At 72.2% G+C, this 55,705-nt stretch carries 54 protein-coding genes and 1 pseudogene (1 of these 55 cut by a window edge); 21 read left to right on the plus strand and 34 right to left on the minus strand.

Annotation, left to right across the window (positions count from 1 at the left end):
• Together ABT288_RS01265 and kbpA are read right to left on the minus strand one after the other, a co-directional pair.
• A partial coding sequence (locus ABT288_RS01265; RefSeq protein WP_351601230.1) for a serine/threonine-protein kinase occupies positions 1–1,016 on the minus strand: 1,016 nt, incomplete at its 3' end.
• Positions 1,017–1,205: 189 nt separating this feature from the next.
• Positions 1,206–1,880, minus strand: coding sequence for an AfsK-binding protein KbpA (gene kbpA, locus ABT288_RS01270; protein WP_351601232.1), 675 nt, complete (start codon positions 1,878–1,880; stop codon positions 1,206–1,208).
• 248 nt (positions 1,881–2,128) lie between these two features.
• Between kbpA and ABT288_RS01275 the strand changes: the two genes are divergently transcribed.
• Positions 2,129–2,764 (plus strand): TetR family transcriptional regulator, encoded by a 636-nt coding sequence (locus ABT288_RS01275; RefSeq protein WP_351601818.1) that lies wholly within the window; start codon positions 2,129–2,131, stop codon positions 2,762–2,764.
• Between the two features lie 108 nt (positions 2,765–2,872).
• On the opposite strand, the gene ABT288_RS01280 is transcribed toward ABT288_RS01275, so the two are convergent.
• A complete protein-coding gene (locus tag ABT288_RS01280; RefSeq protein ID WP_351601234.1) occupies positions 2,873–3,325 on the minus strand; it encodes an Lrp/AsnC family transcriptional regulator in 453 nt (150 codons plus the stop codon).
• An 82-nt stretch (positions 3,326–3,407) separates the two neighbouring features.
• Here ABT288_RS01280 and ABT288_RS01285 point away from each other — a divergent pair, with 82 nt between their 5' ends.
• Positions 3,408–4,025 (plus strand): LysE family translocator, encoded by a 618-nt coding sequence (locus ABT288_RS01285; protein WP_351601237.1) that lies wholly within the window; start codon positions 3,408–3,410, stop codon positions 4,023–4,025.
• Here the strand turns inward: ABT288_RS01285 and ABT288_RS01290 are convergent.
• Positions 4,022–4,495, minus strand: coding sequence for a nitroreductase family deazaflavin-dependent oxidoreductase (locus ABT288_RS01290; protein WP_351601240.1), 474 nt, complete (start codon positions 4,493–4,495; stop codon positions 4,022–4,024). The genes ABT288_RS01285 and ABT288_RS01290 overlap by 4 nt on opposite strands.
• Positions 4,492–5,700 (minus strand): acyl-CoA dehydrogenase family protein, encoded by a 1,209-nt coding sequence (locus ABT288_RS01295; protein WP_351601242.1) that lies wholly within the window; start codon positions 5,698–5,700, stop codon positions 4,492–4,494. The genes ABT288_RS01290 and ABT288_RS01295 overlap by 4 nt, the downstream gene beginning before the upstream one ends.
• 121 nt (positions 5,701–5,821) lie before the next feature.
• Between ABT288_RS01295 and ABT288_RS01300 the strand changes: the two genes are divergently transcribed.
• Entirely contained in the window at positions 5,822–6,991 is a 1,170-nt protein-coding gene (locus ABT288_RS01300) for a thiolase C-terminal domain-containing protein (protein WP_351601245.1), read from the plus strand.
• A 10-nt stretch (positions 6,992–7,001) separates the two neighbouring features.
• On the opposite strand, the gene ABT288_RS01305 is transcribed toward ABT288_RS01300, so the two are convergent.
• Complete coding sequence (locus ABT288_RS01305; RefSeq protein WP_351601248.1) at positions 7,002–7,994, minus strand: CorA family divalent cation transporter; 993 nt, start codon at positions 7,992–7,994, stop codon at positions 7,002–7,004.
• A gap of 135 nt (positions 7,995–8,129) precedes the next feature.
• Here ABT288_RS01305 and ABT288_RS01310 point away from each other — a divergent pair, with 135 nt between their 5' ends.
• Positions 8,130–8,795 (plus strand): pyridoxine/pyridoxamine 5'-phosphate oxidase, encoded by a 666-nt coding sequence (locus tag ABT288_RS01310; RefSeq protein ID WP_351601251.1) that lies wholly within the window; start codon positions 8,130–8,132, stop codon positions 8,793–8,795.
• A 228-nt stretch (positions 8,796–9,023) separates the two neighbouring features.
• Positions 9,024–9,598 (plus strand): annotated as a pseudogene (locus tag ABT288_RS01320) (EamA family transporter); the annotation flags it as partial.
• 30 nt (positions 9,599–9,628) lie between these two features.
• On the opposite strand, the gene ABT288_RS01325 reads toward ABT288_RS01320, so the two are convergent.
• From ABT288_RS01325 to ABT288_RS01335, 3 genes are all read right to left on the minus strand, one after another.
• On the minus strand, positions 9,629–10,489 hold the full coding sequence (locus ABT288_RS01325; protein WP_351601253.1) for a GNAT family N-acetyltransferase: 861 nt from the start codon (positions 10,487–10,489) through the stop codon (positions 9,629–9,631).
• A 345-nt stretch (positions 10,490–10,834) separates the two neighbouring features.
• A complete protein-coding gene (locus tag ABT288_RS01330) occupies positions 10,835–11,230 on the minus strand; it encodes a Zn-ribbon domain-containing OB-fold protein (RefSeq protein WP_351601256.1) in 396 nt (131 codons plus the stop codon).
• Positions 11,227–11,679: a DoxX family membrane protein gene (locus ABT288_RS01335; RefSeq protein WP_351601259.1), complete on the minus strand. Its 453-nt coding sequence runs from the start codon at positions 11,677–11,679 to the stop codon at positions 11,227–11,229. Before ABT288_RS01335 ends, ABT288_RS01330 begins: the two co-directional genes overlap by 4 nt.
• A gap of 204 nt (positions 11,680–11,883) precedes the next feature.
• Between ABT288_RS01335 and ABT288_RS01340 the strand changes: the two genes are divergently transcribed.
• From ABT288_RS01340 to ABT288_RS01350, 3 genes are all read left to right on the plus strand, one after another.
• Positions 11,884–13,080 carry a flavin-containing monooxygenase gene (locus ABT288_RS01340; protein ID WP_351601261.1) on the plus strand — a complete coding sequence of 399 codons (1,197 nt, stop codon included), beginning with the start codon at positions 11,884–11,886 and terminating at the stop codon, positions 13,078–13,080.
• Between the two features lie 158 nt (positions 13,081–13,238).
• Entirely contained in the window at positions 13,239–15,461 is a 2,223-nt protein-coding gene (locus ABT288_RS01345; protein WP_351601264.1) for an acetate--CoA ligase family protein, read from the plus strand.
• Complete coding sequence (locus ABT288_RS01350; protein WP_351601267.1) at positions 15,458–16,243, plus strand: enoyl-CoA hydratase/isomerase family protein; 786 nt, start codon at positions 15,458–15,460, stop codon at positions 16,241–16,243. Before ABT288_RS01345 ends, ABT288_RS01350 begins: the two co-directional genes overlap by 4 nt.
• Before the next feature lie 3 nt (positions 16,244–16,246).
• On the opposite strand, the gene ABT288_RS01355 is transcribed toward ABT288_RS01350, so the two are convergent.
• Positions 16,247–17,164 carry a hypothetical protein gene (locus ABT288_RS01355; protein WP_351601270.1) on the minus strand — a complete coding sequence of 306 codons (918 nt, stop codon included), beginning with the start codon at positions 17,162–17,164 and terminating at the stop codon, positions 16,247–16,249.
• Positions 17,165–17,247: 83 nt separating this feature from the next.
• On the opposite strand from ABT288_RS01355, the gene ABT288_RS01360 reads away from it, so the two are divergent.
• Positions 17,248–17,841, plus strand: coding sequence for a flavin reductase family protein (locus tag ABT288_RS01360; RefSeq protein WP_351601273.1), 594 nt, complete (start codon positions 17,248–17,250; stop codon positions 17,839–17,841).
• Between the two features lie 156 nt (positions 17,842–17,997).
• Here the strand turns inward: ABT288_RS01360 and ABT288_RS01365 are convergent, their stop codons facing one another.
• The 6 genes from ABT288_RS01365 to ABT288_RS01390 form a co-directional block, all read right to left on the minus strand.
• Positions 17,998–18,432 carry a hypothetical protein gene (locus tag ABT288_RS01365; protein ID WP_351601276.1) on the minus strand — a complete coding sequence of 145 codons (435 nt, stop codon included), beginning with the start codon at positions 18,430–18,432 and terminating at the stop codon, positions 17,998–18,000.
• Positions 18,433–18,466: 34 nt separating this feature from the next.
• Positions 18,467–19,606: a restriction endonuclease fold toxin-2 domain-containing protein gene (locus tag ABT288_RS01370; RefSeq protein WP_351601279.1), complete on the minus strand. Its 1,140-nt coding sequence runs from the start codon at positions 19,604–19,606 to the stop codon at positions 18,467–18,469.
• Positions 19,607–19,764: 158 nt separating this feature from the next.
• Positions 19,765–19,992, minus strand: a complete 228-nt coding sequence (locus ABT288_RS01375; RefSeq protein ID WP_351601282.1) for a hypothetical protein — start codon at positions 19,990–19,992, stop codon at positions 19,765–19,767.
• A gap of 662 nt (positions 19,993–20,654) precedes the next feature.
• On the minus strand, positions 20,655–21,035 hold the full coding sequence (locus ABT288_RS01380) for a DUF6415 family natural product biosynthesis protein (protein WP_351601285.1): 381 nt from the start codon (positions 21,033–21,035) through the stop codon (positions 20,655–20,657).
• Positions 21,032–21,235, minus strand: a complete 204-nt coding sequence (locus ABT288_RS01385) for a hypothetical protein (RefSeq protein ID WP_351601288.1) — start codon at positions 21,233–21,235, stop codon at positions 21,032–21,034. The genes ABT288_RS01380 and ABT288_RS01385 overlap by 4 nt, the downstream gene beginning before the upstream one ends.
• A 169-nt stretch (positions 21,236–21,404) precedes the next feature.
• Positions 21,405–22,124, minus strand: coding sequence for a GntR family transcriptional regulator (locus ABT288_RS01390; protein WP_351601291.1), 720 nt, complete (start codon positions 22,122–22,124; stop codon positions 21,405–21,407).
• A 55-nt stretch (positions 22,125–22,179) separates the two neighbouring features.
• On the opposite strand from ABT288_RS01390, the gene ABT288_RS01395 reads away from it, so the two are divergent.
• Positions 22,180–22,995 (plus strand): methyltransferase domain-containing protein, encoded by an 816-nt coding sequence (locus tag ABT288_RS01395; RefSeq protein ID WP_351601294.1) that lies wholly within the window; start codon positions 22,180–22,182, stop codon positions 22,993–22,995.
• A 404-nt stretch (positions 22,996–23,399) separates the two neighbouring features.
• Here ABT288_RS01395 and ABT288_RS01400 read toward each other — a convergent pair whose 3' ends face one another.
• Positions 23,400–24,704: an MFS transporter gene (locus ABT288_RS01400; protein ID WP_351601296.1), complete on the minus strand. Its 1,305-nt coding sequence runs from the start codon at positions 24,702–24,704 to the stop codon at positions 23,400–23,402.
• A gap of 107 nt (positions 24,705–24,811) precedes the next feature.
• Between ABT288_RS01400 and ABT288_RS01405 the strand changes: the two genes are divergently transcribed.
• Complete coding sequence (locus ABT288_RS01405) at positions 24,812–25,846, plus strand: GlxA family transcriptional regulator (protein ID WP_351601299.1); 1,035 nt, start codon at positions 24,812–24,814, stop codon at positions 25,844–25,846.
• Between the two features lie 73 nt (positions 25,847–25,919).
• Here the strand turns inward: ABT288_RS01405 and ABT288_RS01410 are convergent, their stop codons facing one another.
• From ABT288_RS01410 to ABT288_RS01420, 3 genes are all read right to left on the minus strand, one after another.
• Positions 25,920–26,972 carry a Zn-dependent alcohol dehydrogenase gene (locus ABT288_RS01410; protein WP_351601302.1) on the minus strand — a complete coding sequence of 351 codons (1,053 nt, stop codon included), beginning with the start codon at positions 26,970–26,972 and terminating at the stop codon, positions 25,920–25,922.
• Positions 26,972–28,120 (minus strand): acyl-CoA dehydrogenase family protein, encoded by a 1,149-nt coding sequence (locus tag ABT288_RS01415; RefSeq protein ID WP_351601305.1) that lies wholly within the window; start codon positions 28,118–28,120, stop codon positions 26,972–26,974. Before ABT288_RS01415 ends, ABT288_RS01410 begins: the two co-directional genes overlap by 1 nt.
• A 100-nt stretch (positions 28,121–28,220) precedes the next feature.
• Positions 28,221–29,132: an SDR family NAD(P)-dependent oxidoreductase gene (locus ABT288_RS01420; protein ID WP_351601308.1), complete on the minus strand. Its 912-nt coding sequence runs from the start codon at positions 29,130–29,132 to the stop codon at positions 28,221–28,223.
• An 86-nt stretch (positions 29,133–29,218) separates the two neighbouring features.
• On the opposite strand from ABT288_RS01420, the gene ABT288_RS01425 reads away from it, so the two are divergent.
• The gene (locus ABT288_RS01425; protein ID WP_351601310.1) at positions 29,219–30,145 is read left to right on the plus strand and encodes a cyclase family protein; all 927 of its coding nucleotides are present in this window, start codon (positions 29,219–29,221) and stop codon (positions 30,143–30,145) included.
• 259 nt (positions 30,146–30,404) lie between these two features.
• On the opposite strand, the gene ABT288_RS01430 is transcribed toward ABT288_RS01425, so the two are convergent.
• From ABT288_RS01430 to ABT288_RS01445, 4 genes are all read right to left on the minus strand, one after another.
• The gene (locus ABT288_RS01430) at positions 30,405–30,947 is read right to left on the minus strand and encodes an ATP-binding protein (protein WP_351601312.1); all 543 of its coding nucleotides are present in this window, start codon (positions 30,945–30,947) and stop codon (positions 30,405–30,407) included.
• 555 nt (positions 30,948–31,502) lie between these two features.
• Entirely contained in the window at positions 31,503–32,447 is a 945-nt protein-coding gene (locus ABT288_RS01435; RefSeq protein ID WP_351601315.1) for an acyl-CoA dehydrogenase family protein, read from the minus strand.
• 81 nt (positions 32,448–32,528) lie between these two features.
• On the minus strand, positions 32,529–33,662 hold the full coding sequence (locus ABT288_RS01440; protein ID WP_351601821.1) for an acyl-CoA dehydrogenase family protein: 1,134 nt from the start codon (positions 33,660–33,662) through the stop codon (positions 32,529–32,531).
• A complete protein-coding gene (locus ABT288_RS01445) occupies positions 33,662–34,855 on the minus strand; it encodes an amidohydrolase family protein (protein WP_351601318.1) in 1,194 nt (397 codons plus the stop codon). The genes ABT288_RS01440 and ABT288_RS01445 overlap by 1 nt, the downstream gene beginning before the upstream one ends.
• An 86-nt stretch (positions 34,856–34,941) precedes the next feature.
• On the opposite strand from ABT288_RS01445, the gene ABT288_RS01450 reads away from it, so the two are divergent.
• Positions 34,942–36,447, plus strand: a complete 1,506-nt coding sequence (locus ABT288_RS01450) for a class I adenylate-forming enzyme family protein (protein WP_351601321.1) — start codon at positions 34,942–34,944, stop codon at positions 36,445–36,447.
• Between the two features lie 128 nt (positions 36,448–36,575).
• Here the strand turns inward: ABT288_RS01450 and ABT288_RS01455 are convergent, their stop codons facing one another.
• On the minus strand, positions 36,576–37,088 hold the full coding sequence (locus ABT288_RS01455) for an EF-hand domain-containing protein (RefSeq protein WP_351601324.1): 513 nt from the start codon (positions 37,086–37,088) through the stop codon (positions 36,576–36,578).
• 186 nt (positions 37,089–37,274) lie between these two features.
• Positions 37,275–37,649 carry an STAS domain-containing protein gene (locus ABT288_RS01460; RefSeq protein WP_351601327.1) on the minus strand — a complete coding sequence of 125 codons (375 nt, stop codon included), beginning with the start codon at positions 37,647–37,649 and terminating at the stop codon, positions 37,275–37,277.
• A gap of 342 nt (positions 37,650–37,991) precedes the next feature.
• On the opposite strand from ABT288_RS01460, the gene ABT288_RS01465 reads away from it, so the two are divergent.
• The gene (locus tag ABT288_RS01465) at positions 37,992–38,564 is read left to right on the plus strand and encodes a sigma-70 family RNA polymerase sigma factor (RefSeq protein ID WP_351601330.1); all 573 of its coding nucleotides are present in this window, start codon (positions 37,992–37,994) and stop codon (positions 38,562–38,564) included.
• Positions 38,561–39,958 carry a zf-HC2 domain-containing protein gene (locus tag ABT288_RS01470; RefSeq protein ID WP_351601332.1) on the plus strand — a complete coding sequence of 466 codons (1,398 nt, stop codon included), beginning with the start codon at positions 38,561–38,563 and terminating at the stop codon, positions 39,956–39,958. The genes ABT288_RS01465 and ABT288_RS01470 overlap by 4 nt, the downstream gene beginning before the upstream one ends.
• A 34-nt stretch (positions 39,959–39,992) precedes the next feature.
• Here ABT288_RS01470 and purU read toward each other — a convergent pair whose 3' ends face one another.
• Entirely contained in the window at positions 39,993–40,874 is an 882-nt protein-coding gene (purU, locus tag ABT288_RS01475; protein ID WP_351601334.1) for a formyltetrahydrofolate deformylase, read from the minus strand.
• 60 nt (positions 40,875–40,934) lie between these two features.
• Complete coding sequence (locus ABT288_RS01480; protein WP_351601336.1) at positions 40,935–41,435, minus strand: SCO4402 family protein; 501 nt, start codon at positions 41,433–41,435, stop codon at positions 40,935–40,937.
• A 117-nt stretch (positions 41,436–41,552) separates the two neighbouring features.
• Between ABT288_RS01480 and ABT288_RS01485 the strand changes: the two genes are divergently transcribed.
• Positions 41,553–42,878 carry an ABC transporter substrate-binding protein gene (locus ABT288_RS01485; RefSeq protein WP_351601339.1) on the plus strand — a complete coding sequence of 442 codons (1,326 nt, stop codon included), beginning with the start codon at positions 41,553–41,555 and terminating at the stop codon, positions 42,876–42,878.
• 18 nt (positions 42,879–42,896) lie between these two features.
• On the opposite strand, the gene ABT288_RS01490 is transcribed toward ABT288_RS01485, so the two are convergent.
• Together ABT288_RS01490 and ABT288_RS01495 are read right to left on the minus strand one after the other, a co-directional pair.
• Complete coding sequence (locus ABT288_RS01490) at positions 42,897–44,513, minus strand: hypothetical protein (RefSeq protein ID WP_351601342.1); 1,617 nt, start codon at positions 44,511–44,513, stop codon at positions 42,897–42,899.
• A 198-nt stretch (positions 44,514–44,711) separates the two neighbouring features.
• Complete coding sequence (locus ABT288_RS01495; protein ID WP_351601345.1) at positions 44,712–46,097, minus strand: NsdA family TPR-like regulatory protein; 1,386 nt, start codon at positions 46,095–46,097, stop codon at positions 44,712–44,714.
• A gap of 264 nt (positions 46,098–46,361) precedes the next feature.
• On the opposite strand from ABT288_RS01495, the gene ABT288_RS01500 reads away from it, so the two are divergent.
• Genes ABT288_RS01500 through ABT288_RS01510 form a run of 3 tightly spaced genes read left to right on the plus strand, consistent with a single transcriptional unit; the run spans position 46,362 to position 49,440 of the window.
• A complete protein-coding gene (locus ABT288_RS01500; protein WP_351601348.1) occupies positions 46,362–47,027 on the plus strand; it encodes a bifunctional DNA primase/polymerase in 666 nt (221 codons plus the stop codon).
• A gap of 53 nt (positions 47,028–47,080) precedes the next feature.
• Entirely contained in the window at positions 47,081–47,857 is a 777-nt protein-coding gene (locus tag ABT288_RS01505; RefSeq protein WP_351601351.1) for an ABC transporter ATP-binding protein, read from the plus strand.
• Positions 47,854–49,440 (plus strand): transporter, encoded by a 1,587-nt coding sequence (locus tag ABT288_RS01510; RefSeq protein WP_351601354.1) that lies wholly within the window; start codon positions 47,854–47,856, stop codon positions 49,438–49,440. The genes ABT288_RS01505 and ABT288_RS01510 overlap by 4 nt, the downstream gene beginning before the upstream one ends.
• A gap of 152 nt (positions 49,441–49,592) precedes the next feature.
• Here ABT288_RS01510 and ABT288_RS01515 read toward each other — a convergent pair whose 3' ends face one another.
• Together ABT288_RS01515 and ABT288_RS01520 are read right to left on the minus strand one after the other, a co-directional pair.
• Positions 49,593–50,492 carry an alpha/beta fold hydrolase gene (locus ABT288_RS01515; protein WP_351601357.1) on the minus strand — a complete coding sequence of 300 codons (900 nt, stop codon included), beginning with the start codon at positions 50,490–50,492 and terminating at the stop codon, positions 49,593–49,595.
• A gap of 345 nt (positions 50,493–50,837) precedes the next feature.
• Positions 50,838–51,530: an iron-dependent transcriptional repressor DtxR gene (locus tag ABT288_RS01520; protein ID WP_351601360.1), complete on the minus strand. Its 693-nt coding sequence runs from the start codon at positions 51,528–51,530 to the stop codon at positions 50,838–50,840.
• 281 nt (positions 51,531–51,811) lie between these two features.
• Between ABT288_RS01520 and ABT288_RS01525 the strand changes: the two genes are divergently transcribed.
• On the plus strand, positions 51,812–53,218 hold the full coding sequence (locus tag ABT288_RS01525; protein ID WP_351601363.1) for a PAS domain-containing protein: 1,407 nt from the start codon (positions 51,812–51,814) through the stop codon (positions 53,216–53,218).
• A 49-nt stretch (positions 53,219–53,267) separates the two neighbouring features.
• On the opposite strand, the gene ABT288_RS01530 is transcribed toward ABT288_RS01525, so the two are convergent.
• Both ABT288_RS01530 and pdxH read right to left on the minus strand, forming a co-directional pair.
• Positions 53,268–54,023 (minus strand): SIS domain-containing protein, encoded by a 756-nt coding sequence (locus ABT288_RS01530; protein ID WP_351601366.1) that lies wholly within the window; start codon positions 54,021–54,023, stop codon positions 53,268–53,270.
• Positions 54,024–54,437: 414 nt separating this feature from the next.
• Complete coding sequence (gene pdxH / locus ABT288_RS01535) at positions 54,438–55,124, minus strand: pyridoxamine 5'-phosphate oxidase (RefSeq protein WP_351601369.1); 687 nt, start codon at positions 55,122–55,124, stop codon at positions 54,438–54,440.
• Between the two features lie 168 nt (positions 55,125–55,292).
• Between pdxH and ABT288_RS01540 the strand changes: the two genes are divergently transcribed.
• Positions 55,293–55,705: the beginning of a citrate synthase 2 gene (locus ABT288_RS01540; protein ID WP_351601370.1), read on the plus strand. Its footprint extends 688 nt past the window's final position; only the first 413 of its 1,101 coding nucleotides appear in the window; its start codon is at positions 55,293–55,295; its stop codon lies beyond the right edge, outside the window.

The raw sequence follows: 55,705 nt of genomic DNA on the forward strand, positions 1-55,705 counted from the left end.
GGGACGCCGACGGGGACCGGGGCCGGGGCCGGCGGGTCGAAGGCGGGCGGCGGGGGTACGGCCGCACGGCCGCCGCTCCTGGGGCCGCCGGCCGGGGCCGGGGAGGGCTTGGCGGCGGGGCGGCCGCCGCGTCGGGCCTCGATGAGGGCGACCGCCTTCTCGGGCAGCCAGGCCGACGCGGTGCCGCTGTCGTCGGAGCCCGAGCCGAAGAGGTGCGGGGCCAGCTGGGCCTGGAGGTCGGCCGGGCTGGGCCGGGCGGAGGCCTCCATCTGCATGCAGACCTCGATGAGCGGGCGCAGCTCGTCGGGCAGGCCGGTGAGGTCCGGGCCCTCGCGGAGCAGCATGAAGACGGTCTCGACGGGGTTGGCGCCGTGGAAGGGCGGGTGGCCGGTGGCCGCGAAGACCAGCATCGAGCCGAGGGAGAAGACATCGCTGGCGCCGGTGACGCTGCGGGAGTCCTTGGCCTGCTCGGGGGACATGTAGGCGGGGGTGCCCACGGCGACGTTCGTCATGGTCAGCCGGGTGTTGGAGACCCCGGAGGCGATGCCGAAGTCGATCACCCGGGGGCCGTCCTCGACCACGAGCACGTTGGACGGCTTCAGGTCGCGGTGGACCAGCCCCGCGCCGTGGATGGACTGGAGGGCTTCGGCGACGCCCGCCGCGAGCCAGCGCACGGCCTGGGCCGGGAGCGGCCCGCAGTCGTTCACTATCTCCTCGAGCGAGGGCGCCGGTACGTACGCGGTCGCCAGCCACGGCACGGCGGCGCGCGGGTCGGCGTCGACCACGGCCGCCGTGTAGAAGCCGGAGACCGCGCGGGCCGCCTCCACCTCACGGGTGAAGCGGACCCGGAAGAGCTGGTCCTCGGCCAGCTCGGTGCGCACCGTCTTGATCGCCACGCGCCGGCCGGACGCCGAGCGCGCGAGATAGACCAGCCCCATGCCGCCGGCGCCCAGCCGGCCCAGCACCTCGAACGGCCCGATCCGCCGCGGATCGTGCTGCGTCAGCTGATCCACCACTTGCCTGCCACCTCCCCGTACGAGCCGCGCCACTCTCCATATGTACGCGACCGAAGTGCAGCGTCTCACCACCGCACCGCCGTGGCGGCACGCACCCCGATTCTTCCTGGCCGGGCGGCTGGTTGCGAACCCGGTGATATTCGGGGTGTCTCTGTACCAACCGGTACCAATCACCCCAAAGCGGACGGGTCAGCGCTGCAGCAGTGCGAACGACGCCCCCTGATTGTCGGTGACGACGGCCACTCGTCCGTACGACGTCTCGAAGGGTGGCGCCTGCACCCGGCCGCCGAGCCGCTGTACGGCCCCGAGGGCGTCGTCCAGGTCCGCGACGCGGAAGTGGGTCAGGAAGTGCGGGGGCATCTCGGCCGGGAAGACCTCGGTGACCTCGGCACGGCCGAAGTCGGGCCGGGCCTCGGCGCCGAACAGGGCGTCGTGGAAGAGGCCGCCGTAGAAGGCGTTGGCGGCGGCCGTGTCCCGCGTGTACAGCTGGGCCCAGACGAAGGTGCCGGGCTCGTGCCGCCGCCCGAAGCCCCGGTGGCGGCCCGCCTGCCACAGGCCGAACACGGCGCCCGAGGGATCGGCGGCGAGGGCGGCCACCCCCAGGTCGCCCACCGGGAACGGGGCCATGACCACCTGCCCGCCGGCCGCGGTGATCCGCCGGCCGAGGGCCTCGGCGTCCGGGGTCGCGAAGGACACCGTCCAGACGGTGGGCATCCGGCCGTCGATCTTGGGGGCCAGCGAGGCGACGGGCTCCCCCGCCAGCCGGGCCCACACCGAGGAGCCGTACGCGTCCTCGAAGGTCCACCCGAAGAGCTCACCGTAGAACCGCTTGCCCGCCTCGACGTCGGCGAGCTGTGCATCCACCCAGCAGGGCACACCTTCCCCGTATGCCTCTTCCACGACTTCCGCCTCAAATACCTCTTCGGATTCCGAGGTCTCTTCCGCCTCTTCGTTCCCGGATGCCCTGTTTTCGGCCATGCCGTCAAAGTAACCGGGCCGCACGCACCGCGCAGACCAGGCACACCACCCTCAGAGCACCCATGCACCCCATTTGCAGTCGGCCGAATCGCGCTCCGATCACCCCTCGGTAAGCTGACGGCATGACAGGACAAGTGCGTACCGTCGACGGCCGCGTGGCCGGCCGGCGTGGGCAGGCGACCCGGCAGAAGCTGCTCGACTGCCTCAGCGAGATGCTCAGCTCCTCCCCCTACCGGGACGTCAAGGTCATCGATGTCGCCCGGAAGGCGGGTACTTCGCCCGCGACCTTCTACCAGTACTTCCCGGACGTCGAAGGCGCCGTCCTGGAGATCGCCGAACAAATGGCGACCGAGGGCGCCGGATTGACCCAACTGCTCCAAGGGCGGTCCTGGGCCGGCAAGTCGGGATGGCAGACCGCGCAGGAACTCGTGGACGGATTCCTGGAGTTCTGGCGCAGGAACGACGCGATCCTGCGGGTCGTCGACCTCGGCGCCGCCGAGGGGGACAAACGGTTCTACAAGATCCGCATGAAGATCCTCAACTCCGTGAACAACTCCCTCGCGGACTCGATCGCCGAGCTGCAGTCCAAGGGCAGGGTCGACAAGGACGTGAACCCGGCGGCGGTGGCCGGCTCGCTCGTCGCGATGCTCGCGGCGGTGGCGGCGCACCAGAAGGGTTTCCAGTCCTGGGGTGTGAAACAGGCCGAACTCAAGCCGAACCTGGCGTTGTTGGTACACCTGGGCGTGACCGGAAAGAAGCCGAGCAAGTAACAACGCCCGCTGCCACACCCCTTATTGCACCCTTTTTCATGCCCAAGTCCTGTCTGGCAGGCGGTGGTTCACTCGCGTCTCGCACGCGGTGAGCCACCGCCTGCACCGCTATGCGGGCAGCGGACGGTCCCGTACGACGTGCTTCATCACCAGCGTCGAGGTCAGCCGCTGCACCCCCGGCAGGGTCGCCAGCCGCTCGTCGTAGAGCCGCTGGAAGGCCGCGAGGTCGGCGGTCGCCACCCGGAGCAGATAGTCGGGCTCGCCGAAGAGCCGCTGGGCGTCGAGCACGTGCTCCAGCTCGCCGACCGCCCGCTCGAACTCGGCGACCGTGTCCCGGTCCTCCTGCCGCATCGACACGAAGACCAGCGCCTCGAAGTTCAGCCCGAGCGCCGCCGCGTCCACCACCGCCCGGTAGCCCTGGATGGCACCGGAGCGCTCCAGCTCACGCAGCCGGCGGTGGCAGGGCGAGACGCTGAGACGCACCCGGGCGGCCAGCTCGGTCACGGTCAGGCGCCCGTCCTGCTGCAGCTCGGCAAGGATTTTCCGGTCCATGTCGTCCATGAGCAATATCTTCCCCCAGAACCGCTGCTTGCGGGCAAACTTCGGGAACACTTTCGGCCCATCCACGCCTAATGTCGCCGACATGGACTCGGGACTGCTCTTCTCCTTCCTCGCCGTCGACGTGCTGCTGGTGTGCGTGCCGGGCGCCGACTGGGCGTACGTGATCGCGACCGCCGTGCGCCGCGGCTCGGTGCCGCGCGCGGTGGCCGGCCTGGTCTGCGGCTACGCCCTGCACACGGCCCTGGCGACGGCGGGCCTCGCGGTCCTGGTGGCGGGCTCGCCGAGACTGCTGACGGCCCTGACCGTGGCGGGCGCGGGGTATCTGCTGTGGCTCGGCTGGGGTGTGCTGCGCCGGCCGGCGGTACCGGGAGCCACGGAGGAGGCCTCCCCCGACGGGCGTCTCTTCCTGCGCGGCGCCACGATCAGCGGCCTCAACCCCAAGGGCCTGCTGCTCTACCTCTCCGTCCTCCCCCAGTTCCTCACCCTGCGCGGCACCCACCTGCCCGTCCCCGTCCAGACGGCGGCCCTCGGCCTGCTCCACATGGCCTGCTGCGCGGCCGTCTACCTCACCGTCGGCACGTTGTCGCGTGCGCTGCTCTCCGCGAGGCCGACGGCGGCCCGGGCGGTGACGCGGACGTCGGGGGCGGCGATGCTGGGGATCGGCGCGGTTCTCCTGGCGGAGCGCCTGGCCGGGGTTTAGGGGGTCTCCGTGATCCGGAACAGCCGGATCTCCCTCGTCACCCGGGCCTGATACGTGGCGTACGGCGGCCAGAACTCCAGGAGTGCCGTCCAGGCCTCCGCCCGCTCGTCCGCGGTGAGCAGCCGGGCGGTGACCGGGATGTCCCGGCCCTTCCAGCTGATCACGGCCTCCGGGTGGGCGAGCAGGTTGTGACTCCAGGCGGGATGCCCGGGCCGCCCGAAGTTGGAGCCGACGAGCAGCCAGCTCCTGCCGTCCGCCTCCGGCATGCAGGCCAGCGGGGTCCGGCGGAGCAGTCCGCTGCGGGCGCCGGTCGAGGTGAGGACCAACCCGGGCAGCATCCGGGTGCTGAGCAGGTACCGCCCCCGGGTGAGCCGGTGGACCGCCCGGTCGAGTGCCGGGATCACATGGGGCGCGACCTTCGCGAACCCGCGCGTCGAGGACACCTTCTGCACCAGCCGGACGCCGATCACACCGTCACCTCCGTGCCCGCGAAGAGACCGGCGGCCTCGGCGGCCCGGTCCCGCAGCCGGTGCACCGGCCCGAACAGCAGCTCGTCCCCGGCGGCCCGCTTGAAGTACAGCTGCGCGTCGTGCTCCCAGGTGAACCCGATCCCCCCGTGCAACTGGATCCCCTCGCCTGCGGCCCCCCGCAACGCCTCCAGGGCCTGCGCGAGCGCGAGCCCACCACTTCGTTCACCCTGAGCACCCGAGGACCCGGCGCCGGCGCCGCAGGCCCACGCCGCGTGATACGCCGCCGACCGAGCCGCCTGCACCCCCACGTACACGTCGGCCAGCCGATGCTTCACCGCCTGGAAGGACCCCACCGGCCGCCCGAACTGCTCGCGCTGCCCGACGTACTCCACGGTCCGCTCCAGTACCCGTTCCGCCGCCCCGACGGCCTCACAGGCGAGCACGGCGGCGACCCCGTCACCGAGCACGGCCAGGGCGGGCAACACGTCCACCCCCTCCTCGCCGAGCAACTCCGCGCGAACGTCCCGCAGTTGGACGCGGCCCTGCGGCCGGGTGGCGTCGAGCGCGGTCTGCCGGGCTCGTACGACGCCGGGCGCGTCCCCGGCGACCAGGAACAGCAGGGTCCGCGACCGCGCGAAGCCCCCGGTGTGGGCGGCGACGAGCAGCAGCCCCGCGCTGTGCCCGTCCAGCACTTGGTCGACCTGCCCGTACAGCCGCCAGTCGCCGTCGGCGTGCCGGGCCTGGACGCCCCCGGCCCGTCCGCCACCGGCCGAGAAGCTGCCGTTGTCGCAGGTCAGGGCGAGGGCCGTGGTCAGGGCCGGGCCGGGGACGGCCAGGGTGGCGGTGAGGGTGCCGGCGGCCAGGCGGGGCAGCAGTTCGGCGCGCTGGGCCTCGGTGCCGAGGGCGAGGATCAGCGGGGCGGCCAGGACGGAGGTGGCCGGCAGCGGGGAGGGGGCGAGCGCCCGGCCGGTCTCCTCGCAGGCGAGGGCCAGTTCGGTGAGGGTGCAGCCGACACCGCCGTACCGCTCGGGCAGGGCGAGCCCGGGCAGGCCGAGCTGGTCGGCGAGGGCCGACCACAGGAGGGGGTCGTGTCCGGCCGGGCTGTCGACGGCGGCCCGCAGCTCGGGCGAGCCGCACCGCTTGTGCAGCAGCTCGCGCAGGGTGCGGCGGATCTCGTCCTGCTCGGCGGTCAGGCGCGTGTCCATGGCGGGTCCCTCATCCCTCCCGAGCCGATCTGACGGAGCGTCATATTAGGGCGCGGGCGCACGGATGCCCAGGGTCACGACACCTGCCGCGAGCCGCCGTATCTGATGTACCGTCAGATCCATGACGGCTGGGAGCAGGAAGGTCGCCGTGGTCGGGGTGGCCCTCTCCGACTGCGGGCGCGTGGACGACGCCACCCCGTACACCCTGCACGCGCAGGCGGCCCGCCGCGCCCTCGCGGACGCGGGGCTCGACCGCGCCCGGGTCGACGGCCTCGCCTCGGCGGGCCTCGGCACACTGGCCCCGGTGGAGGTGGCCGAGTACCTGGGCCTGCGCCCCACCTGGGTGGACTCCACCTCGGTCGGCGGCTCGACCTGGGAGGTCATGGCGGCGCACGCGGCGGACGCGATAGCCGCGGGCCACGCGAACGCCGTCCTGCTCGTCTACGGCTCGACGGCACGCGCCGACATCAGGGCGGGCCGCAGGACCGGCGACCTGTCCTTCGGCGCCCGCGGTCCCCTCCAGTTCGAGGTCCCCTACGGCCACACCCTGATCGCCAAGTACGCGATGGCCGCCCGCCGCCACATGATCGAACACGGCACGACCGTCGAGCAGCTGGCCGAGGTCGCGGTCCAGGCCCGGGCCAACGCAGCACTGAACCCGCAGGCGATGTTCCGCGACCCGATCACGGTCGACGACGTCCTGGCCGGCCCGATGATCGCCGACCCCTTCACCAAGCTGCACTGCTGCCTGCGCTCGGACGGCGGCGCGGCGGTCCTGCTGGCGGCCGAGGAGTACGTACGGGACTGCCGTACGGCCCCCGTGTGGGTCCTCGGCACCGGGGAGCAGGTCTCGCACGCGGCGATGTCGGAGTGGACGGACTTCACGGTGTCCCCGGCGGCGGTGAGCGGGCGGCTGGCCTTCGAGCGGGCGGGCGTGGGACCGGCCGAGATGGACTTCGCCGAGATCTACGACGCCTTCACCTACATGACCCTGGTGACCCTGGAGGATCTCGGCTTCTGCGGGAAGGGCGAGGGCGGGGCGTTCGTGGAGAAGGGCCGGCTGCTGGTGCGGGGCGGGGAACTGCCGGTCAACACGGACGGGGGCGGCCTGTCGGCCCAACACCCCGGAATGCGGGGGCTGTTCCTGCTGGTGGAGGCGGTGCTGCAACTGCGCGGGGAGGCCGGGGAACGGCAGGTGCGGACGCGGGACGGGCAGTTGCCGAGGCTGGGGGTGGCCTCCGGGACGGGGGGCTGGTTCTGCTCGTCGGGGACGGTCGTTCTGGGCCGGTGAGGGCCCCGCCTCAGTCCTCCTCCAGCAGCCGGCGCCAGATGCGGGTGCGGTGCAGCACGTAGAGGGAGCTCAGCAGGACGACCGCCTGCAGCCCGACGGCGAGCAGCCAGAACTCGTCCCTGGTCTCCAGTCTGTTCGTCAGGAACGTGAAGTTCATGCCGAAGAACCCGGTGATGAACGACAGCGGCAGGAAGATCACCGACACGATGGCCAGCCGGTTGATCACGCCGTTCTGCTCGCCCGCGACGAGCGAGGAGTAACTGGCGAAGGCCCGGCGGGTGGCGTCCTGGAGGGACTCGACGTCGGCGAGCACCAGCCTTCCGGCGGTCTGGAACCCCTGGGCCCGCCTCTGCCGGTCCTCGGGGAAGGTGGGGCTCATCATCCGGCGGGTGAGGATCTCGTCGACCGCCTGGAGGTAGGGCAGCAGGGCGTGGTGCAGCAGGGCGGAGCGCCGTCGCAGCCGCGCCAGACGGTAGATCTGCTCGGGCCGCCGCTGCTCGAACATGCCGTCCTCGAGTTCCTCGGTCTCCAGCAGCGCCCGCACGGCGGCCCGGCGGAAGGTGGCCAGCGCCTCCTGGAGCAGGAGGAAGAGCACGGCGACGGTGTCCTCGGGCCGCTCGTGCCGCAACGCCGTGGTGAGGCTCCTGGCCAGCCCGGCCTGGCCCCGGTGCACGGCGGCCAGGAACCGTTCGGTCACCACGATGTGGATGTGGGCGATCCGGTCCCCGTGGACCACCGGCACCACGAAGGCGGCCCGGTCCCCCAGGAACTCGGCCCGCGGGGCCTCACCCGCCCTGCCGAACCAGTCCAGGTCCTCGGCATCCTCCAGGCCCAGCTGACCGGCGATCGGCGCCTCCCGCTCCGGCGCTTCCCGCTCCGGCGCTTCCTCCGGCAGTTCGACGTCGACGAGCAGGAAGGACGCGGCGGCCAGCCGCGCCCGCGCCTCCGAGACATCCGTACGGGTGATGGTCATCTCGGGCATCGACACCACCGTTACGATCATCGCCCCTCACCGTCATTCCCGAAGCCCGTGGCTCCGAGCGTCCCCGGCCCCAGGCGTTCCCGCACGCGGAGGCACTCGTGTGCGTCGCGGGACGGCTGCCGAACGGATGACGGTGCCCGTGGCGATACTCGGCACATGGAAACGGATCTCCACGCAACTCTGAGGTCGCTGCGGGTATGGGACCCCGACGTCACCGACCTGCGCCCCTTCGCCCCCGACACCGCCCCGCCGACCCCGCTGCCCCTGTTCACGAGCTGGCTCGCGGAGGCGGTCGCGGCCGGGCAGCCGGAGCCGCACACGATGTCGCTGGCCACGGTGGACGAGGAAGGGCGGCCGGACGTACGGATCGTGATGCTGCACGGCGCCGACCCGGACGGCTGGTCCTTCGGCACCCACTCCACCAGCCGCAAGGGCCGCGCCCTGAGCGCGCACCCGTACGCGGCCCTGGCCTTCTACTGGCCGGTGCTGGGCCGCCAGCTCCGGGTGCGCGGGCCGGTGACCTCGGCGCCCTCCCACGAGAGCCAGGCCGACCTGCACGCCCGCTCGACCGGGGCACTGGCCGCGGCGCTCACCGGGCGGCAGAGCGAGGAGCTGTCCTCACTGGACGAGCTGCGGCGGGCGTCGCAGGCCGCGTGGGAGCGGGCCCGCGAGAACCCGGCCGAGCCGTCTCCCACCTGGACCCTCTACCGGCTTCGCCCGGAGACGGTGGAGTTCTTCCAGGGGGACGCGGACAGGCGGCACGTACGGCTGGAGTACCGGAGCACGGAGTTCGGCTGGAGCAAGGCGCTGCTCTGGCCCTGACCCTTACGAGGCGCTCATGCCCTTGGCCCTCACGGGGGCTCATGCCCCCGCCACCAGTCGCCGGGCCAGACGCACCAGGTCCGAAATCGCCGGGTGAGCAGGAGTTCCCCGCTGCCAGGCGAGAAGCACCGGTACCGGAGGGGCGTCGGTCAGAGGGCGGAAGGCGATCGCGGGGTGCGTGTGCACACCCGGTGTCGCCGTCGTCGTGATGCCCACCGCCCGCCCGGCCGGATCCCGCTGGGCCCCGCGGTGACCCTGGAGGTGCTCGGCCCGCTCGCGCTGTCCGTCGTCGCCGCGCGCCGGGCGGTGAGCCTGCTGTGGGCCGGGCTCGCGCTCGCCGGGGTCCTGCTGCTCGGACAGGAGGGCCTGGGCCGGCTCAGCCTCCCCGGTGCCGGGTTCGCGCTCGGCGCGGGTGCGCTGTGGGCGGCGTACATCGTCTTCAACTCCCGGACCGGCGCCCGCTTTTCACGGCTCGACGGGCTGGCCGTGGCGATGGCCGTGGCCGCGCTGCTGAGCCTGCCGCTGGGCATCGCCTCGGCCGGTACCGCGCTGCTGCGGCCGGGGCGCTGGGGCTCGGCCTGGCCGTGGCCCTGCTGTCCTCGGGCCTGCCGTACCCCCTGGAACTGCTGGCCCTGCGCCGGCTGCCCGCCCCGACCTTCGCGATCCTGATGAGCCTGGCCCCGGCGATCGCGGCCCTGGCCGGCTTCCTGGTCCTCGGCCAGACCCTGTCGGCCACCCAGTACCTGGCCATCGCCATGGTGGTGACGGCGAGCGCGGGGGCGGTGCGAGCGGGACGCGGCTGATCCTGCCCGGCGCGCCCTCTCCCCCCACCGTCAGTCGTCGAACCTCCACACGGTGAAGTCCGCCACCGGCCGGTAGCCGATCCTCTGGTACAGCCCGTTGCTCGTCGGGTTGTCGAGGTCGGTGAAGAGAAGGATCTCCGAAGCCCCGGCCTCCCGCGCGGCCCGGCTCACCTCCGCCGTGGCCGCGCCCGCGTATCCGCGTCCCCGCAGGCCGACCGGGGTGTAGACGGGGGCGACACGGACCTGGCCGGCCGTTTCGGGGGTGACCCCGGCCATGGCGAGCGGGGTGCCGTCGTGGGCTTCCCAGAGGGTGATGCCGCCGTAGGAGATACGGCCGTCGGCCCAGTTCCCCGCCTCCTGGCCGACGCCGCCCGTGATCTCCTTGAACTCCTCGAACCAGCGGATCAGCAGTTCCCGGTCCGCCGGCCCGGCGATCCGCGCCCGCCCTTGCGGCCGGGGCTCGGGCACGGTCAACTCGCCCAACCGGTAGAGCCGTTGCCGCTTGTCGAGGGCGACCGCCGTACCGGTACGCCGCTGCCAGGCCGCCGCGAAGGCCTCCGCCGTCTCCCGCGGCCCGGAGACCCCCGGGAGTGCGCGGCCCAGCTCCGCGTACCGGGCCGCCAGGGCGTCGGCCTCCTGCGGGGTGAGCGCGGTGACGTGGACGTGGAAGGGCGGCGTGTGGAGCAGGGCGGCCCGTACCGTGCCGTCGTCCGCTTCGAGCAGGCCGAAGAGGGGGGCCTCCTCGCCGTAGAGGTGCAGCCCGCGGCGGCGCAGCGCGTCCGTCACCGTCAGCGGCAGCGTGTGCAGGGCGGGCCGGGAGCGCAGGAAGTCGCCCGCGCGGGAGAGGAACTCGTCCAGGTCTTCGGTGAGATGCCAGTGCTCAGGGCGCATACGGCCATGATCGGCGCCAACCTCCGGAAGGCACAGCGGTTTTCCCTCGGCAGCCCACCCCTCCGGGCAGCACGCGGGCTCCTCTCGACAGCCCACCCCTCCGGACGGCCGACTTCCCCTCGACAGCTCAGCCTCCAGGCGGACCATCGACTTCCCCTCCGCAGCTCACCCCTCCGGACCGCCCCAGCCCCCTCCGCAGCTCAACCCCCGGAGGCACGCCGACTTCCCCTCAACAGCTCAGCCTCCAGGCGGACCATCGACTTCCCCTCCGCAGCTCACCCCTCCGGACCGCCCCAGCCCCCTCCGCAGCTCCTCCCCGGCCCGACCCCCAGCCCCCTCCGCAGCTCAACCCCCCGGCCGGAACACCGGTATCCCCTCCATGAACGTCACCCGCAGTGGCAGCCCGGCCCGCAGTTCCTCCCCCGCGCACTCCACCACCTGCGTCATCATCCGCGGGCCCTCCGCCAGATCGACCACCGCGGCCACGTACGGCGTGCGTTCGCCGAAGGGTGGCAGGTCGTTGCGATGGACCGTGGACCAGGTGTAGAGCACGGCCCGGCCGCTCGCCTCCTCCCAGGTCACCTCCCTGCTCCAGCAGTGCGGGCAGAACTCGCGCGGGTAGTGGTGGGCCCGGCCGCAGGCCCCGCAGCGGCGGATCAGCAGCCGGCCCCGCGCGGCCGCCTCCCAGTAGGGGCGGGTGAAGGCGTCGGGCTCCGGAAGGTCGTAGCGGACCGCGGTCATCGGAACCACCCCAGCCACGCGTCGATCGACCAGGTCTGCCAGGCCATCCCGAAGAACCCGACGAGCGAGATGAGCGCCATCATCGAGTTCTGCCCCTGCTCGGCCCAGTCGTGGATCATCAGCACGAAGTAGATCGCGTTCAGCAGCAGTCCGCCCAGCAGCGCGATCGGGGTCAGAAAGCCGAGGATCAAGCCGAGGCCCAGGGAGAGTTCGGCGTAGGCGACGACGTACGCCATCAGCTTCGGGTAGGGCTTGACCACCGTCTCGAACCCCGTCCGCACCGGCGCCCAGCGGTGCTTCTCCGCGATCTCCGCCGCCCACGCGATGCCGCTGCCCCGCTCGAACCAGGCCTTCTTGTCCTTGTGCCGCCAGCTCTCCAGCCACCACAGACCGAGACCGATCCGCAGCACCGCCAGCCACTGAGCGCCGTCCAGCCATATGGAGTCCATGATCTGACGGTACGTCAGATCGGCAGTGAAGCCCACCCGCGTGCACCACCTGTGAGTCCCGCCCGGGGGCCATCGCCGTACCGCCACAACCAGGTGTCCTACGTCACCGGCCCCACCCACTCCTCCTACACCCGTGATCGATCCGCAACCAATTCCGGTCTTGACCGAGACCCATCAAGCGGGTGCGTGATTACGCTCCCGAACATGACCGACTCCCGTTCCGCTTCCGTGCAGCTCTCCGCCACGCCCGCCGACCGCCCGGTGTACGTCATCGGCGCCGGTCCGGGCGGTCTGGCCGCCGCGTACGCGCTGCGGGCACGGGGCATACGGGCCGTGGTGCTGGAGAAGGCCGAGAACGTCGGCGCCTCCTGGCGCGGCCACTACGACCGCCTGCGTCTGCACACCACCCGGCGGCTGTCCGCGCTGCCGGGCCTGAAGATCCCCCGGAAGTCCGGGCGCTGGGTGTCGCGCGACGACGTGGTGCGCTACCTGGAGAAGTACGCCGAGCACCACGAACTGGAGATCGTCACCGGCGTGGAGGTCTTCCGCGTCGAGCGGGCCGCGGACGGCACCGGCTGGCTGCTGCACGCCTCCGGCGGGCGCGAACTGACCGGCAGCGCGGTGGTCGTCGCCACCGGCTACAACCACACCCCGCGCGTCCCCGACTGGCCGGGCCGCGACACGTACACCGGCGAGTTCCTGCACGCCTCCGCGTACCGCAACGCGAAGCCGTACGCCGGCCGCGACGTCCTCGTTGTCGGCGTCGGCAACACCGGCGCGGAGATCGCCGTGGACCTGGTGGAGGGCGGGGCCTCACGGGTGCGGCTGTCCGTGCGCACCACCCCGCACATCGTGCGCCGTACGACGCTCGGCTGGCCCGCGCAGTACTCGGGTGTGCTGGTACGGCGGCTGCCGGTGCGGCTGGTGGACCGGCTCGCCAGGTCGATGGCCCGGCTCGGCGTGCCGGACCTGTCGGCCCAGGGCCTGCCGCGCCCGGACACCGGGATGTACAGCAGGGTGAACGAGGGCGCCGTCCCGGTGCAGGACGTCGGCCTGATCGACGCCGTGCGCCAGCGGAGGGTGGAGGTCGTGGCCGCCGTCGAGTCCTTCGAGGGCGGGAACCCCGGAAAGGTCGTCCTCGCCGACGGCAGCCGGATCGAGCCGGACGCGGTGATCGCGGCGACCGGGTACACGCGGGCACTGGAGGCCCTGGTCGGCCATCTCGGGGTGCTGGACGGGCGCGGCAAGCCGGTCGTGCACGGCAGCCGTACACCCGCACAGGCGCCGGGCCTGTACTTCACCGGGTTCACCAACCCGATCAGTGGGATGTTCCGGGAGATGGCGCTCGACGCCGGGAAGATCGCGAAGGCGGCGGCCAGGCACGTGCGCACCCCCCGGTGACGCGCGGCAGACACCCGCGCACCCGTCAGTGACGCGCGGCACCACCCGCGCACCCGTCGGTAACTTTGGGGGTCCGACCCGTTCCTGACATTGCGTCAGTTCAGTAATCTGACAGAGCGTCAGTTTACTTGTGCTGTCTCACAGGAGCGGGCGGACCGATGCTTGGATCAACCCACGGCACCCTCACCACCGACTCCCGCCGGGCCCGGGTCATCGCGTGCGGCGAGCAGCGGCCCGGACCCGTCGTCCACGACCGGGTCGACGACCTCGACGTCAGCGGGCGGCCGCTGTACGCGGAGGTCCCCGACCTGACCCGCTTCTTCCGGCCCGAGTCCGTCGCCGTGATCGGCGCCTCGGACGCGGAGGGACGCCCGAACACCGGGATCACCCGGCAGCTGCTGGCCTGGGCCGAGCGGGTGGGCGCGCGGGTGTACCCGGTGCATCCGACCCGCCCCTCGGTCTTCGGCATCCCCTGCGCCGCCTCCGTCGCCGAACTGCCGCCGGGACAGGTCGACCTGGCCGTGCTGCTCGTGGCCGATCCCCTGCCGGTGATCGGGGAACTGGCCGACGCCAAGGTGAGGTTCGCGGTCGCCTTCGCCTCCGGGTTCGCCGAGACGGGCGAGGCGGGCGCCGAGGCACAGCAGCGGCTGGCGGACGCCGTACGCCGCTCGGGGATCCGGCTCCTCGGCCCGAACACCAACCTCAACGCCTTCGAGCACTTCCGCGAGGACCTGACCGGCCCGGCGATCGCCCTGATCACTCAGTCGGGCCACCAGGGCCGCCCGGTCTTCTCCCTCCAGGAGCTGGGCGTCCGCCTCTCCCACTGGGCGCCCACCGGCAACGAGGCCGACCTGGAGACCGCCGACTTCCTGTCCTGGTTCGCCGAGCAGCCCGAGGTCGGCGCGATCGCCGCTTACGTGGAGGGCCTGAAGGACGGCCGCGCCTTCCTGCTGGCCGCCGACCGCGCCGCCCGCCGCGGGGTGCCGGTGGTCGCGGTGAAGGTGGGCCGCACCGAGACCGGCGCCCGTACGGCGGCCTCGCACACCGGCAAGCTCACGGGCGCCGACGACGTGGTGGACGCGGCGATGCGCCAGTTCGGGGTCGTACGGGTCGACGGTCTCGACGAACTCCAGGACACCGCGACCCTGTTGGCGCGGGCACGGGCGCCGCTGGCGGACGGGGTCGCGGTGTACTCGATCTCCGGCGGCACCGGCGCCCATGCCGCCGACCTGGCCACGGCGGCCGGGCTACGGCTCCCCCGCCTGCCGGAGGCCAAGCAGGCCGAGCTGCACCAGTGGATACCGGAGTACCTGAGCGTGGCCAACCCGGTGGACAACGGCGGGCATCCGGTGGGCGACCGGCGCGGCCGGAAGATCATCGACGCGATCCTCGCCGACCCGTCGATCGGCGTCCTGATCTGCCCCGTCACCGGCCCGTTCCCGCCGCTCAGCGACAAGCTCGTACGGGACCTCACCGATGCGGCCGAGGAGACGGACAAGCTGGTGTGCGTGGTGTGGGGCTCGCCGGTCGGCACGGAGGCGGCGTACCGCGAGGTGCTGCTCGGCTCCACCCGCGTGGCCACCTTCCGCACGCTGGGCAACTGTCTGAAGGCCGTCCGCGCCTGGCTGGACCACCACCGCTTCGTGAGCGACTACCGCTCCCCCTTCGACGAGGCCCCGCGCACCCCCTCCCCCTCCTTCCGCAAGGCCGAGGCCCTGATGCGGCCCGGCCAGCAGCTCAGCGAGCACGGGGCCAAGCAGCTGCTGCGCGCCTACGGCATCCGGGTGCCGCGCGAGCAGCTGGTGACCAGCGCGGCGGCGGCCGTACGGGCGGCGGCCCAGGTCGGCTACCCGGTGGTGATGAAGGCCTCCGGCGCCCGGATCGCCCACAAGACGGAACTGGGCCTGGTGAAGATCGGCCTGACGTCGGCCAGCCAGGTCAGGGACGCCTACCGCGAACTGACCGACATCGCCCGTTACGACGGCGTCGCGCTGGACGGGATCCTGGTGTGCCAGATGGTCGAGCAGGGCGTGGAGATGGTCCTCGGGATGACCCACGACGACCTGTTCGGCCCGACGGTGACGGTGGGTCTCGGCGGAGTGCTGGTGGAGGTCCTGCACGACGCCGCCGTGCGCGTCCCCCCGTTCGGCGAGGACCAGGCCCGCGCCATGCTCACCGAGCTCCGCGGCCGAGCCCTGCTGGACGGCGTCCGGGGCCGCCCGCCGGCCGACCGGGAGGCGCTGGTCGAGGTGATCCTGCGGGTGCAGCGGATGGCGCTCGAACTGGGCGAGTTCGTCTCGGAGCTGGACATCAACCCGCTGATGGTGCTGCCCCGGGGCCAGGGCGCCGTCGCACTGGACGCACTGGTGGTGTGCCGATGAGCGAGCTGGAGACCGAGTGCGGCGGCCAGGTCACTCACCTCACCCTGAACCGCCCCGGGGCGTTGAACGCCCTCACTCCCGCGCTGAGGGACGAGTTGATCGACCGCCTTTCCGAGGCGTCCGCCGCCCCTGACGTCCGGGCGGTGGTCCTGACCGGCACGGGCCGGGGCTTCTGCGCGGGCGCGGACCTGAGAGGCGGCACCGACGGCGGCGACCGGCTGCCCGGCGACGTGGCCCGGATGCTGCGCCGGGGCGCCCAGCGCCTGATCGCGGCCGTCCTGGACTGCGAGAAGCCGGTGATCGCCGCCGTGAACGGCACGGCGGCGGGCCTCGGCGCGCACCTGGCGTTCGCCTGCGACCTGGTCCTGGCCGCCGAGTCGGCCCGCTTCGTCGAGGTGTTCGTGCGGCGGGGACTGGTCCCGGACGCGGGCGGCGCCTACCTCCTCCCCCGCCTGCTGGGCCCCCACCGGGCGAAGGAGCTGATGTTCTTCGGCGACGCGGTGCCGGCGGCGGACGCGGAACGCCTGGGCCTGGTCAACCGGGTCGTACCCGACGCGGACCTGGCGAAGACGGCCCGCGAGTGGGCGGCCCGCCTGGCGTCCGGTCCCACCCGGTCCCTGGCCCTGACCAAGCACCTGGTGAACACCTCCCTGGACTCGGACCGCGCCACCGCCTTCGCCGCGGAGGCCTGGGCCCAGGAACTCAACATGACGACCGAGGACGCCCACGAGGGCCTGCGGGCGTTCGCGGAGCGGCGGGGGGCACAGTTCCGGGGGCGGTGAGGGTCAGTCCCCGGTGCGGTCCAGGGTCCGGAGGGTGCCGGCGTCCGGGTCACCGAAGAGGGCGTACAGCTGGGGGGCGGACTCGGTGCCGCTGATGGACCAGCGGGTGTCCCGTCCGCAGCCGGTGTCGAGGTGCAGGAGGATGCCGGCGCGGTCGGTGTGGTCCGTGCCGGGGTCGGACTTCCAGGTGCCGGAGCCCGCGCAGACCACGTAGTCCTTGTAGTCGGGGGCCGCCGAGTCCCGGTCCGTGGGTTCGGCCGGGAGTCTGTGGGCCTCGGCCCGGCCGTCGAGGGTGAGGCGCAGCTCGGCGCCGTTCTCGCCGTGCCAGACTCCGGCGAGCTGCCCGGCGGTCAGCTCGGGTGGTTCGTACTGCGGGATCAGGCCCATCGCGTCGGCCGCGATCCCGCCGCCGAGGGCCAGGACGAACAGGCCGGCGCAGGCGAGTGCCGAGCGCCACCAGACACCCCACAGCGACCAGGATCGCGTGCGGACGTAGGCGATGCCGAGCGCGGGCAGCAGGCCGAGGGCCGTGAGGACCGAGGCCGTGGTGGCGAACGGCCAGTTCCAGAGCGCCGTCGTCACCACACCCCAGCCGACGGCCGTGGCCGCTGCCGCGACCGTGCGGCAGGCCCGCTCCGGCCCGCCGAAACGCCGGAGCACCGGCCGGGCGAGCACGATCGCGGGCAGCGTCAGCACGGCGGAGAGGAACAGGCCCAGGATCGGCAGCAGCACCGGCCCGAATATCAGCAGGCAGAAGATCCCCCAGCCGCCACCTGAGCCACTCTCGTACTGGTCCTGGCTCGTGCTCCAGATCCACCACAGCAGGCCGGCCGTCGGCAGCTGCGCCGCGTTCACCGGAATCGCCGCGGCCAGATCGCTGCGGGCCGCCCGGACCCGCTCACGCGTTCTCTCCCACCCCATGGCCGCACCCTACGAAGTGCCTCTACGCGGCCCGGCCACGAGGCTTCCCATCTGACGCTCCGTCAGCTTGAATGGTTGGCGTGATGGGACACGCAGGGGCGGCGGCCGCCGCCGTCCGGTATCTGGGGCGCAGGCCCGTGGAGCCGTTGCCACGGCCGGAGTTGCGGTGCGTGCGGGAGGACGAGCGGGCGCCGGTGGACCAGGCGGCGTTCCGGCGGGTGCTGGGAAGCTTCGCGAGCGGGGTCACGGTGATCACGGCACCGGACGCCGACGCGTCGGGCTCGCCCGCCGGGTTCGCCTGCCAGTCCTTCTCCTCTCTCTCCCTCGACCCGCCCCTGATCTGCTTCATGGTGGGCCGTACGTCGACGACCTGGCCGCGCATCGCCCGTGCGGGCGTCTTCTGCGTCAACGTGCTCAGCGCCGGCCAGGACGAACTGTGCCGGGCCTTCGCGGTGAGCGGCGCGGACAAGTTCGCGGGGGTGGCGTACGACGCGGCCCCCGTCTCCGGCTCCCCGCGCCTCGCCGGCACCGCCGCGTGGATCGACTGCACCGTCCACGCCGTGCACACCGGGGGCGACCACCTGATCGTGGTGGGCCGGGTGGAGGCCCTCGGGGCGGAGGAGCCGGGCGAGCCACTGCTGTTCCACCGGGGGCGGTTCGCCCGGATCAGCATCTGACCCGCCAATGCCGACACCGACCGGGCGAAACGCGCCAGGGAACTGCTGGACCTGGTCGGCGGGTCCTCCCACCTCCCCGAGCCCCAGCGCGTCGCCGAGATTCAGCAGGCACTGGGCGACTCACCGGCCCCAGGAATGCGCCGCACCGCTCGCCGGTCAGCCTTCGACAACCTGGATGTGGTGCTTCAGTTCCTCAGCGATGCTCGCCACGTCTCCAGCCGCGGGCATGCGCCAGTCCGACTCGATGCCCCGCTCTACGGCGGGCTCCGAGGTGAAGCGGATCAGGTCCGGTGCGGGCAGGAACGTGTCGCGGAGCCAGGCGATGAAGACGGCTGCTTCAGCGGCGGTGTTGTCCGTGAGGACGACCGTGTCCCGGCCTTCGTTGGTGGCGAAGCCGTCGAACACGATTCCGTCATCCGACACGGCCCAGAAACACAGCCGCAGTTGGCGGCCCTGCTCGGTCTCGTAGCGGACGTCTTGGAACGCGGCGTCGAGCGCGGCACCGAACGCGGCCAGTTCGAGGTTCCAGCCGGCGGGGTTCTTGGCGGGTGCGTAGAGCAGGTAGGTCGTCTGGTATTCGTCGAGGTCCACAGCAGGAGGCGTCCTTCGTCGTTCGCGTTCGGGTCTAGGGCACGTACCGGGAGGTTCCCTTGACATTGTTTGCCGCCATGAGCGTCTGCCAGTAGGCGGCCGAGTCATTGTCGTTGGTGATGACCTCCAGGCCGCGGATCTGCTTGTGCTCCTTCATGGCCAGCCGGTAGTCGTTCAGTTCCTTCTCGTCCTTACCGACGAGGATGTCCTTCGGGCTCCACTTCTTCTTGCCGTTCTCGTCATATTTGTCTTCGAGGGCGAAAGTGTCCGGCGTACGAAACGAGTTCTTCTTGCACTCGTCGTCGGTGCCCTTCACGTACTTGGCATCGACCATGTAGCCATCGTCCGGCCGCATGCCGTCCGCTGCGATGGCGCCCTTCCGGGCGTCGGCGGGCAGCGGAATGAGCCGCTCGGGATAGCCAGCGGTCCGCAGCTGGTAGGCGTTGGCGGGATCTGCTGCATCGGGCCTCCCGCCGAATCCCATGGGCCGCAGCGTGTTCACCCACGTCACGAACGCTTTCCGGTCGGCGGGGCTGAGCAACTGGGTGGTGCCCTGCACCGGCGGCAGCGGGTCCTTGTGCAGAATGTTGGGGTCGGGGTCCCGGTAGACGGCGGGTATGACGCCGGGCAGGCCACCCTTGTACGACGCGAGTGCCAAGGGCACGGGTACCGGTTCGGGGACCGGGAGAAACGGCAGGCCAGGGAGGACGGGTGAAACGTCTGAACCGTGAGGGAGCTTGACGCGCTTCTCGGAGGTGTCCAGGGCGTGCGCCACATCGCCGAGTCGGTGGATCCACGGATCATTCAGTACGGCGTCGTGGAGGCCGCCGTCGTCACCGTTGCCGCCGAACATGGGAGAGTCCCAGGGCATGTCCACGTGGAAGATGTTCGCCCGGTCATCGGCGATCTTCACTTTGGCCGACTCGACGTGATCGGCGTACCGGTCGCACGCCTTGGCGAGCTGGGTGCAGGCGGCGACCAGATTCGCGACCAGCGGCTCGTCCGCGTGAGCCTGCTCGGGCGGGGCGGCGAAGCCGACGAAGCCCTTGAAGTAGCTGCGGAACGCGTCAGCGGCCTGGCCGGAGTGGGCCTTGTCAGCGGTGTGAGCGCAGGCCTGTGCGTCCTCCAGAAAGCGCGTCATCAGCTTCGCACCCCGGCGCCAGGTGCCCGCCACGTCCCGCAGCTTCTCCGGCGAGCCGCGGAAACGGTCACTCATCCCGGCGGGAGCGTACTGGTCGTACCACGCGGTGTCGCCGACGACCTCCGGAAGCTCCTGCCCCAGCCCGAGGAAGCTCTCCGAGCAGTCCGCTGCGGGATCGCCCATGCCGTCGGTCAGATCCACCTGCTGGCCGAGACGGTCTCGCCCATCACGTAAGCGCTGAAGCCGATCTTGTCGAGCGTCGTGGCTGCCGCGGACTTGTACACCTTCGCGAACGCGCGCCCCGCATCGTCGTCCCCAGCCATGCCATGCTGCCGGTCGAGTTCGTGAAAGAGGGCGACGGCGGTGTCCCGGGTGCCGACCATGACCGTGTCCACCATGCCCATGGACGCCTTGATCATGCCATCCACGATCAACTTCAAGTCCGGCCGCAGCCCCACAGAATCCCTCCGCGTTCGCTCGCCCGGAAACGTGGGCGATCAGATCTCCGTTCTATCGCACGAAGATCCTCATGGCAGCGTCGTGTCGAGCCAAAGGCCACGGGGACGAGGCGCATCGGGCCTCGGCTCAGCCCGCCACCGGGGAAGGCCGTCCTTCGCGGCCCACACCGATGGCGATGCCGTAGACGCCCGAAGGTCGACGCGGCCGTCGCGGCGCCAGCGCATCACGCCAACGAGATCGCGTTTCCGCCCGTTCTGACCACCCACATCGCCAACCAGGCCCTGGCCTGCCATGTACGGCGGATCACCACGGCCCGGCCCGGTCGCCGGACCAGATCACCCACATCGCCGACTCTCAGCGTCCGACCCGCTGGTAAATCGCCGGCATGGGCAGGAAGCCGCCCCGCGCGCCTCACCGACCGGTAGAGCTGCACCGCGAAGACCCCTCCCGCCGTGCCTTCCGGCACACGACAGGGAGGGGCGTTTGTCGGATGCGACCCTGACCCTGCGGTCGCCATGGGGGTGCTTCAGTCAGGCGTCCGCGCCAGCACCAGGGCGAGGACCGGGGCCGAGACGAGCGCCGCGTGCGCGAGCAGGCCGGCGATCGCCTTCATGGCCGCGCATCACGGCTGCTCGGCGTCCAGGTTCTCGTAGTGGTCGCACAGGGCTTTGACACAGCGGGCGAGCTTCCGCGCCACGGCCACGCGGACAGGCGGCGTGCAGCCGTCTCCGAGCCGCAGCTTTCTCTTCGCCTCGCCGACGTAGGCGAGCCCGCGGTGCCGCAGACCGCTGTCCCGCAGCAGTCGCCCGGCTTTCGCCTCCACCTCGGGGATCAGCAGCTCCATGTGACCGCGCAGCATCGCGGTGAGCGTGTCCAGCTCGCATGGGGCTGGAGGCAGCGCGTCAGGCGCGTCGTCGGGGCCCAGCAAGATGGCCGCTGTCTCGCGGATCGTTCCGATGTCCAGGGGCACGGTGGCATTGCCGCTCTCGGCCGTGGCGTTCACTGCTCGGCTGCCCGGGTCTTACGGCAGCCCGGGCAGCCGCACGCGGGAAGCACCGTGCTCAGTGGTGGAGGCCCTTCGCTGGGCAGGACGTTGACCGTGCCGCGCTCCGCGATGACAGTGCCGTAGCGGTTCACGGTGTAGATCCGGATCGTCATGCCGCCCCGCGGGACGGCATCGGGTGAGGCGGTAACGTTCGCCATGTCGACGCTCCTCAGCAGCGTTGGCCGCGCCCGGGGCCGTGTCAGCGGTCGCCGGGCTTCGTCATTTCGGCAGCCGGGCACAACACGCCCGCTTTCGCGGTGTGCTGACACAGCGCCAAAAAGAGACTGGACCGGTGGACCGGTCCAGTCAAGCCGCTTGCGTGAGCCACTACCCCATCGGGTATGTCTCGACCTCCTCGAAGACGTGCGACGGCGTGACACCCTCTTCGCACACCAACGGAAGACGGTCCTGGTCATAGGCCGTGTGAACCACAACGGCGACGGCTGCCGACTGTTCCGTCTCCAGCAACCGAGCTTCCTCGTCACTGGCCAGGCGGACGGTGGTGATGTCGACACCTTCGCAGGGCGAACGGCCGGTTTCACGGAGCACGTAGTGCGTGGTGCCCTCGGCGATCGGGCCAGGCAACGCCAGGCGGGGCGCCGCATCGGCGATGCCGGGCGGGAACCAGGCTGTGACGAGCGTCCCCGGCGAACCGTCGTCGAGCAGCACCAGACGCATACGACGCAGCGCGGTCTCGCCGGGTTTCAGGCCAAGGGCGTCGACCACGTGCGCGGGCGGCACGAACCGGTCCGGTGTGCCCAGCCGCCGGTACGGTGCACCACCCACGACGCGGCTGGAACCGGCCCGGCGGCGGCCCGCGGGCCTCGCGACCGGCGTCTCCACGACCACGAATCCGGTGCCTTGCCTGGCCTCGACCAGTCCATCGGCCCTCAGCACGTCGTACGCCTTGACCACGGTGGCCCTGGACACGCCCCACTGTTCGGCAAGGTCGCGGCCCGACGGCAGCAGGTCGCCCGGGCCGAACTCGCCCGACGCGATCCGGGTCCGGAGATCGTCGGCGATCTGCTCGTACTTGAGGAGGGGCATAAGGCATGTTTCCGATCACTGGACTGGTCCACTGCTCCGGAACCAGAATGCCCGCATGACACTTCCCGAGCTAGCGCCGGAGATCGTGAGGTTCTACACCGAGACCATCGACGAGGCGGACAGGCTGAGCACCACGGCCGACGGACGCCTGGAGATGGTGCGCACGCAGGAGTTGCTGCGGCGGTATCTGCCTATGCCACCAGCCCGCATCCTCGACGTCGGCGGTGGCCCCGGCGCCCATGCTCGTTGGCTGGTCGAGGACGGCTACGACGTTCATCTCGTCGATCCGATCCTGCGACACGTCGAGCAAGCCAAGGCCAGCGGTGCCACCGTGGAGGTCGGGGATGCCCGGAAGCTCACCGCCGGGGACAGCTCGGCCGATGTCGTCCTGCTGCTCGGCCCGCTGTACCACCTGATCGACCGCGCCGACCGCGAGCGGGCGCTCGCCGAGGCCTACCGCGTGCTCAAGCCGGGCGGTCTGCTGGCAGCGGCCGGTATCAACCGGTACTCCAGCCTCTTCGAACACGCCGCGTTCGCGCACCTGCACAGAGAACCCATGCAGAAGAGCATCGGCCGGATCCTCGCCTCCCAGATCCACGACGGGAAGAAGGCGTTCACATCCGCCTACTTCCACAGCGGGGAGCACCTGCGCGACGAGGTGACCGCTGCCGGGTTCAACGACGCCGAGGTGTTCGGGATCGAAGGCCCGGCCTGGTCCATGCTCGCGGCGGCCGAGCGGAACAGCGGGGGCGACCTCCGGGACACGCCCCTGTTCGAGTCGGCCCTGACCGCGGCACGCATGGCCGAGCCCTACCCCGAACTGCTGGCGGCGAGTTCGCATCTGCTGGCGTTCGGCCGACGGCCGGTCTGACCCAAGGTTCAGCACACCCCCAGCCGCCACCGCGCCGTCACCTCGGCCGCGCGGGCCGCGTGCAGGGGATTGTGACCCGGTCCGCGAGGCCGAGGCGGGTGAGGTCGTCCCGGGCGCAGGCGCGGGCCCGCGGGCTGAGGTCGGTCGCCATGACGCGGCGCACGCCCCCCCGGGGCAGGACGGCGGCCGGCACACCGGTGCCGGTGCCGAGTCGAAGGCGGTGTCTCCGGCGGGCAGGGGCGCTCGCGCGTGGGTGCAGGCGCCGTCGGCGGCGGGTACCGCGACACCCTTCGTGGCGACGGCCTCCTGACCGCGGGGCCGCCTCCCGGTTGCCGGGTGCAAGGCCTACGGCCTCCGGTCTGGCGGACCAGGACTCGCCAACTCCCCTTTCTGCGCGGTGGCGTTCAGGACACCACCGGTACCAGTTCAGCCGGGCGCCTGATCACCAGCGACATCAGTGCCGCCGCCGCGCACAGCGTGCCGGAGGCGTACCACATGAGGTCGTAGGTGCCGAAGACGTCGCGGGCGACGCCGCCGAGGTAGGCGACGAGGGCCGCGCCGACCTGGTGGGAGGCGAGCACCCAGCCGAAGACGATGGCGCTGTCCTCGCCGTAACTCTCGCGGCACAGGGCGAGGGTCGGCGGGACGGTGGCCACCCAGTCCAGGCCGTAGAAGACGATGAAGAAGAGCATCGGGGGGTGGACCGCCGGGCCCAGCAGCATGGGGAGGAAGAGGAGCGAGAGGCCGCGCAGGGCGTAGTACACCGCCAGCAGGCGGCGCGGTTCGAAGCGGTCGGTGAACCAGCCGGAGGCGATCGTGCCGGCCACGTCGAACACGCCGATGACCGCGAGCAGCGAGGCCGCCGTGGTGACCGGCATGCCGTGGTCGTGCTCGGCGGGCACGAAGTGGGTCTGGATCAGGCCGTTGGTGGAGGCGCCGCAGATCGCGAAGGTGCCGGCGAGCAACCAGAAGGTGCCCGTGCGGACGGAGGTGAAGAGGACCTTCAGCGTGCGGCGGGCGGCGCCGGTGACCGGCGGGGGCTTGGGCACGAACTCCCGGGCGCCGTACGGCTCCTGACCGACGTCGGCCGGGTGGTCGCGCAGCAGGATCCACACGAAGGGGACGACGGCGAGGGCGGCCAGGGCGACCGTCACGGCGGCCGGGCGCCAGCCGTGGTGTTCGGTCAGCCAGGACAGCACCGGCAGGAAGATCAGCTGGCCGGAGGCGGACGCGGCGGTCAGGATGCCGCTGACCAGGCCGCGTCGCTCGGTGAACCACCGGTTGGTGACCGTCGCCGCGAACGCGAGGGCCATCGAGCCGGAGCCGAGACCGACCAGCAGGCCCCAGCACAGCCACAGCTGCCAGGCCGCCGTCATCCACACGGTCAGGCCGGAACCGGCGGCGATCACGGTCAGCGCGACGGCGACCACCCGGCGGATGCCGAAGCGGTCCATCAGCGCGGCGGCGAAGGGGGCGGTGAGGCCGTAGAGCGCGAGGTTGATGGAGACGGCCGCGCCGATCGTGCCGCGCGACCAGCCGAACTCCTGGTGCAGCGGGTCGATGAGCAGGCCGGGCAGGGAGCGGAAGGCGGCCGCGCCGATGATGGTGACGAAGGTGACGGCGGCGACGAACCACGCCCGGTGCACACGGCGGCGCCGGGCGGGCGGGGCGGCCTGGACGGGGGCTGCGGCTGGGCTTGTCTGAGTCACGTCATACAGCCTGCTTATCCCATGAGCGCACATCGAGTGGCCCGGAGGACAGCATTCGTTAGGATCGGGCCATGAGTATCGATCGGGACATGCGTATCGATCGGGCCATGACTGGCGATCGGCCCACGACTGGGGATCGGGTCACGGCCACCGGCGCCGGTGCTTTCCGTCCGCACCGGATCGTCGTCCTGGCCCTCGACGGGCTGCTCCCCTTCGAGCTGGGCATCCCGCACCGCATCTTCGGCCGCCCGAAGGACGAGCACGGCCGGCATCTGTACGAGGTCGTGACCTGCTCGGTGCGGCCGCCCGGCCCGGTCGAGACCGACGCCGACTTCGCCGTGCACGTCCCGAACGGCCCGGAGGCGCTGGCCGGCGCCGACACGGTGATCGTCCCGGCGTCGTACGAGCTCGGCCCGGTCTTCGACGAGGGCCGGCTCACCGACGAGCTGGCCGCCGCCTTCGCCCGCATCCGCCCCGGCACCCGGCTCGCCTCCATCTGCACCGGCGTCTACGTCCTCGCCGCCGCCGGCTACCTGGACGGCCGCCCGGCGACCACGCACTGGGCCGACGCCGAGCGTTTCCAGCGCATGTTCCCGCGGGTCAAGGTGGACGCGGACGTGCTGTTCGTCGACGACGGCGATGTGCTCACCTCGGCCGGTGTGGCCGCCGGGATCGACCTGTGCCTGCACATGGTGCGCCGCGACTTCGGTACGGCGGTCGCCAACGACGTGGCCCGGCGCACGGTCGTACCGCCGCACCGCGACGGCGGCCAGGCCCAGTACATCGAGCGCCCGGTCCCGGACCCGCAGCTGGCCACGACGACCGCCGCCCGCGCCTGGGCGCTGGGCCGCCTGCACGAGCCGATCCAGCTGCGGGACATGGCCGAGCAGGAGGCCATGTCGGTCCGCACCTTCACCCGCCGGTTCCGCGAGGAGGCCGGGATCAGCCCCGGGCAGTGGCTCACCCAGCAGCGCGTCGAACGCGCCCGCCATCTGCTGGAGACCACCGACCTGTCCATCGACCAGGTGGCCCGCGAGGCGGGCTTCGGCACGGCCCAGTCGATGCGCCAGCACCTCCAGCAGGCCCTCGGGGTGACCCCGACGGCGTACCGGCGGACCTTCCGCGCCGGCGTCAGAACGTGAGTCAGAACGTGAGCCGGAACCTGGGTCAGAACGTGAGCCGGAACCTGGGTCAGAACGTGAGCCGGAACCTGGGTCAGAACGTGAGCACCGCCCGCGCCACCCGCCCCGCCTCCGCGTCCGCGCGCGCCTTGGCGAAGTCCTCCACCGGGTACACGGCCGTCACCAACTCGTCCAGCAGCAGGCGGCCTTGGCGGTACAGCTCGGCGTACAGGGCGATGTCCCGCTGGGGGCGCGAGGAGCCGTAGCGGCAGCCCAGGACGGACTTGTCCAGGTAGAGGGAGGAGACGAGGAAGGACGCCTCGGCGTCGGCCGGGGGCACGCCCAGCAGGACGGCCTGGCCGTGCCGGTCGAGGAGGTCGATCGCCTGCCGGATCAGCTCCACCCGGCCCACGCACTCGAAGGCGTGGTCGGCACCGGTGGGCAGGATGTCCTTCACCCCGTCCGCCGAGGTCAGGAAGTCGGTCGCGCCGAACCGCCGGGCCGCCTCCTCCTTGTCCGGGTTGGCGTCCACGGCGACGATCCTGAGCGCCCCCGCGAGCCGCGCCCCCTGCAGCACGTTCAGCCCGATCCCGCCGGTCCCGATGACGACGACGCTGTCGCCCCGGTCCACCCGGGCCCGGTTCAGCACGGCGCCCACGCCCGTGAGCACCCCGCACCCGATCAGCGCGGCCGGCTCCAGGGGGATGTCCTTGGGGATCCGCACCGCCTGTACGGCCTTGACGACCGTGCGCTCCGCGAAGGCCGAGTTGGCGGCGAACTGGTGCACCAGCCCCGCCGTGCCGCGTGTGAACGGCTTCCGCGGCCGCCCGATGGCCTGCCGGCACATCGTCGGCCGGCCCCGGTCGCACTCCGCGCACGTGCCGCAGTTGGCGAGCGTGGACAGGGCCACATGGTCGCCGGGCGCGACATGGGTGACGCCCGCGCCGACCGCCTCGACCACCCCCGCGCCCTCGTGTCCCAGCACCACCGGCACCGGGAAGGGAATGGTGCCGTCCACCACGGACAGATCGCTGTGGCACAGCCCGGCCGCCGCGATCGCCACCAGCACCTCACCGGGCCCCGGCTCGCGCACCGCGAGATCGTCGACCACCTGCACCTGCTTGCCGTCGAACACCACTCCACGCATCACACGGCCCCCTTGGGCTCTCTGGGCAGGCCGAGCACGCGCTCGGCGATGATCGTGCGCTGGACCTGGTCCGAGCCGCCGTAGATGGTGTCGGCCCGGGAGAAGAGGAACAGGTGCTGGACGGCGTCGAGTTCGTACGGCGCGGCGGCAGACCAGTCCGTGGGGCCGGCGGTGGCCGCCGCGCCCCTGACCTGCATCGCCAGCTCGCCGAGCCGCTGGTGCCAGCCGGCCCACAGCAGCTTGGCCACGCTGGGCGCGCCCGGGTCGGCCGAGCCGCCGAGGGTGCGCAGGGCGTGCCGGCGCATGGTCCGCAGCTCGGCCCACTGCCGCACGAGCCGCTCCCGTACGACGGGGTCCGCCGCCGCCCCCGTCTCCACGGCTACCCGTACGACCCGGGCCAGCTCCTCGGCGAACCCGATCTGTTGCGCGAGCGTGGACACCCCGCGCTCGAACCCGAGCAGGCTCATGGCCACCGGCCACCCCCGCCCCTCCCCTCCCACCACGTCCTCCACGCGCGCGTGCGCCCCGTCGAAGAAGACCTCGTTGAAGTCGCTGGTGCCGGTCATCTGCCGGATGGGGCGGACCTCGATACGGCCGGGCTGGTCCATGGGAACGAGCAGCAGGCTCAGGCCGTGGTGGCGCCGGGACTCCGGGTCGGTACGGGCCAGCACGAAGCACCAGTCGGCCTCATGGGCGAGCGAGGTCCAGATCTTCTGCCCGCTGACCCGGTAGCCGGTCCCCTCGCGTACGGCGGCCGTGCGCACCCCCGCCAGATCCGACCCGGCACCGGGCTCGCTGTAGCCCTGGCACCACAGTTCCTCGCCGGCCGCGATCGGCGGCAGGAAGCGGGCCTTCTGCTCCTCGGTGCCGTGGGCGATCAAGGTGGGGGCGAGGAGGTTCTCCCCGATGTGCCCGGAGCGCGGGGGCGCGGCCGACCGGGCGTACTCCTCGGCCCAGACGACCTGCTGGGTGAGGGTGGCCGTGCGGTTGCCGTACCCCGGCTGCGGCCACCCGAGACCTATCCACCCGGCCTTGCCGAGTGTGCGCTCCCAAGTACGTCTGTCCGTATCCGGGTCGGCATGGGCGGCCAGCCAGGCGCGGACCTCCGCACGGAACGTCTCGTCCTCTTGGCTGAACCCGAAATCCATTGAAGACCGCCTTAGATCGACGCGCCCCGAAGGGGCGCGGGGAACTGCGCGACAAGCCACAAACGACCCGCACCCGCCAAACCACAACGCCCCCGAGCCATCAGGCGTTCGGCCGAGAAGAACCCCGCGCCGCCTCTTCCATCGCCGAAAGCTGGGACAGCATCGGCATCGGATCCACCCCCACCGACCCCGGCAAGAGCTCCGCTATCTTCTCCGGGGTCCAACCGCCCGAGGCAAACGCGGAACGCAGTTCACGCGGCTGGGCCCACACCGCCAATTTCGGTCCCGCGATGGTGTACACCTGCCCGGTGATGCCCAGCGCAGCGGCCCCGTCGGACAGCAGGTACACCACCAGCGCGGCCACGTCCTCCGGCTCGCCGATCTCCGTCAGCTCCATGGGGACGTTCGCCGACATCCGCGTACGAGCCACCGGCGCCACCGCGTTCGCGGTCACCCCGTACTTGTGCAGGCCGAGGGCCGCGCTGCGGACGAGGGAGATGATCCCGCCCTTGGCCGCGCTGTAGTTGGCCTGGGACACGGAGCCCTGGTGGTTGCCGCTGGTGAAGCCGATCAGCGTGCCGGAGCGCTGCCCCCGCATCACCGCGGACGCCGCCCGGAAGACGGTGAACGTGCCCTTGAGGTGGGTGGCGACCACGGGGTCCCACTCCTCCTCGGTCATGTTGAACAGCATGCGTTCGCGCAGGATCCCGGCGACGCACACGACCCCGTCGAGACGGCCGTACGAGGCCAGCGCCACGTCGACCACCCGCTGCCCGCCCGCCATCGTGGAGATGTCGTCGGCGACCGCCACCGCCTCCCCGCCCGCCGTCAGGATCTCCTTGACGACGGCCTCGGCGACCTCGCTGGTGGGCGAGGCGCCGTCGACGGAGACGCCGTAGTCGTTGACGACGACCTTCGCCCCCTCGGCGGCAGCCGCCCGCGCGACCGCCCGGCCGATACCCCGCCCGGCGCCCGTCACGGCGACGACCTTTCCTGCCAAGAAGTTCCCCACGCCCGGCCCCTTCCCGCGGTTTCTGACGGTCCGTTAGATTTTATGGCGCGTCGGATGCGCGGACACAAGCCCCGGGGAGGCACCGGATGGCACTGCCGGAGGAGTTCCACGAGATCGCCGAGCGGGTGAACAACTGGGGGCGCTGGGGGACGGACGACGAGATCGGCACGCTGAACCTGATCACCGACGAGGTCGTCCGCGAGGCCGCCGCCTGCGTCCGCACCGGACGCCGCATCCCCCTCGCGCTTCCGCTCCAGCAGGACGGTGTGCAGGCCGGGGTGATCCCCGGGCGGGTCAACCCGCTGCACGTCATGGTCCAGATCAACCAGGAACTCTTCGGCCCGGGCACGGTGGCGTGCAGCGACGACGCGGTGACGATGGGGCTGCAGGCGGGCACCCACTGGGACGCGCTCACGCATGTCTCGCACTCGGGCCGGATCTACAACGGCCGCCCGGCGCACACGGTCACCGCGCACGGCGGCGCCGAGTTCGGCGGGATCGACAAGGCGCGGCACATCGTCTCGCGCGGGGTGCTGCTGGACGTGGCACGCGCGCGTGGCGTGGACCGGCTGGCGGGGGGCCACGCGGTGACGCCGGAGGATCTGGAGCGCGCCGAGGAGTTCGGCCGCGTCCGGGTCCGGGCCGGTGACATCGTGCTGGTCCGCACCGGGCAGGTGCAGGTGTATCTGGCCGGGGACAAGCACGGGTACGGCTATCCGTCGCCGGGGCTGTCCGTCCGTACGCCGGAGTGGTTCCACGCGCGCGATGTGGCGGCGGTCGCGAACGACACCCTCACTTTTGAGATATTTCCGCCCGAGTCGGAGAATCTGTGGCTGCCCGTGCACGCCCTGGACCTGGTGGAGATGGGGATGCTCCAGGGCCAGAACTGGAATCTCGAAGAGTTGTCCACAGCCTGTGGAGAAGCGGGGCGGTACGCGTTTGTGCTGTCCGCGACGCCCGAGCCGTTCGTCGGAGCGACGGGCGCACCCGTGGCACCCGTGGCCGTCCTCTGAGAACCCGGGGCGGGGCGTTGACCGGCCGGCGGCGCGCCTCCCCCCACCGTCGCGCGCACGCGCCGCCCACCGGGTGCGACCCACACTCGACAAGGGCCGCCGTCACCCCGGCCCTCGCCGTCCCCTCGCGGCGAATCGTCGCCCACAAGCGTGTTCAGGCGGTCACGGGTCGTCAACGCCGGTATGGGGATTTGTTACGTACGCCCTGTTCGCGGCACCCGCGCACGGATGCACCACCGGCGCACCGCCACGCCGGGTGCTACACCGCCTCGAAAGCGAGACCCTCGTACGCGGACAGTCCGCCCCCGTACGCCATCGCTGCGCTCTCCCTGGGCTGTGAACAGCGGTCCAGTTCGCACCAGATGCTCTTGCCGGCGCCTTCCGGGCTCCAGCCCCAGCGATCCGCCAGGCAGTCCACCAGGGCCAGGCCACGGCCGCCGGTGGCATCACCGGCGGCGCAACGCGGCACGGGGGCGCGGGAGCTGCTGTCGGCCACCTCGACGCGCACGGTGGCCGCCACGGATGCCGTCGGCATCTCGACCGCCACGCCGGCCGTATCCGCCACGCCGGCCGCCTCGGCCACGCCGAGCGCCTCGGCCGCCGCCGAGGCGGGCAGGGAGAGCCGGAGCACGGCCGCGTGGCCGGTGTGCACGACCGCATTGGTCACGAGCTCGGAGACGAGCAGGATCACGGTCTCGGCCAGCGGCTCGTCGGCCGCTATCCCCAGCCCGGGAAGCCGCGAGCGGGCCCATTTCCTCGCCCGTCCCACCTCCGTGGGGTCGGGCCGGATCTCCAGCTGCACTTGAAGCACCTGCACCGCTCACACCATCCGAACCGGCGGACACATGACCCCGCGCCACCCGGCCGCCACGGCCGCTGCGGCCGCGACGACGATGACGAGGGCCACGATCGTAGCCATTTTCTGCATGCCCAGAACAACGGCCCGAGCAAGGGTCACGGAACGTGATTCCCTTTGTCGACAGCATGGTTGACGTACAGTCACCCCAACAAGCGCTTCGGGCATATTCCAGCGCGAAGGAGTACGCGTGCGGCATACTGTGCGACACGCGTGCCGGGGAGTCGAACAGGCGTCGGCCGAAGCCTTTACCGCCCCGCGAGCAGCGATGCGCACCGCGCGACCCGGTACCGCCCCAGGGGCGCCGCCGGCCCGGCTCGTGCTCGCAGCCACTCGCATCCCACACAAGGTACCCGAGGGGACGTCCGACTCCGGGTCGTGACGAGCCTGTTGAAGGACACAACCAGGTATCGACGCTCCGTGACACCGGAGTGCCACAATCCGCGACATCCCGGGCCAAGGCTTTGTCGCCGGTGCAGCCCAGGAGCGCGGTCGCCCTCCTCAGGCGGCCAGCCGCGCGGCGAGCAGTTCCTCACTCTCCGTGCTCCCGCCGGCACGCCGGGCCCGCACCCAGGCCCGCTTCAGATGCAGATGCACGTCCGCCTCCCAGGTGAAGCCCATGCCGCCGTGCACCTGAAGGCAGTCGCGGGCCCCGCGTACGGCGGCCTCGTCGGCGAGCAGCCGGGCGGCGGCGATGTCGGCCGGGTCGCCGGTGACGGCGGCCGCGTAGACGGCGACGCGCGCGGTCTCGGTGCGTACCAGCAGGTCCGCGCACAGGTGCTTGACGGCTTGGAAGGCACCGATCGGCTGCCCGAACTGCTCGCGTGCACGGGCGTGTTGCACCGCCAGCTCCTGTACGCGTACGGCGGTACCGAGCTGCTCGGCGGCGGTGAGGAGGGTGGCTACGGGGCCGGGGGCGGGGGTGACTGTGCCGGTGACCGTGCCGTCCGGGGGGCGGGTCGCTCGCCGGCCCTGGCCGGGTACGGCATCGCTGTGGGTGGCTGCGGGGATCCGGTGCAGCGGGGTCAGCGGGTCGACGGAACGCAGCGGTACGGCCCCCGCCGCCTCCCCCCGCACCACGTCCGCCGCCTCCAGCCACTCCACCAGTTGCCCGTCCACCCCCGCCACGACCGTCTCCCCGGTGGCCGCGCCCGGTACGCTGCCGGCGGCGAGGTGGGTCGCCAGGAGCGGTCCGGGCAGCAGTGCCCGTCCGGCCTCCTCGAAGGCCAGCACCGCCTCCGGCAGCCCCAGCCCGACCCCGCCGTCCGCCTCCGGCAGCCGCAGGGCGAAGAACCCCGCCTCGCCGAGCGCCCGCCACAGCTCCCGGTCGAGCCGCCCCGGCGCATCGACGGCCGCCCGCAACGCCTCCCGCCCGAACCGCCGGTCCAGCAGCTCCCGTACGCCCGCCTTCAACGCACGCTGATCCTCGGTGAGTCGGAAACGCACGCTCATCTCCCTCCGACCGCGCCGACAGGGACACCCGACGGCACCCGACCACGCCCGACCACCACTCGAAAGCGCACCCGTTCACCTCCCCTTCGGCAGGCCCAGGAGCCGTTCGGCGACGATGTTGCGCTGGATCTGTGAGGTGCCGGCGGCGATGGTGTACGACAGGGAGGACAGGCGGTCCAGGACCCAGGGCCGGTTCATGTCGAGGCAGTCGGGGCCCAGGACCTCGGCGGCGGTGTCGTACAGCTCCTGGCGGGCGTGCGAGTAGCGGAGTTTGAAGACCGAGCCGCCCACGCCCGGCACCCCGCCGCTCGCCTCCGCCTCGCTCACGTTCCACTGGGTCAGCCGCCACAGCGCCCGGAACTCCGCCTCCAGACGGCCGAGCCGGCGCCGCAGGACCGGGTCGTCCCAGCGGCCGTTCTGCCGAGCCTCGACCGCCAGCTCGGCCAGGACGCGGCGGCAGGCCACCACCTCGCCCACGAACGCCGTGCCGCGCTCGAAGGACAGGGTCACCATGGTCACGCGCCAGCCGTCGTTCTCCGCGCCGACCCGGTTGGCCGCCGGCACCCGTACCTCGTCCAGGAACACCTCCGCGAACTCGGCCGACCCGGCGAGCGTGCGCAGGGGCCGTACGGTGATGCCGGCGGCGTCCATGGGCATCGCGAGCCACGTGATGCCCCGGTGCTTCGGCGCCTCCGGGTCGGTGCGGACCAGCAGTTCGCACCAGTCGGCGACCTCGGCGTGGGAGGTCCAGATCTTGGACCCGGTGACCACGTACTCGTCGCCGTCGCGCCACGCGCGCGTGCGCAGCGACGCCAGATCCGATCCCGCGTCCGGTTCGCTGAACCCCTGGCACCACGCCTCCTCGCCGCGCAGGATCGGCGGCAGCCAGCGCGCCCGCTGTGCGGGGGTGCCCTCGGCGGCGATGGTCGGGCCGGCGTGCAGCAGGCCGACGAAGTTCGCCCCCACATAGGGCGCCCCCGCCTTCTCGGTCTCCTCCAGGAAGATCAGCCGGAGTGTCGGCGAGGCGTCCCAGTGGACGTCGGCGTACCCGGCGTCGTAGAGCATCCGCTGCCAGCCGAGGTCGTACGCCCTGCGGGCGGGCCAGTCGTCCGGGGACGGCTTCGGCGGCAGCGTCGGCAGCACCTTGGCGAGCCACTCGCGCAGCCGGGCGCGGAAGTCCTCCTCCTCGGGCGTGTACGACAGGTCCATCACCTGTCGAAGTCCAGGCTCAGCATGCGGATGGCGTTGCCCCGCATCAGCTTGTAGACGGTCTCGTCGTCCAGGCCCTTCACATGGTCGAGGGCGACCTCCTTGGTGTGCGGGAAGGTCGAGTCGACGTGGGGGTAGTCGGTCTCGAAGGTGGCGTTGTCCCTGCCCACCACGTCCAGGGAGGCCACGCCGTGCTTGTCGCGGAAGAAGCAGCAGAAGATCTGCCGGTAGTAGTACGTCGACGGCGGCTCGGGGATCAGGTCCCGGACCCCGCCCCAGGCGCGGTGTTCCTCCCACACGTCGTCGGCGCGCTCCAGGGCGTACGGGATCCAGCCCATCTGCCCTTCGGAGTAGGCGAGTTGGAGCCGCGGGAACTTCACCAGGACCCCGCTGAAGAGGTAGTCCATCATCGAGGCCATCGCGTTGTTGAAGCTCAGCGAGGCCTGGACGGCGGGCGGGGCGTCGGGCGATGCGGCGGGCATCTGGGAGCTGCTGCCGATGTGCATGTTGACGACCGTCCCCGTCTCCTGGCAGACGGCGAAGAACGGGTCCCAGTAGCCGGAGTGGATGGAGGGCAGCCCGAGGTGGGTGGGGATCTCGGAGAAGGTCACCGCCCGCACCCCGCGCTCGGCGTTGCGCCGGATCTCGGCGACGGCCAGTTCGACGTCCCACAGCGGGATCAGGCACAGCGGGATCAGCCGGCCCCCGCTGTCCCCGCACCACTCCTCCACCATCCAGTCGTTGTAGGCGCGCACGCAGGCGAGGGCGACCTCCTTGTCGTGCGCCTCGGCGAAGGTCTGCCCGCAGAAGCGGGGGAAGGTCGGGAAGCAGAGGCTGGCCTCGACGTGGTTGAGGTCCATGTCCTTCAGCCGTTCGGCGGGGTCCCAGCACCCCGGCCGCATCTGCTCCCTGGTGATCCCCTCCAGGGTCATCTCGTCCCGGTCGAAGCCGACGGCGGCGATGTTGCGCTTGTACGGGAACTTCAGGTCCTCGTAGATCCACCAGTCGGTCGGCTGGCCGGCCGGGTCCATGGTGATCTGGTACTTGCCGCCGACGTAGGCCAGTTCCCCGATCCCGGCGGTCAGCGGCTTGGGCCCGCGTTCGCGGTACCTGGCCGGCAGCCAGGTCTCGAAGAGGTGGGCGGGCTCGATCACATGGTCGTCGACGCTGATGATGCGGGGCAGTTCGGTCATGGGTCCCCTCCGCCGGACGGTACTTATCTGATGGTCCGTCAGATAGCATGCTACCTGACGAGACGTCAGCCAAGGAGGGGGCTACCGTGAACGACACCCCGCACTCCCTGAGTTCCTCCCGCACGCTGTGGGACCTGGTCGCCCGCCGTGCCGGCCTCACACCCGACCGTCCCGTCCTCCTCCAGGGCGAGCGCCGGCTGACCTTCGGCGGACTGCGCGCGCGTGCCGAGCGGGTGGCGGCAGGCCTGTACGACATGGGCGTGCGGCCCGGCACGGTGGTCGCCTGGCAGCTGCCCACCCGTATCGAGACCGCCGTGCTGTCCTTCGCGCTGGCTCGCCTGGGCGCCGTACAGTCCCCGGTGATCCCGTTCTACCGGGACCGGGAGGTCGGCTTCGCCCTGCGCGAGTCGAAGGCGGAGTTCTTCGCGGTCCCGGGGGTGTGGCGGGGCCACGACCACACGGAGATGGCGCGGCGCCTCGGCGCGAAGGGGGTCTTCGAGGCGTACGACACCCTCCCCGACGGCGACCCGTCCGTGCTCCCCGCCCCGCCCCCCGAGGGCACCTCGGTCCGCTGGATCTACTGGACCTCCGGCACCACCTCCGACCCCAAGGGCGTGCTGCACACCGACCGCTCCCTGATCGCCGGCGGCTCCTGCCTCGCCCACGCCCTGCGCCTGACGCCGGACGACGTCGGTTCGATCGCCTTCCCGTACGCCCACATAGGCGGCCCCGACTACCTGGTGATGCTGCTGCTGTACGGCTTCCCGGCGGTGATGTCCGAGCACTTCGCACTGCCGGACGCGCTGGCGGAGTACCGGCGGCACCAGGTGACGGTGGCCGGCGGCTCCACGGCCTTCTACTCCCTCTTCCTCGCCGAGCAGCGCGGGCAGCCGGGCGAGAAGCTGATCCCGACCCTGCGCCTGCTCGCGGGCGGCGGCGCGCCCAGGCCCCCCGAGCTGTACCACGCCGTGGTTCGCGAGATGGGCGTCCAGCTCACCCACGGCTACGGCATGACCGAGGTCCCGATGATCACCATGGGCGACCCCGAGGACACCCCGCAGAACCTGGCCACGACCGAGGGCCGCCCGCCGGCCGGCATGGAGATCCGGATCGTCGACGGCGAGATAAGACTCCGCGGCGAGGCCGTCTGCCAGGGCTATCTGGACCCCGCCCAGACGGCCGCCGCCTTCGACCCCGACGGCTTCCTGCGCACCGGCGACCTGGGCCATGTGACGGACTCCGGCCACCTGGTCCTCACCGGCCGCCTGAAGGACGTGATCATCCGCAAGGGTGAGAACATCTCCGCCAGGGAGATCGAGGACCTCCTCGCCACGCACCCCTCCGTGGCGGACGCGGCGGTGATCGGCCTGCCGGACGCGGAACGGGGGGAACTGGTCTGCGCGGTCGTCGAACAGCCGCCGGGTGCCACCGAATTGACCTTGCCGGACGTGGTCTCGTACCTGCGCTCCTCGGGCCTGTCCGTGCACAAGCTGCCGGAGCGGCTGGAGGTGGTGACCGCCCTGCCGCGCAACGACACGCTGCGCAAGGTGCTCAAGTACAAGCTGCGGGAGCGGTTCGCCGGCCGGCCGTGACGCCACGAGCGGTCTCGGACGGCCGCCGGCCGGGCGGGCGCGGCCGGCCATGGTGACGGACGGATGCGAGGTCAGGGTCACGGGTCACGACCGTGACGGCAGCGGCCGGGCGCCGCCCGGTACGTGCGTTACTCCGCGACCGTGAAGTACTGGGCGAACGCCGGGACGACGTCCGGTTCGGTGACGGTGCCGTCGGAGTCGGTGTCGAGGGCGTGGGCGACGGTGTCGGCGAGGTCGGCCGGGACATGGAGGACGCGCAGGACGCGGGCGGCGTCGGCGACCGTGAGGCGGCCGTCGGCGGCCGTGTCGGCCACCGCCAGCGCCGCGTGCAGGAACGGACGGGCGATCTCGGCGAAGCGTTCGGGGTTGTCGCGCAGGCGCTTGACCGCGCCGGTGACGAACTCCTCGCGGGTGATGCGCTGGTCGCCGTCCCGGTCGGCGATCCCGGCCATACCCTGCCAGAACGCCTCCGCGCCGGCGTACAGCGCCTGCCCCCTGTCGGAGCGCGCGGGCACGGCGAACTCGGCGAGGAGCGCCTTGGCCGCCGCGCTGAAGTCCTCGCGGTCGATCCAGCCGTTGCCGTCCTGGTCGAAGATGGCGAACCGGGCTGCGATCCTGCGCTCGTACTCGGTGCTGACCATGTCTGTTCGGGCCGCCTTACGTGTGCGTCGTCCGGGTCGTCCCACGGGTGCGTGGGTGACCTGGCAGGGAGCGTATGACGCGGGTGGCCGCCGGATGGCGGAAATCCGGTGGTTGTGCCAAGACCGGGGGAATTCTGCGACAACAGTGTGGCCGTGTCGCGAAGGACGGGCGGCGCGGGCGGGGCGTCAGGCCGAGAGCGGGCCTGCCTCGTCCGTCGTCGCGGCCTCGATGTCGGGCCGGACGTCGAAGAGCCGGCGCACGCCGAGCGCGCCGAGGACCCGGTTGACGTGCGAGCCGTCGTCGGCGCCCCGGTCGGGCAGGATGAGCCGGAGCCGCCCCTGGCAGGAGCGGATCAGCCTGCGGGCGGCGACGAGGACGCCGACCCCGCTGGAGTCGCAGAAGAACACGTCGGAGAGGTCCACGACGAGGCTGTGGTGCCCCTCGGCGACGACGTCGTGCACACGTTGGCGCAGTACCGGCGAGGTCATCAGGTCCAGTTCCCCGGACACCCGGAGCACGGCCCACTCACCCTGTTCGGCGCCGGTCACTTTGAATGCCACGTCCCTGCCCCTCCGCTCGCCGGAACTCCCGGAACCGCCCGGAAACGGAAGCAGTTCCTACGCTTGCTTCCGCGCGGCTGCCCAGCGGCCGTTCCCCGAAACTTCGAGCCACAAACTAGACGTGATCGACAAGGGACTTGTTTCGGTCACTATCGATCCTGTTCGATCAGAGATGCATGCATCTTGTGTGAAGGTTATGTGGAGGGGGCACTATCACCTGCAGCCCTTCCGGGGGCGCGCATTGACACAAAGGGGCGTGCACGGTCAGACGTGCCGACTACATTCGGGAAGACGGTGCAGACAGGCTGGACGGGCCGGACACGGGTGAGGGGAGGGGACCGCATGGCCACGAAGGACGTACCACCCCGCTGGGACCGCAAGATGCAGCAGCGGCTCGCCCGCGGTGAGGCGGCCGCCCTGGGCGAGCTGTACGACCGCTTCGCCTCGCTCGTGCACGGCCTCGCCCACCGCGTCCTCGGTGACGAGAAGGCCGCCGACACCGTCACCCGCGAGGTCTTCTCCCACCTCTGGGAACACCCCGAGACCTACGACCCCAAGAAGGGCCCGCTGCGCACCTGGGTCGCCGGGGTCACCCACCGGCTCGCCGTGCAGCGGCTGCGCGACAGCGAGGCGGCCGCGCTGCCGCAGGGCAGCGGCGGCTCCCTGGCGGAACTGGAGCGCAAGGTGCGCCGCGCCTCGGTCGCCGCCCGCGCCGACTACATCGTCCACTCCATGCCCGCCCCGCTGCGCGCCGCCCTCGACCTGGCCTACTTCCAGCGCCGCGACTACCGCCAGACCGCCACCGACCTCGGCGTCACCGAGGACGAGGCCCGCCGCCGGCTCCGCCTCGGCCTGCAACTGCTCTCCACCGCCCATGACGCCGGGACCCCGCCGGGAGCCGGGGGTGCGGTGTGAGCGGAGCGGGAGGGCCCGGGGCACCCGACGAGCACGAGGGGCCCGGAGACGAGGAGCAGCGCGCGGGGCCGCCGTACGAGGACGGTGGCGGCCGGGGTGAGAACGGCCACACCGGCGAGGGCGCCGGGGGCTCGCGGCAGGCCCCACGCCGGGCCGGCGGGCCCGAGCCGGACCGGCCGGCGCGCATACCGACACCCCGCGCGTCCGTCGAGGACGGCGGGCGTCCGCTGCCCGGCCTCGCCGATCCGGGGGACCTCACGCCCGTGCCGCTCGACCTGCCCCACGACATCCTGAAATCGCTCCTCGGCGCCTGGGCGCTGGCCGCCTGCTCGGCGGCGGAGACCGCCGCCGTCGAGGACCACCTGGGCTCCTGCGGAGACTGCGCCGACGAGGCCCGCCGGCTGCGCGAGGCGGTCGGCCTGCTGCACCAGCCGGAGAGCCTCGACCTGGACCCGGGACTGCGCACCCGCGTCCTGGAGAGCTGCCTGGAACGCCGGCCGCCGCGCATCCCGGTTCCCGAGTGGGCGGCGCCCTACGACGCCGAGACCGCCCGCCTGGACGCCCTGCTGCAGGACTTCGGGGACGCGGAGTGGCATGCGCCGGTCCGGCTGCGCTGGTTCGAGGCCGACGCGGCGCAGAGCCGTCGTACGACCGTGGCCGGGGTGATCGCGCACCTGCTGTCCGTGGACGGGCTGATCGCGCTCGGGCTCGGCCTGGAGGACCCGCTGACCGAGGTCGCCGGCGCGGCCGGGCCGGACGCGGTGGGCCCGGAGGAGCGCACCGAGGCGTTCTGGCGGAACTCCCACTTCCCGCCGACCCGCTCGGTGCGGGGGCCCTGGCGGGAGCAGAGCCACGGCCTGGTGCGGACGGCGTCCTTCACCGGCGGGCACGCGGGCGGCCTGGCGGTGTCGTACGGCGACTTCGAGCTGCCGCTGCACGACGCGATGCTGGACCGGGCCTTCGAGTGCTGGGTGCACGCCGAGGACATCGCGGAGGCGGTGGACTACCCCTACCAGCCGCCCGCGCCGCGCCACCTGAACCGGATGATCGACCTCGCGACCCGGATGCTTCCCGGCGCACTGGCCCGGCGCCGGCAGACCGGGCTGGCGTCCCCGGCCCGCGGCCGCCACCTCGGCCTCGCCGGCGAGCCCGGCCGCAGCCTGCGGCTGGAGATCGAGGGCGCGGCGGGCGGCGAGTGGCTGATCCCGCTGGACTCACCGGCGGCGGTGGCGTCCGCGGACCTCGAGGTGGCCCATGTGGCGCTGGACGGCGTGGAGTTCTGCCGGCTGGCCGCCGGCCGGGTGTCGCCGGAGGAGGCCGCGGTGGGGCAGGTCGGCGACCGGGAGGCGATCAGAGACGTCCTGTTCGCCACGGCGGGGTTGAGCCGGTTGTAAGGGCTGGGTTGCACGACGCAAGCCCCCTGAGCTCCTAAGCGAACACCACCGTACGGCGCCCGTTGAGCAGAATCCTCCGCTCCGCATGCCACTTCACCGCCCGCGCCAGCGCCTGGCACTCCACATCGCGGCCGATGGCCACCAGCTGATCCGGCGTCACGCCGTGACCGACCCGCTCGACCTCCTGCTCGATGATCGGGCCCTCGTCCAGGTCGGCGGTCACATAGTGCGCCGTCGCCCCGATCAGCTTCACACCCCGCGCGTGCGCCTGGTGATACGGCTTCGCGCCCTTGAAGCTCGGCAGGAAGGAGTGGTGGATGTTGATGATCCGGCCGCTGAGCTCCTTGCACAGGTCGTCCGAGATGACCTGCATGTAGCGGGCGAGGACGACCAGTTCGACGTCCTCCTCGCGCACGATCTCCAGCAGCTTCGCCTCGGCCTGCGACTTCGTGTCCTTCGTGACCGGAATGTGGTGGAAGGGAATGTTGTAGGAGCCCACCAGCTCCTCGAACTCGGTGTGGTTCGAGACCACGCCGACGATCTCCACGGGCAGCGCCCCGATCCGGGCCCGGAACAGCAGGTCGTTCAGGCAGTGCCCGAACTTGCTGACCATGAGCAGGATCCGCATCCTCTCGTCGGCCCGGTTGATCTGCCAGTCCATGTGGAAGGAGTCACCGACCGCCGCGAAGCTCGCCCGCAGCTTCTCCACCGTCACCGGCGGATCGGCCGAGAAGTGGACGCGCATGAAGAACAGGCCCGTGTCGTGGTCGCCGAACTGCTGGCTGTCCTCGATGTTGCAGCCGGTCATGAAGAGGTAGCTCGACACGGCGTGCACGATCCCCTGTTTGTCCGGGCAGGAGAGGGTGAGGACGTACTGGTCGGCCGGGGCGGCGGCGGGCGCGGACTGCTCATTCATGCACTACAGGTTCTCACGTCGGCCGCCCGCCGTGGGTGTTTGTCCCGCAGGGCGGGACGTCTACGCGGTCCGCGTCATGATCCGCAGCACTTCCAGGCTCTTCGGCGGCGCGTCCGGGTCCTCCCCGTCACTCGCCGCCATCCGGACGTGCGCGTCCCGCGCCGCCCGCACCGCCTCCGGCCACCCCTGGTGGTCGAGATACGCGGCGACCGGCGCGTCCGGGCCGACCTGGTGCATGATCCGCAGCACCCGCAGCACGGCGGTGTCCACGAGCGCCGCCTCCTGCGAGTCCCGGAATATCGTCCCGACGTACTTCTCCGCGGACCAGTTGTCCAGCCAGGTGTCCTCCACCAGCCGGTAGACGGCGTCCGTGAAGTCGCCGTACCCGTCCACGCCGGCCAGCCAGACGTCCCGCTGGAACACCGGATCGGAGAGCATGTGCAGCGCCGAGCGCACATTGCTGCGCCAGCGCCACCATGGCATGTCGCTTAGGGGCATGCCGCCCATGGTGGAGGAGCGACGGCCACGACGGGAAGAGTTCTCCGTACCTTGCACGGTCATCGATCGTACGTTCCCCGTCACACCGGCCTCACCGGCCCCTCTAATTCACCTCAATGTCACCCTTTGTTGACTCAAGGTCACTCGCCGGTTCGTCATGTGAGGGAATCGTGCGTGCACATGACCGGCAGGCGACGCACTTTTCGTACCTTCCTCCATTCGACCTACCGCCCCGGCAGAGCCACCGCGCTGACGGCGGGCGCCGTGGCTCTCTGTACGTCGCTCACCGCCGGATGCGGGGCCATCCCCGGTGCCACGGGGGGCTCCGGGGATGGTCCGGTCAAGGTCATGACCTGGGCGCCGCAGGACACCAACGCCACCAACAAGCCCGGCATGCCCGCGATGGCCCTCGCCTACGCCAAGTGGATCAACGCGCACGGCGGTATCAACGGCCGCAAGCTCCAGGTCCTGACCTGCAACGACCACAACGACAGCGTGGGCGCCGCCAAGTGCGCCCGGTACGCGGCCGACGAGAACGTGGTCGCGGTCGTCGGCTCCTACAGCCAGTTCACCGACTCCTACTCCGCCCCGCTGGAGGGCGCCGGCATCCCCTACATCGGCGGCTACGGCGTCACCAACGACGAGTTCACCGGCCAGATGTCCTACCCGGTCAACGGCGGCCAGCCCGCCCTGCTCGCCGGTCTCGGCAAGGCCCTCGCGGCCGCCTGCGGCAACATCGCCCTGGTCCGCCCCGACAGCATCGCCGGCGACGAGCTGCCGGTGCTGCTCAACTCCGGACTGCAGGCGGGCGGGCACGCCAAGGCGGGCGACCAGCTCGCCGAGGAGGCCGCCACCGAGTACGGCGACCAGGCCGACCAGGCGCTGCGGTACGCCTCCAAGGACCCCGCCCGCAAGGGCTGCGTGGTCCCCGCGCTCGGGGACCGCACCGACACCTTCATGGACTCCTTCCGGCGCGAGCGCGAGAGCTTCCCCTCGGTACGGCTCGCGACCGTGCTGGGCAGCGTCGACCAGACCGTGATCAACGCCACCGGCGGGGCGTCCGGCCCGTACGAGGGGGCGTACATCACCGGCTGGTATCCGCCGGCGTCGGACGCGCGGTGGGACCCGATGAAGAAGGTGATCAACGAGGAGGCCTTCGGCGACACCCGCATCGACCCCGCGGACGCCGGAGTGCAGACGACCTGGATCGCCTACACCGTGCTGAAGGCCGCGCTGGACAAGATCGGCGACGGCGAGGTGAGCGCCGACTCCGTGCGCCGTACCCTCGACGACGGCCTGCAGGTCTCCACCGGCGGTCTCACCCCGCCCCTGCGGTGGTCCTACTCCAGCAAGCTCGCCTCGGTCGGCTTCCCGCGGATGGTCAACGCCGACGTCAGCCTGCAGGTGGTCCAGGGCGGCAGTCTGGTCGCCGCCCGCAAGGGCGTCGGCGGGTTCGACGGCACCACCGACATGACGCAGACGCTGCAGAGCGCCAACGTGCAGTGACGCCCGCCGGCACGCCCCTCACAGCTGGGTGGGCTGGCGCTGGGTCAGGCCGTACTTCTGCGCGATCGCGTTCCACAGCGCGGCCGCCTTCACCTTCTGCACGCTGGCGGTGCCGCTCGCCCGGTTGCCGGCCTGGGTCTCGCCCGTGACGCGGGCGTGGCCCTTGCGGCAGACCTTGTGGTCCTTGGCCTGGCCGGCCCAGGCCGCGTAGTGGTTGTCGGCCTCGGCGGACGCCTGCCAGGCCCGGGTCAGCGCCGCGGTGAGCGCGCCGTTGTCCGGCAGCTTGTCCACGGACAGCTTGCCGAGCCGGGTGACCAGCTGGTTGCGCTGCCCGGCCGCATTGCGCAGGTCGGTGGCGGCCCCGTCGAGGTTGTCGCAGTTCTTGACACTGGCCACGGCCTGGATCACCGAGGCGCGGCTGCTGCCGCTGTCGGCGAGCAGCTTGTCCAGCTCGACCGCCTGCTGCCGCGCCGGGTCGCCGCCCGGCGAGCCGGACCCCTGGCCGGGAACCGGGGAGGTGGCCGCGACCGTCTTGCCGTCGGCGCCCTGGTCGTTGCCGCCGCTGAGCAGCGCGCCGGCGCCCACACCGATGACGACGATGCCGACACCGATCGCGGCGATCATCGGCACGCGCGACCGGCCGCGCGGCTGGTCGTCGTCGTGCGCGGGGGCGTACGACGGCTGCTGCGCGCCGTAGGAGGGCTGCTTGGCGCCGTACGACGCCGGGCCGGGGCGGGCATCCTGCTGCTGGATGCGTGGCATCTGCTGGGTGGACCCGGCCGGGCCGTCACCGCCCGCCGGGCCGCCGCGGAAGAGGCTGTCGAACTCGGCCGGCGGCTGCCGCTCCGCGCCGCCCTGCGCCTGCGCGGCGTACGGCGGTATGTACTGGGTGGCCTCCGCGTCGGGCGACGCCGGGGCGGGCGCCTGCTGCGGGGCGCGGCCGAGGTAGCGCGTCTGTTCGCCGCTCGACTCGGGCGGCAGCGCGCCGGGCGCCACCGGCGGGATGTACTGGGTCGCGCCCTCGTCCGCGGGTGCGGCCGGCACCGGCGGCAGGTACTGCGTGGCGCCCTCGGCGGGTGCCGCCGCCCGCACCGGCGGTATGTACTGCGTCGCGCCCTCGTCGGCCGCCGGCAGCGGGGCACCGGCGGACGGGTAGGCGTCCGGCACGGCCGGCGGAAGCGGCGCGGGACCGGCCGGCTGCTGGTGGGGCTGCGGCAGAGACTGCTGCTGCGGCTGGTGGTACGGCTCGGGTGCCGCGCCGTACCCGGCCTGCTGACCGGCGCCGTAGCCACCGCCCTGCGTGCCGTGGTGGTCGTACGACGGCGTCTGGCCGTACGACGGCGCCGGGGCGCCCTCCGGGGGCAGCGGGCCGGGGTTCGCGCCGGACGGCTGCTGGGCCGGGGCGTCCGGGGCGTGCCACTGCTGGGCCGGCGCCTGGGGCCAGCCCTGTCCCGGCTGGGGCGCCTGCTGCCCGGGCCCCCAGGAGCCGCCCCAGGCCTGCCCGCCTGCCGGGGCGGCGGGGGCGGGCGCGCCGGTCATGCCCGGCAGCAAGGGCTCGCCTCCGTCGGAGGGCAGCACGATGCCTTCGCGCGCGGGCCGCGCCGAGGGCTCCTCGCCCTGTCCACTCTGCGTCACCGGGACTCCTACTAATGGGGGACCTTGTGAATCGGGCTCACGCTACCGGGTCCCCCGAGCCGGGTGCCATGCAGCTCAGGTCGGGATCTTCTTACCTGTGACGGCGGTAACACCACTGCCCCGCGGCGCGCCGGCCCCGGCACCTGCAGGCATCCAGGTGCCGTTCGCCGTGCGTTCACGCGACCGCGGGGCCGAAGTTCACGCGGCCTGCTGGAGATCGAGACGCGCCCCGAACTCCCGTACCACCGCCTCCTCCCGGAAGGGTTCCAGGCGCTGCTGGAGATCCTCCAGATACTCGGCGCCCCGGTTGGAGCGGAGCGTCTCCAGCAGCTCCACCGCCTTCAGGCCGGTGCTGCAGGCCTGTTCGACCTCCCGCTGCTGCACCTGGGCCGTGGCGAGCAGCACATAGCCGATGGCGCGCCGCCGGGCCCGGGTCTCGGGGTGCCCGGCCAGCGACTGCTCGGCGTACCGGGCCGCCTGCTCGCTCTGGCCGAGATCGCGGGCGCAGTGCGCCAACTCGTCCGCCAGATACGCCTCGTCGAAGTGCCGGATCCACACCGGGTCGTCACCGGAGGAGTCGTCCGCCTGCTCCATCGCGGTCACCGCCCGCCCGGTGGACGCCTGAGCCGCGCGTACGTCGCCGAGCAGGGCGTGCCCGCGCGCCTCGGCCGCGTGGAACATCGCCTCCGCGCGCGGGGTCACCTGCCCGCGCGCCCCCTCCTGCGCCGCCCGCGCCAACTGGGCGATCTCCCGCGGGTTTCCGAGCTGGGCGGCGAGGTGGCTCATGGACGCGGCCAGGACGTAACCGCCGTACCCGCGGTCCCCGGCGGCCTGCGCGAGCCGCAGCGACTGGATGTAGTACCGCTGGGCCAGCCCCGGTTGCCCGGTGTCGACGGCCATGTACCCCGCCAGTTCGGTCAACCGGGCGACCGCCGCGAAGAGTTCCCGGCCGACCGTCTCCCGGTAGGAGCCGGCGAGCAGCCCGGAGACGACGCTGTTGAGGTAGTGCACGACGACCGGACGCACATGCCCGCTGCCGAACTGGTGGTCCAGGTCGGTCAGCGCCTGCGTCATGGACCGTACGGCCGCCACGTCGGCCTGGCCCACGCGCGGGCCGGCCTGCCGGGCCACCTGGGCGTCCGGCGCCGAGATCAGCCAGTCGCGGCTGGGCTCGACCAGCGCGGAGGCGGCGACGGAGGAGCCGGACAGGAAGTCCCGCCGGCCCACGTCGCTGCGCCACAGCTCGCAGACCTGCTCGATGGCCCCCAGTACCGTCGGCGAGAACTGGAGACCGACCCCCGAGGCGAGGTTCTTGCCGTTGGCCATGCCGATCTCGTCGATCGTGACCGCACGGCCGAGCTTGCGCCCGAGCGCCTCCGCGATGATCGCCGGGGCGCGGCCCCGGGGTTGCTGTCCGCGCAGCCAGCGGGCCACGGACGTCTTGTCGTAGCGCAGGTCGAGGCCGTGCTCGGCGCCGCACATGTTGACCCGCCGGGCCAGCCCGGCGTTCGAACACCCCGCTTCCTGGATGAGTGCCTGCAGCCGTTCGTTCGGCTGCCTCGCCACGAGAGGCCTTGCGGCCATGTGCTACCCCCTGCGTTGCGGTCCCCTGGGCGTAACCAGTTCCGGGAAGATCACTGCCCAGCTGACATACCGTCAATGCGCGACATGTGCCGTTTGCCGGGGTAACGACGGATGCCAACCCCACCTCTGGCTACCCAGCTCACGCCCCGGTTCCTCCCGCGCGCCCCCACCCGTGCATCCATGCGCCCCGATTGACGAATCGATGCTCCTCCCCCGCGCGCGCCCTGGCCGTAACTCCAGGTGGGCGCGAGAGTTGAGTGGAGCGTGGAAGAGACGATCGTGGGCGCCCAGAACACTCAGATTGCCGGTCAGATTCCGCAGCAACGCGGGGAATCGCTGCTGGAGACCGCCGTACGCTACGCCGAGGAACGGCACTGGGACGTGTTCCCGGGCACCTGGCTGGAAGCCGTCGACGGGGTGCAGCGCTGCTCCTGCGCCGACGCCTCCTGCCCTGCGCCGGGTGCGCACCCCGCGCGCCCCGACTGGGCGGCCCAGGCGACCGGCAGCGCGACCGTCGCGCGCCGGATGTGGCAGAAGCAGCCGACGGCTTCGATTCTGCTGCCGACGGGTCGGACGTTCGACGCGTTGTCCGTCCCGGAGAGTGCGGGGTTCCTGGCTCTCGCCCGTATGGAGCGGATGGAGCTGACGCTGGGGCCGGTGACCTTGTCCCCCGACCGGCGCATGCAGTTCTTCGTGCTGCCAGGGGGCGCCACGAAGGTGCCGGACCTTGTGCGCAAGCTCGGGTGGACGTTGTCGTCTCTTGACCTGCTGGCGCTGGGCGAGGGGGCGTACGTGGCCGCTCCGCCCACCCGGTTCGGGTCTCGTGGTGCGGTGCAGTGGGCCTGCCGGCCGACTCCTGCCAACCGGTGGCTGCCGGACGCGGAGGAGTTGATCTCGCCGCTCGCCTACGCGTGCGGGCGGGACCGGTAGCCGTTCACAGCCCCGCGCCCTTCGGCGCCCCGCGCCGGCCGTAACCTTCATGCATGACCGAGGTTGCAGTGCGGGTGCGGGGGCTCTGGAAGCGGTTCGGGCAGCAGGTTGCCGTCGGGGGGATCGATCTCGATCTGCCCGCCGGGAAGTTCATCGGGCTGGTCGGGCCCAACGGCGCCGGCAAGACCACGACTCTCTCCATGGTGACCGGACTCCTGCGGCCCGACGACGGGGCCGTGGAGGTCGTCGGCCACGACGTCTGGCGCGACCCGGTCGCCGTCAAGGCGCGCATCGGGGTGCTGCCCGAGGGACTGAGGCTGTTCGAGCGGCTGTCGGGGCGGGAGCTGCTCGGGTACGCGGGGCGGCTGCGCGGACTGCCGGGGGCCGAGGTCGACAAGCGGGCCACGCAGCTGCTGGACGTCCTCGACCTGGCCGGCGCCCAGCACAAGCTCGTCGTCGACTACTCGACCGGCATGCGCAAGAAGATCGGGCTCGCCGCCGCACTGCTGCACAACCCCGAGGTGCTCTTCCTGGACGAACCCTTCGAGGGCGTCGACCCCGTGTCCGCGCAGACCATCCGCGGCGTCCTGGAGCGGTACACCGCCTCCGGCGCCACCGTCGTCTTCTCCTCCCACGTCATGGAGCTGGTCGAGTCGCTGTGCGACTGGGTCGCGGTGATGGCGGCCGGACGCATCCGCGCGACCGGCCCGCTGGCAGAGGTACGCGGCACCCATCCCACCCTCCAGGGGGCGTTCCTGGAGCTGGTCGGGGCGAACCGCCGGGACGCCGGGTCCGATCTGGACTGGCTGGGCGGCGGAGCGGCCCGATGACGCACCTCACCTCCACCGTCGTACGGCTGAAACTCTCACTTCTGCGGGGCGGACTGCGGCAGTCCGGGGGCCGTCGGGCCGCGTTCGTCTTCTCGGCGGTCATCGCGGTCCTGTTCGCCCTGCTGCAACTGCTGGGGCTGCTCGCACTGCACGGACACGCGCACGCCGAGGCCGTCGCCGTCCCGGGTACGGCCGTGCTGGCACTGGGCTGGGCGGTGCTGCCGCTGTTCTTCCCGACCGGCGACGAGACCCTGGACCCGACCCGGCTGGTGATGCTCCCGCTGCGCCCCCGTCCGCTGGTCCGGGCGCTGCTCGCGGCCTCCCTGGTCGGCATCGGCCCGCTGTTCACCCTGCTGGTCCTGGCGGGCTGCACGCTGTCGCTGGCCGACGGCGCAGCCGGGTACGTCGTCTCCGTCCTCGCCGTGGCCCTCGCCCTGCTCGTCTGCGTGGCCCTGGCACGTGCCGTCGCCACGGCCAACGTGCGGCTGCTGACCAGCAGGAAGGGCCGCGACCTGGCCGTGCTGAGCGGGCTGGTGATCGCCATCGGGGCGCAGCTGGTCAACTTCGGGGCGCGGCAGCTGGGTTCGGCCGGGCTCGGCCAGCTGCAGCCGGTCGCGGACGTGCTCTCCTGGGTGCCGCCGGCATCGGCGGTGGCGGCGGTGCACGCGGCGAGCCAGGGCTCGTACGGCGTCGCGGCCGCCCAACTCGCCGTCACCGCAGTCGGGTTGGCGGCGCTGATCGCCGTGTGGGCGCGGACCCTGACCCGGCTGATGACCGCGCCCGACGCCTCCACACTGCAGCCGGTCGACGCCGGGAGCCGCGGCCGCTCGGCCGCCGGACTCGGCCGCCTGCTGCCGCGGGGCCGCACGGGCACGGTCATGGAACGCAGCCTGCGCTACATCTGGCGCGACCCGAAGACCAAGGCCGCCTGGGTGACCTCGCTGGCGATCGGGCTGATCGTGCCGGTGCTCAACGCGGTGCAGGGCACCGGATCGATCTACTTCGCGTGCTTCGCCGCCGGGATGCTCGGCATCCAGATGTACAACCAGTTCGGGCAGGACACCTCCGCGTTCTGGATGGTGGCCATGACCGTCTCCTCCCCCCGGGACGCGTACGAGGAACTGCGCGGCCGCGCCCTGGCCCTGCTGCTGATCACCCTCCCCTACGCCGCGCTCGTGACGGTGGTGACGACGGCCCTGCTCGGCGCCTGGCCCCGGCTGCCGGAGGTGCTCGGGCTGTCCTTCGCCCTGCTCGGGGCGATGCTCGCGACCGGCGCCTGGACCTCGGCCCGCTTCCCCTACTCCATCCCCCAGGAGGGCCACAAGAACGTCGTCCCCGGCCAGGCGGGCCTCGCCTGGATCTCGATCTTCGGCGGCATGGTCTCGGCGGCCCTGCTCTGCTCCCCCGTCCTCGCCCTCACCATCTGGCTCCATGTGAGCGCGGGCGGGGAGGACTGGCAGTGGGTGCTGCTGCCGGCGGGGGCGGCGTACGGCGCGGGGCTCACCCTGGGGGGCCTGCGCCTGGCAGCTCCGAGAACTGCGGCACGGCTCCCGGAGATCCTGGCGGCTGTGAGCAAGGGTTAGAGGATTGCAGTCCCCTGGGAGGCGCCGGGACCTGCAGCTCCCCAGGGGCGCGGGGCTGTGTCTGATATGCGGCTCCGCCGCGTGGGCGCGATCAGCCACGAAGGACCCGCACTCGCCGACGAAAGCCCAACCCAGCAGACGAAACCGCGCCCTCAAACCCCGAGCACCCGATCAAGAAACGGCGAGACAGCCCCACGCCAGGCCGCCGGCAGGTCGTAGTGCGCAAGATGCCCGGCATCGGAGACCTCCGCGTACTCCCCGGCCGGCAGCACCCGCACCATCTCCTGCGCCTCCGCCCGCCCCAGCTCCCCGTCCACCCCACGCACCACCAGCGTCGGGCACCGGACCTGGGCCAGCTCCTCCCAGTGCGCGTCGTACACCCAGGTCTCCCGGGACCTGAGCATCTGCTCCGGCTCGAACACCGGCCGCCAGCCGTCGGGGCGCTCGTGCATCACCTCGGCGTAGAACTCCCCGCGTGCCGGATTCGGCCGCTCCACCCAGGGATCGTCCTCACCGAACCACTTGCGCACGTCGGCCAGCGTGGCGAAGGGGACCGGCCAGGCCCTGAACCACGCCGCCCACTCCCGCTGCGAGGCCGCCCCCAGGGCGGAGGCCCGCATGTCGCAGATGATCAGGCCCCGGACCAGTTCGGGGCGCTTCGCGGCGAGCTGCCAGGCGGTCAGCGCGCCCATGGCGTGTCCGACGAGGAGCGCGGGGGCGAGGCCGAGCTGTTCCAGGGCGGCCTCGGCGTCCTCGACATAGGCCTCGCGGGTGTAGGCGGCCTGCGGGGGCTTCTCGCTCTGGCCGTGTCCGCGCTGGTCGAGGGCCACGGCACGGTGGCGCGCGGCGAGCCAGCGGGCGGTGGAGGCCCAGTGGGAGGCACGGCCCATCAGGCCGTGAAGTAACAGCACGCCCGGGGCGCCGGGCGCGGTGTCCGCCCGGCCGTTCACCCGATCGCCCGCCGGGTCGAGTCCCGTCTTGGGAGGGTCGGCGAACTCCCAGGCGGCCAGGCGCACCCCACCCGCTCCCGTCACGTCGATACGCCGTGCCATGGGCCTGGCACCCCCCAGCTCCGCCTGCCTCGTACCGGTGTACTGCCGTACTCGCTCGTACTCGCTGCTGTCGCTGACGTGCTTGTCGTCGTGCTCGTCGTGCTTGTCCTGCCGCCGCAGACTATCGAATGCCCATTCGAAAAATCCGTCTCTGCGGACAACACCCCTCATTCGAGTGACCCCCCTCAAGGAATGATCGCCGCCATCGAGGGGATCTCTTCTGGCGGGAGGCGGACCGCTCGGGGAAAAACGGTCCGAGGGGGATGACCCTGGGAGCTCGGGGCTCCGGGTCATCACAGGGGAGGACAGGCCCCGGCGCCACAAGGCGCCGGGGCCCTCTCATGCTCAGCGCTTGGCGACGAACACATGCGAGGCGACGTCCGCCTCCAGCTCGGCCGCCTCGCCACCGCTGCCCACCAGCACACCGCCGGCCGACTCCGTCACGCTCACCACGGAACCGGGCTGCACACCCGCGCGCCGCAGCGTGTACATCAGCTGCGCGTCCGTCTGGATCGGCTCGCCGATACGGCGGACGACGACCGTCTTGCCGTCCGTGCCCGCGTCCAGATCCGCCAGCGAGACCATGCTCTCGTCCAGGAACGGGTCGGCGCCGTCCTTCTCGCCCAGCTCCTCCAGGCCCGGGATCGGGTTGCCGTACGGCGACTCGGTGGGGTGGCGCAGCAGTTCCAGCACGCGGCGCTCCACCGCCTCGCTCATCACGTGCTCCCAGCGGCAGGCCTCCGCGTGCACCTGCTCCCACTCCAGGCCGATCACGTCGACGAGCAGACACTCGGCCAGCCGGTGCTTGCGCATCACGCGCGTGGCGAGCCTGCGGCCCTCGTCGGTCAGCTCCAGGTGACGGTCGCTGGCGACGGAGACGAGCCCGTCGCGCTCCATGCGCGCCACCGTCTGGCTCACCGTCGGCCCGCTCTGGTCGAGCCGCTCCGCGATACGGGCGCGCATGGGCACGACGCCTTCCTCTTCCAGCTCGAGGATGGTGCGGAGATACATCTCCGTGGTGTCGATCAGTCCGGACATACGTGCCCCTCGATTACCTCTGCCGGCACCCCGGCGCGTGCGCTGGCCCTGTCACCAATTCTGCCGGATCCCACTGACAAGCGGGGGCCGCGCGGGAAACGGGGGCAGCCGAGAGGCTGCGGCCGTCGACCGGTGCGGGTCCGCGGGTGGCGGATGTGTCCAATCTTGTGGGACCAATCTTGCGGGAACAGGATGTGTGCTGGGTCACGTTCCAGTTGAATGAAGGCCACTGAGCGAACCGTGCGCCGCAAGCGCGCCGACGCAGTCTCCAGGGGGTCCAGGTGAGTGCTTCCCGGCGGAGTGGGACCACCGACGAACTGGGGCCGGACGAGCCCGGTGAGTCAGGCGGATCCGATCTGCTCGCCGCGCTGCTCGACGGCATGGACGCGGCCCTGTGCGCGTTCGACGCCGACGGCGTCGTCACGCACTGGAACCGGGAGGCCGAGCGGATCCTCGGCTGGACGGCCGCCGAGGCGGTCGGACGGCAGGGGTTCGCCGGATGGGCGGTACGCAGCGCCGACGCCGAGGAGGTGCAGGCCCGGCTGATGTCGGCGATGCACGCCCCCGGACGGCAGGTGCACGAGTTCGCGCTGGTCACGAAGGACGGCGGGCGAGTCCTCGTGCGGACCCAGTCCGCCGCCGTGCGCGGGCCCGACGGAAAGCCCGCCGGGGTGTACTGCGCGTTCAGCGAGGTCCACGCGCAGATCGATCTGGAGCGGTCGATCGCGCTGAGCGAGGCGCTGTTCGAGGACGCCGCCTGGGGAGTCGTCCTCATCGACGCCGACCTGCGGCCCGCCGTCGTCAACGCACACGCGGCCCGTGCGCTCGGCATCGGACGTACCTCCGCGCTCGGCCGGCCGCTCGGCGAGCTGCTCGCGCAGGGCGTGGAGGAGCTGGAGGCCGCGCTCACCCATGTGCTGGCCGAGGGCGCGCCGCCCGCGCCCGCCGAGATGTGGGTGACCGTGCGCACCCAGGGGAGCGAGAAGCGGCGCTGCTGGCGCAGCGGTTTCGTACGGCTGGCCTCGCCGCTCGCGGAGGAACCGGTACCGCTCGGCGTCGGCTGGCTGTTCCAGGACGTCACCGAGGCCAAGCAGGGCGAGCAGGAGGCGGCCCTGCTGCGCTTTCGCACCAACCAGCTGCACCGGGCCGCGCGTGCCGCCGCCGAGTGCGAGGACCCGGCCGAGGCGGCCATCGTCCACCTGGACTTCGCCCTCGCCGGCTTCGCCGACCACGCGTTGATCGACCGCGCGGTGCCTTCCCCGCGCTCGGGCGGTTCGCAGGGTTCGGAGGACGGGGAGGCGGCCGTACGGCTGGTACGGCTCGCCGCGACGCCCGCCGGAGCGCCGGGACCGAGCCTGCTGACCGGCGCGGCCGGGCTGCCCGTGCGCTACGAGCCGGGCCATCCGGCGCTGCAGTGCGTGGAGCGGTCCGGGGTCGTGCGCGCGGACGCCGGGCCGGTCCCGGCGCAGCGGGCGCAGGAGTGGGCACTGGCCCGGCAGTGGCCCGGCGACGCGGTGCACGCCCTGTGCGCGGTGCTGCGCAGCCGGGGGCGGACGCTGGGCGTGGTGACCTTCCTGCGCGGCTCCGGCCGCAGCCGCTTCGAGCGGTCCGACACGGCCTACGCGGAGGACGTGGCGGTCCGCATCGCGGCGGCGCTGGACCTGGCGGGCGCGGTGGCGCAGAAGTAGGCGTTCCGGGAGGCCTACGGGTGGCTCCCGGTGATTCCCGGGTGGTCTCTCAGCGCCGGTAGAAGATCCGGTCACCGTACTCCCGCATCACCCGGCCGTTCCACTCGTGGCCGCCGTCGACGTTGCCGGAGCGCAGGAGCGGGGGTTCGATGCCCCGGTCGGCGAGGGCGGCGGCGGCGGTCGCCATGACGGCCTGCATCAGGGCAGTGGTGACGACCGTGGAGGCGGGGGCGAAGGGCGCCGGAATGGTGTCCAGGGTGAGCTCCGCGTCACCGACGCCGATCTTCGAGTCCAGGACGATGTCGCAGTGGTCCTTCAGGAAGGTGCCGGAGGCGTGCCGGGAGGTGGTCTGCGCGGCGTACGCGACCGAGGTGACGCCGATGACCTTCACGCCGAGGGCGCGGGCGTTCTGGGCCATCTCCACGGGCAGGGCGTTGCGGCCGGAGAGGGAGATGATCACCAGGGCGTCGCCGGAGCGGACCGGTGAGGTGTCCAGGACGGCACTCGCGAGGCCGTCGACGCGTTCGAGGGCGGAGCCGAGGGTGGCCGGGGTGACGTCGACGCCGACGACGCCGGGGACGGCGAGCAGGTTCATCAGGGCGAGTCCGCCGGCGCGGTAGACGACGTCCTGGGCGGCCAGCGAGGAGTGCCCGGCGCCGAAGGCGAACAGCCGGCCGCCGGCGGCGACGGTGTCGGCGAGCAGGGTGCCGGCCGCGGCGATCGACTCGGCCTCCTCCTCACGGACCCGTCGCAACAGGCCGATCGCGGCGTCGAAGAACAGGTCGGCAGGCGTGCCGTCGCTCATGCGGTGCCCCTTCGCAGCGTCTGTGTCGCGGATCACCGTGCGGTCTGGACCAGTGCGGTGTCAATACGGCCGTTCACGGCTGCTCCGGCGGGGCGACGGCACGGATTTCCGACGCGGCCGGAAGCCCCTCCGTCAGGATCTCCGAAAAACAGTTGAGCTCTCCCCGGCCGCTTCCTAGGCTGTGACTCAAGCAGAAGGGAGGTGATCGGGTAAATGAGTGAAACCCGGACGCGCGAGGTGGCTGCGGGCTAGCGGCTCGCCACCACACCCAGTGCGGTGCCGGACCAGCGTGTGTGCGAAACACGCAGCCGGCCGAATCCAACGCAGTCACCCGACCCGCGGGCTGCCGGTACGTCCGGCCGGCTCCTCCTCGAGGAACCCAGCCCGCGGGTCGTCTGCGTTTGCGGGCCGCCTTCAGGGGGCCAGGCGCTCGACCTTCCAGGTGCCGTCCGGCCGGGCGACGTAGCGCAGGCGGTCGTGGAGGCGGTTCACGCGGCCCTGCCAGAACTCGATGGTCTCCGGGGTGATGCGGAAGCCGCCCCAGTGCGGGGGGACCGGGACCTGTTCGTCCTCGGGGTAGCGGGCCTGGAGTTCGGCGTAGGCGGTGTCCAGTTCGGCGCGGGAGGCGATCACCGTGGACTGGGCGCTGGCCCAGGCGCCGAGCTGGGAGCCGTGCGGGCGGGTGCGGAAGTAGGCGGCGGTCTCGTCGCGGCCGGTGCGGTGGGCGGTGCCGGTGACGATGACCTGGCGGGCCAGCGGGTGCCAGGGGAAGAGCAGCGCGATGTGCGGGTTCTCCGCGAGGTCGCGGGCCTTGCGGGAGTCGTAGTTGGTGTAGAAGACGAAGCCCTCGGTGTCGAACTGCTTCATCAGGACCGTGCGCGAGCTGGGGCGGCCTGCTGCGTCCGCCGTGGAGACGACCATCGCGTTGGGCTCGTAGACGGTGCCGTGCAGCGCCGCCCGGGCGGCGTCCTCGAACCAGCGGGCGAACTGGTCCATGGGGTGGGTGGCGAGGTTCTGTTCGGCGAGGCCTTCCGCCCGGTACTGCTTGCGCATGGCGGCGGGATCGAGGGCGGGGTCCAGGAGCGGGTCGCGGTCGGTCACGCGGTCATCCTGCCGTATCGAACGCCACTGGCACTCAGTGTCGTACGGACTCCCCAAGTCTGGCACCGGGGGTTATCGTGCTGGTCCCCCTTGCGGTTTGGGTGACCACGGGCTGAACGGGGCATCACCGGGGTGACCACCGCCGATCACATCACGAGGAGCCGCCTGATGTCCGATTTCGTACCCGGGCTCGAGGGAGTCGTAGCGTTCGAGACGGAGATCGCCGAGCCGGACAAGGAAGGCGGCGCCCTGCGGTACCGGGGCGTCGACATCGAGGATCTGGTCGGTCATGTCTCGTTCGGGAATGTGTGGGGGCTGCTGGTCGACGGGGCGTTCAATCCGGGTCTGCCGCCCGCCGAGCCGTTTCCGATCCCGGTGCACTCCGGTGACATCCGCGTGGACGTGCAGTCGGCGCTCGCCATGCTGGCCCCGGTGTGGGGGCTGAAACCGCTGCTCGACATCGACGAGCACCAGGCGCGGGAGGATCTGGCGCGGGCCGCCGTGATGGCGCTGTCGTACGTCGCCCAGTCGGCGCGCGGGCAGACGCTGCCGATGGTGCCGCAGCGGGAGATCGACAAGGC

The sequence above is a fragment of the Streptomyces sp. NPDC001093 genome, assembly GCF_040298985.1.
Taxonomy (GTDB): Bacteria; Actinomycetota; Actinomycetes; order Streptomycetales; family Streptomycetaceae; genus Streptomyces.

Excerpts from the sequence above, each read along its gene's own strand:
- ABT288_RS01280 (WP_351601234.1), bottom strand. The coding sequence starts at position 3,325 with ATGGACGACATGGACCGGAAAATCCTTGCCGAGCTGCAGCAGGACGGG.
- ABT288_RS01285 (WP_351601237.1), top strand. The coding sequence starts at position 3,408 with ATGGACTCGGGACTGCTCTTCTCCTTCCTCGCCGTCGACGTGCTGCTG.
- ABT288_RS01295 (WP_351601242.1), bottom strand. The coding sequence starts at position 5,700 with ATGGACACGCGCCTGACCGCCGAGCAGGACGAGATCCGCCGCACCCTG.
- ABT288_RS01300 (WP_351601245.1), top strand. The coding sequence starts at position 5,822 with ATGACGGCTGGGAGCAGGAAGGTCGCCGTGGTCGGGGTGGCCCTCTCC.
- ABT288_RS01305 (WP_351601248.1), bottom strand. The coding sequence starts at position 7,994 with ATGATCGTAACGGTGGTGTCGATGCCCGAGATGACCATCACCCGTACG.
- ABT288_RS01310 (WP_351601251.1), top strand. The coding sequence starts at position 8,130 with ATGGAAACGGATCTCCACGCAACTCTGAGGTCGCTGCGGGTATGGGAC.
- ABT288_RS01325 (WP_351601253.1), bottom strand. The coding sequence starts at position 10,489 with ATGCGCCCTGAGCACTGGCATCTCACCGAAGACCTGGACGAGTTCCTC.
- ABT288_RS01330 (WP_351601256.1), bottom strand. The coding sequence starts at position 11,230 with ATGACCGCGGTCCGCTACGACCTTCCGGAGCCCGACGCCTTCACCCGC.
- ABT288_RS01335 (WP_351601259.1), bottom strand. The coding sequence starts at position 11,679 with ATGGACTCCATATGGCTGGACGGCGCTCAGTGGCTGGCGGTGCTGCGG.
- ABT288_RS01340 (WP_351601261.1), top strand. The coding sequence starts at position 11,884 with ATGACCGACTCCCGTTCCGCTTCCGTGCAGCTCTCCGCCACGCCCGCC.
- ABT288_RS01345 (WP_351601264.1), top strand. The coding sequence starts at position 13,239 with ATGCTTGGATCAACCCACGGCACCCTCACCACCGACTCCCGCCGGGCC.
- ABT288_RS01350 (WP_351601267.1), top strand. The coding sequence starts at position 15,458 with ATGAGCGAGCTGGAGACCGAGTGCGGCGGCCAGGTCACTCACCTCACC.
- ABT288_RS01355 (WP_351601270.1), bottom strand. The coding sequence starts at position 17,164 with ATGGGGTGGGAGAGAACGCGTGAGCGGGTCCGGGCGGCCCGCAGCGAT.
- ABT288_RS01360 (WP_351601273.1), top strand. The coding sequence starts at position 17,248 with ATGGGACACGCAGGGGCGGCGGCCGCCGCCGTCCGGTATCTGGGGCGC.
- ABT288_RS01375 (WP_351601282.1), bottom strand. The coding sequence starts at position 19,992 with ATGATCAAGGCGTCCATGGGCATGGTGGACACGGTCATGGTCGGCACC.
- ABT288_RS01385 (WP_351601288.1), bottom strand. The coding sequence starts at position 21,235 with ATGGCGAACGTTACCGCCTCACCCGATGCCGTCCCGCGGGGCGGCATG.
- ABT288_RS01390 (WP_351601291.1), bottom strand. The coding sequence starts at position 22,124 with ATGCCCCTCCTCAAGTACGAGCAGATCGCCGACGATCTCCGGACCCGG.
- ABT288_RS01395 (WP_351601294.1), top strand. The coding sequence starts at position 22,180 with ATGACACTTCCCGAGCTAGCGCCGGAGATCGTGAGGTTCTACACCGAG.
- ABT288_RS01405 (WP_351601299.1), top strand. The coding sequence starts at position 24,812 with ATGACTGGCGATCGGCCCACGACTGGGGATCGGGTCACGGCCACCGGC.
- ABT288_RS01410 (WP_351601302.1), bottom strand. The coding sequence starts at position 26,972 with ATGCGTGGAGTGGTGTTCGACGGCAAGCAGGTGCAGGTGGTCGACGAT.
- ABT288_RS01415 (WP_351601305.1), bottom strand. The coding sequence starts at position 28,120 with ATGGATTTCGGGTTCAGCCAAGAGGACGAGACGTTCCGTGCGGAGGTC.
- ABT288_RS01425 (WP_351601310.1), top strand. The coding sequence starts at position 29,219 with ATGGCACTGCCGGAGGAGTTCCACGAGATCGCCGAGCGGGTGAACAAC.
- ABT288_RS01440 (WP_351601821.1), bottom strand. The coding sequence starts at position 33,662 with ATGGACCTGTCGTACACGCCCGAGGAGGAGGACTTCCGCGCCCGGCTG.
- ABT288_RS01445 (WP_351601318.1), bottom strand. The coding sequence starts at position 34,855 with ATGACCGAACTGCCCCGCATCATCAGCGTCGACGACCATGTGATCGAG.
- ABT288_RS01455 (WP_351601324.1), bottom strand. The coding sequence starts at position 37,088 with ATGGTCAGCACCGAGTACGAGCGCAGGATCGCAGCCCGGTTCGCCATC.
- ABT288_RS01465 (WP_351601330.1), top strand. The coding sequence starts at position 37,992 with ATGGCCACGAAGGACGTACCACCCCGCTGGGACCGCAAGATGCAGCAG.
- purU (WP_351601334.1), bottom strand. The coding sequence starts at position 40,874 with ATGAATGAGCAGTCCGCGCCCGCCGCCGCCCCGGCCGACCAGTACGTC.
- ABT288_RS01480 (WP_351601336.1), bottom strand. The coding sequence starts at position 41,435 with ATGACCGTGCAAGGTACGGAGAACTCTTCCCGTCGTGGCCGTCGCTCC.
- ABT288_RS01485 (WP_351601339.1), top strand. The coding sequence starts at position 41,553 with ATGACCGGCAGGCGACGCACTTTTCGTACCTTCCTCCATTCGACCTAC.
- ABT288_RS01495 (WP_351601345.1), bottom strand. The coding sequence starts at position 46,097 with ATGGCCGCAAGGCCTCTCGTGGCGAGGCAGCCGAACGAACGGCTGCAG.
- ABT288_RS01505 (WP_351601351.1), top strand. The coding sequence starts at position 47,081 with ATGACCGAGGTTGCAGTGCGGGTGCGGGGGCTCTGGAAGCGGTTCGGG.
- ABT288_RS01510 (WP_351601354.1), top strand. The coding sequence starts at position 47,854 with ATGACGCACCTCACCTCCACCGTCGTACGGCTGAAACTCTCACTTCTG.
- ABT288_RS01515 (WP_351601357.1), bottom strand. The coding sequence starts at position 50,492 with ATGGCACGGCGTATCGACGTGACGGGAGCGGGTGGGGTGCGCCTGGCC.
- ABT288_RS01520 (WP_351601360.1), bottom strand. The coding sequence starts at position 51,530 with ATGTCCGGACTGATCGACACCACGGAGATGTATCTCCGCACCATCCTC.
- ABT288_RS01530 (WP_351601366.1), bottom strand. The coding sequence starts at position 54,023 with ATGAGCGACGGCACGCCTGCCGACCTGTTCTTCGACGCCGCGATCGGC.